Origin of the sequence: Rhodopseudomonas sp. AAP120, assembly GCF_001295845.1 — a bacterium.
Classification (GTDB): Bacteria; Pseudomonadota; Alphaproteobacteria; order Rhizobiales; family Xanthobacteraceae; genus Rhodopseudomonas.
In genome coordinates, this window is the sequence record NZ_LJIC01000051.1 from 1 (window position 1) to 45,339 (window position 45,339).

The 45,339-nt window shown below is 66.9% G+C and carries 38 protein-coding genes and 1 pseudogene; 22 read left to right on the top strand and 17 right to left on the bottom strand.

What is annotated here, in order from left to right; translation table 11 throughout:
* Positions 1-109: 109 nt before the first annotated feature.
* From IP86_RS08980 to IP86_RS08990, 3 genes are read right to left on the bottom strand one after another with little or no spacing between them, the layout of a single operon-like run.
* A complete protein-coding gene (locus IP86_RS08980; protein WP_054162181.1) occupies positions 110-1,678 on the bottom strand; it encodes a DHA2 family efflux MFS transporter permease subunit in 1,569 nt (522 codons plus the stop codon).
* 3 nt (positions 1,679-1,681) lie between these two features.
* On the bottom strand, positions 1,682-2,869 hold the full coding sequence (locus IP86_RS08985) for an HlyD family secretion protein (protein ID WP_054162182.1): 1,188 nt from the start codon (positions 2,867-2,869) through the stop codon (positions 1,682-1,684).
* Positions 2,862-3,347 (bottom strand): MarR family winged helix-turn-helix transcriptional regulator, encoded by a 486-nt coding sequence (locus IP86_RS08990; protein WP_054162183.1) that lies wholly within the window; start codon positions 3,345-3,347, stop codon positions 2,862-2,864. Before IP86_RS08990 ends, IP86_RS08985 begins: the two co-directional genes overlap by 8 nt.
* A 215-nt stretch (positions 3,348-3,562) precedes the next feature.
* Here IP86_RS08990 and IP86_RS08995 point away from each other — a divergent pair, with 215 nt between their 5' ends.
* The 3 genes from IP86_RS08995 to ispG all read left to right on the top strand — a co-directional run bounded on the left by IP86_RS08995 (position 3,563) and on the right by ispG (position 6,464).
* Positions 3,563-4,051 carry a Fur family transcriptional regulator gene (locus tag IP86_RS08995; RefSeq protein ID WP_054162184.1) on the top strand — a complete coding sequence of 163 codons (489 nt, stop codon included), beginning with the start codon at positions 3,563-3,565 and terminating at the stop codon, positions 4,049-4,051.
* A gap of 133 nt (positions 4,052-4,184) precedes the next feature.
* A complete protein-coding gene (locus tag IP86_RS09000) occupies positions 4,185-5,096 on the top strand; it encodes a DMT family transporter (protein WP_054162185.1) in 912 nt (303 codons plus the stop codon).
* 72 nt (positions 5,097-5,168) lie between these two features.
* A complete protein-coding gene (gene ispG, locus IP86_RS09005; protein ID WP_054162186.1) occupies positions 5,169-6,464 on the top strand; it encodes a flavodoxin-dependent (E)-4-hydroxy-3-methylbut-2-enyl-diphosphate synthase in 1,296 nt (431 codons plus the stop codon).
* A 63-nt stretch (positions 6,465-6,527) separates the two neighbouring features.
* On the opposite strand, the gene IP86_RS09010 is transcribed toward ispG, so the two are convergent.
* Positions 6,528-8,108, bottom strand: a complete 1,581-nt coding sequence (locus IP86_RS09010) for a Na+/H+ antiporter (protein WP_082363899.1) — start codon at positions 8,106-8,108, stop codon at positions 6,528-6,530.
* A 335-nt stretch (positions 8,109-8,443) separates the two neighbouring features.
* Between IP86_RS09010 and IP86_RS09015 the strand changes: the two genes are divergently transcribed.
* Positions 8,444-10,075 (top strand): putative bifunctional diguanylate cyclase/phosphodiesterase, encoded by a 1,632-nt coding sequence (locus IP86_RS09015; RefSeq protein ID WP_349509525.1) that lies wholly within the window; start codon positions 8,444-8,446, stop codon positions 10,073-10,075.
* Entirely contained in the window at positions 10,076-10,519 is a 444-nt protein-coding gene (locus tag IP86_RS09020) for a BLUF domain-containing protein (protein ID WP_054162188.1), read from the top strand.
* An 8-nt stretch (positions 10,520-10,527) separates the two neighbouring features.
* Here IP86_RS09020 and IP86_RS09025 read toward each other — a convergent pair whose 3' ends face one another.
* Together IP86_RS09025 and IP86_RS09030 are read right to left on the bottom strand one after the other, a co-directional pair.
* Positions 10,528-11,214 (bottom strand): DUF1345 domain-containing protein, encoded by a 687-nt coding sequence (locus IP86_RS09025; RefSeq protein WP_054162189.1) that lies wholly within the window; start codon positions 11,212-11,214, stop codon positions 10,528-10,530.
* Positions 11,215-11,218: 4 nt separating this feature from the next.
* Positions 11,219-12,145, bottom strand: coding sequence for a polyprenyl synthetase family protein (locus IP86_RS09030; protein ID WP_054162190.1), 927 nt, complete (start codon positions 12,143-12,145; stop codon positions 11,219-11,221).
* 159 nt (positions 12,146-12,304) lie between these two features.
* On the opposite strand from IP86_RS09030, the gene mtgA reads away from it, so the two are divergent.
* The 3 genes from mtgA (at position 12,305) to IP86_RS09045 (ending at position 14,228) form a co-directional block, all read left to right on the top strand.
* On the top strand, positions 12,305-12,985 hold the full coding sequence (gene mtgA, locus IP86_RS09035) for a monofunctional biosynthetic peptidoglycan transglycosylase (protein ID WP_054162191.1): 681 nt from the start codon (positions 12,305-12,307) through the stop codon (positions 12,983-12,985).
* A gap of 137 nt (positions 12,986-13,122) precedes the next feature.
* A complete protein-coding gene (rpmF, locus tag IP86_RS09040; RefSeq protein WP_011439415.1) occupies positions 13,123-13,305 on the top strand; it encodes a 50S ribosomal protein L32 in 183 nt (60 codons plus the stop codon).
* 263 nt (positions 13,306-13,568) lie between these two features.
* The gene (locus IP86_RS09045; protein WP_054162192.1) at positions 13,569-14,228 is read left to right on the top strand and encodes a hypothetical protein; all 660 of its coding nucleotides are present in this window, start codon (positions 13,569-13,571) and stop codon (positions 14,226-14,228) included.
* A gap of 15 nt (positions 14,229-14,243) precedes the next feature.
* Here the strand turns inward: IP86_RS09045 and IP86_RS09050 are convergent, their stop codons facing one another.
* Positions 14,244-14,537, bottom strand: a complete 294-nt coding sequence (locus IP86_RS09050) for a hypothetical protein (protein ID WP_054162212.1) — start codon at positions 14,535-14,537, stop codon at positions 14,244-14,246.
* A 204-nt stretch (positions 14,538-14,741) separates the two neighbouring features.
* Here IP86_RS09050 and IP86_RS09055 point away from each other — a divergent pair, with 204 nt between their 5' ends.
* Entirely contained in the window at positions 14,742-16,484 is a 1,743-nt protein-coding gene (locus IP86_RS09055; RefSeq protein WP_054162193.1) for a putative bifunctional diguanylate cyclase/phosphodiesterase, read from the top strand.
* Positions 16,485-16,603: 119 nt separating this feature from the next.
* Here IP86_RS09055 and phaR read toward each other — a convergent pair whose 3' ends face one another.
* Positions 16,604-17,200 (bottom strand): polyhydroxyalkanoate synthesis repressor PhaR, encoded by a 597-nt coding sequence (gene phaR, locus IP86_RS09060; RefSeq protein ID WP_197279713.1) that lies wholly within the window; start codon positions 17,198-17,200, stop codon positions 16,604-16,606.
* Positions 17,201-17,499: 299 nt separating this feature from the next.
* Here phaR and IP86_RS09065 point away from each other — a divergent pair, with 299 nt between their 5' ends.
* From IP86_RS09065 to yddG, 3 genes are all read left to right on the top strand, one after another.
* A complete protein-coding gene (locus IP86_RS09065) occupies positions 17,500-18,678 on the top strand; it encodes an acetyl-CoA C-acetyltransferase (RefSeq protein WP_054162213.1) in 1,179 nt (392 codons plus the stop codon).
* Positions 18,679-18,867: 189 nt separating this feature from the next.
* Positions 18,868-19,593 carry an acetoacetyl-CoA reductase gene (phbB, locus tag IP86_RS09070; protein WP_054162195.1) on the top strand — a complete coding sequence of 242 codons (726 nt, stop codon included), beginning with the start codon at positions 18,868-18,870 and terminating at the stop codon, positions 19,591-19,593.
* A gap of 82 nt (positions 19,594-19,675) precedes the next feature.
* Entirely contained in the window at positions 19,676-20,560 is an 885-nt protein-coding gene (gene yddG / locus IP86_RS09075) for an aromatic amino acid exporter YddG (protein WP_054162196.1), read from the top strand.
* A 21-nt stretch (positions 20,561-20,581) separates the two neighbouring features.
* Here yddG and IP86_RS09080 read toward each other — a convergent pair whose 3' ends face one another.
* Positions 20,582-21,094 carry a TIGR02281 family clan AA aspartic protease gene (locus tag IP86_RS09080; protein ID WP_054162197.1) on the bottom strand — a complete coding sequence of 171 codons (513 nt, stop codon included), beginning with the start codon at positions 21,092-21,094 and terminating at the stop codon, positions 20,582-20,584.
* 180 nt (positions 21,095-21,274) lie between these two features.
* Complete coding sequence (gene hrpB / locus IP86_RS09085; RefSeq protein ID WP_054162198.1) at positions 21,275-23,902, bottom strand: ATP-dependent helicase HrpB; 2,628 nt, start codon at positions 23,900-23,902, stop codon at positions 21,275-21,277.
* Positions 23,903-24,071: 169 nt separating this feature from the next.
* On the opposite strand from hrpB, the gene IP86_RS09090 reads away from it, so the two are divergent.
* Positions 24,072-25,127 (top strand): acyltransferase family protein, encoded by a 1,056-nt coding sequence (locus IP86_RS09090; RefSeq protein WP_054162214.1) that lies wholly within the window; start codon positions 24,072-24,074, stop codon positions 25,125-25,127.
* A 111-nt stretch (positions 25,128-25,238) separates the two neighbouring features.
* Here IP86_RS09090 and IP86_RS09095 read toward each other — a convergent pair whose 3' ends face one another.
* The 3 genes from IP86_RS09095 to IP86_RS09105 are packed head-to-tail and all read right to left on the bottom strand — an operon-like array spanning position 25,239 to position 29,620.
* Positions 25,239-25,754 carry a hypothetical protein gene (locus tag IP86_RS09095; protein ID WP_054162199.1) on the bottom strand — a complete coding sequence of 172 codons (516 nt, stop codon included), beginning with the start codon at positions 25,752-25,754 and terminating at the stop codon, positions 25,239-25,241.
* Positions 25,755-25,766: 12 nt separating this feature from the next.
* Positions 25,767-27,095 carry a hypothetical protein gene (locus tag IP86_RS09100; protein WP_054162215.1) on the bottom strand — a complete coding sequence of 443 codons (1,329 nt, stop codon included), beginning with the start codon at positions 27,093-27,095 and terminating at the stop codon, positions 25,767-25,769.
* A 53-nt stretch (positions 27,096-27,148) separates the two neighbouring features.
* Positions 27,149-29,620 (bottom strand): HAD family hydrolase, encoded by a 2,472-nt coding sequence (locus tag IP86_RS09105; RefSeq protein WP_245290577.1) that lies wholly within the window; start codon positions 29,618-29,620, stop codon positions 27,149-27,151.
* A gap of 513 nt (positions 29,621-30,133) precedes the next feature.
* Between IP86_RS09105 and IP86_RS09110 the strand changes: the two genes are divergently transcribed.
* The 5 genes from IP86_RS09110 (at position 30,134) to IP86_RS09130 (ending at position 34,454) form a co-directional block, all read left to right on the top strand.
* Positions 30,134-30,829, top strand: coding sequence for an RNA polymerase sigma factor (locus IP86_RS09110; protein WP_054162200.1), 696 nt, complete (start codon positions 30,134-30,136; stop codon positions 30,827-30,829).
* Between the two features lie 137 nt (positions 30,830-30,966).
* The gene (locus IP86_RS09115) at positions 30,967-31,791 is read left to right on the top strand and encodes a flagellin (protein ID WP_054162201.1); all 825 of its coding nucleotides are present in this window, start codon (positions 30,967-30,969) and stop codon (positions 31,789-31,791) included.
* A 61-nt stretch (positions 31,792-31,852) separates the two neighbouring features.
* Entirely contained in the window at positions 31,853-33,562 is a 1,710-nt protein-coding gene (gene fliD / locus IP86_RS09120) for a flagellar filament capping protein FliD (RefSeq protein WP_054162202.1), read from the top strand.
* On the top strand, positions 33,562-33,984 hold the full coding sequence (locus IP86_RS09125) for a flagellar export chaperone FliS (protein WP_054162203.1): 423 nt from the start codon (positions 33,562-33,564) through the stop codon (positions 33,982-33,984). Before fliD ends, IP86_RS09125 begins: the two co-directional genes overlap by 1 nt.
* Positions 33,985-34,058: 74 nt before the next feature.
* The gene (locus IP86_RS09130) at positions 34,059-34,454 is read left to right on the top strand and encodes a hypothetical protein (RefSeq protein ID WP_502693994.1); all 396 of its coding nucleotides are present in this window, start codon (positions 34,059-34,061) and stop codon (positions 34,452-34,454) included.
* 52 nt (positions 34,455-34,506) lie between these two features.
* Here IP86_RS09130 and IP86_RS09135 read toward each other — a convergent pair whose 3' ends face one another.
* The 3 genes from IP86_RS09135 to IP86_RS09145 all read right to left on the bottom strand — a co-directional run bounded on the left by IP86_RS09135 (position 34,507) and on the right by IP86_RS09145 (position 37,228).
* Positions 34,507-35,022, bottom strand: a complete 516-nt coding sequence (locus IP86_RS09135) for an ureidoglycolate lyase (protein ID WP_054162204.1) — start codon at positions 35,020-35,022, stop codon at positions 34,507-34,509.
* A complete protein-coding gene (locus tag IP86_RS09140) occupies positions 35,019-35,858 on the bottom strand; it encodes a bifunctional allantoicase/(S)-ureidoglycine aminohydrolase (RefSeq protein WP_054162205.1) in 840 nt (279 codons plus the stop codon). The genes IP86_RS09135 and IP86_RS09140 overlap by 4 nt, the downstream gene beginning before the upstream one ends.
* A gap of 62 nt (positions 35,859-35,920) precedes the next feature.
* Positions 35,921-37,228 (bottom strand): dicarboxylate/amino acid:cation symporter, encoded by a 1,308-nt coding sequence (locus IP86_RS09145; RefSeq protein WP_054162206.1) that lies wholly within the window; start codon positions 37,226-37,228, stop codon positions 35,921-35,923.
* Between the two features lie 114 nt (positions 37,229-37,342).
* Here IP86_RS09145 and IP86_RS09150 point away from each other — a divergent pair, with 114 nt between their 5' ends.
* Positions 37,343-38,221 carry a LysR family transcriptional regulator gene (locus tag IP86_RS09150; protein WP_054162207.1) on the top strand — a complete coding sequence of 293 codons (879 nt, stop codon included), beginning with the start codon at positions 37,343-37,345 and terminating at the stop codon, positions 38,219-38,221.
* Positions 38,222-38,402: 181 nt separating this feature from the next.
* A complete protein-coding gene (locus tag IP86_RS09155) occupies positions 38,403-40,976 on the top strand; it encodes an NAD-dependent epimerase/dehydratase family protein (protein ID WP_054162208.1) in 2,574 nt (857 codons plus the stop codon).
* Between the two features lie 10 nt (positions 40,977-40,986).
* Here the strand turns inward: IP86_RS09155 and IP86_RS09160 are convergent, their stop codons facing one another.
* Positions 40,987-42,111 (bottom strand): AI-2E family transporter, encoded by a 1,125-nt coding sequence (locus IP86_RS09160; protein ID WP_054162209.1) that lies wholly within the window; start codon positions 42,109-42,111, stop codon positions 40,987-40,989.
* A gap of 447 nt (positions 42,112-42,558) precedes the next feature.
* Between IP86_RS09160 and IP86_RS09165 the strand changes: the two genes are divergently transcribed.
* Both IP86_RS09165 and IP86_RS09170 read left to right on the top strand, forming a co-directional pair.
* Positions 42,559-44,250 carry a methyl-accepting chemotaxis protein gene (locus IP86_RS09165; RefSeq protein WP_054162210.1) on the top strand — a complete coding sequence of 564 codons (1,692 nt, stop codon included), beginning with the start codon at positions 42,559-42,561 and terminating at the stop codon, positions 44,248-44,250.
* A gap of 177 nt (positions 44,251-44,427) precedes the next feature.
* A pseudogene (locus IP86_RS09170) lies at positions 44,428-45,339 on the top strand (phospholipase); the annotation flags it as partial.

The window sequence follows — 45,339 nt, forward strand, 5'->3', positions numbered from 1 at the left end:
GACGCGGGCACCGAGTCTTGTCTGCGTTGAGACGCCCCCTCACCCGCCCCGGCTCCGCTGCGCTAGGCCGGGTCGACCTCTCCCCGCACGCGGGGAGAGGTGAAGTACCTCACTCCATCACGGCCGGATGGTCGTCGGCGCCGGGCTTCGTCGCCATCGCCTGCAGCGCCTTCTTGGACGAGCCGATAATCAGCGCCATTGGCACCGCGCACAGCGTCACCATCATGATCAGTTGATAGTCGAGGCTGAAGGCGATGATCGAGGCCTGCAGCGTCACGATGGCGTCCATCATCGCCTTGCCGGTGTCGGTGGCGAGATTGATCACGCTGGCGACGTTCGGCATCTGCAGCGCGTTGTTGAACGGCGTGACGTGCTCGACCAAGACGGCGTGCGCCATGGTGGTGTTCGAGCTCAGCTTGGCGATGACGATCGAGATACCGACCGAGCTCGCCACGTTGCGCAGCAGCGTCAGCATCGCGGTGCCGTCGGTGCGCAGATGGCCGGGCAGCGTCAGGAACGCCACCGTCGACAGCGGCACGAACACCAGGCCGAGGCCAAAGCCCTGGGCGACGCTGACGATAATGAACTCCGGAACGCCGGTCTGATCGGTCCAGCGCGTAGTGAAATACATCGTCACGGTGAGCAGCGTCATGCCCGACATGATCAGCGTGCGCGCCTCGATAAACCGCATGATCCGCCCGACCAGCATCATCGCCACGAACGTGCCCGAGCCGCGCGTGGCGAGCAGCAAGCCGGCCGTGAGGATCGGATAGCCGATGACGTTCTGCAGATAGGGCGACGACAGCGACATGGTCGAATACAGCACCAACCCCATCACGCACATGAAGATGGCACCGCCGATGAAGTTCTTGTCCTTGAAGATGGCAAATTGGATGAACGGCCGCGGCGTGGTGAAGGAGTGCGCGAAGAAGTAGTAGAAGCCGACCACCGCCACGATCGCCTCGGTGATGATCTCCTTGGATTCGAACCAGTCGAGTTGTTCGCCGCGATCGAGCGCGAGCTGCATCGAGCCGATTCCGACGGCGAGCGCCGCGAAGCCGAACCAGTCGAACTTCATGTCGCTGTTGCGGTCGGTTTCGTCCATGAACAGCATCAGCCCGGCGACGGTGACGATGCCGAACGGCAGATTGACGAAGAACACCCAGTGCCACGAATAGGTCTCGGTCAGCCAGGCGCCGAGCGACGGGCCCATGATCGGGCCGAGCATCACGCCCATGCCCCAGATCGACATCGCCTTGGCGCGCTCGTGCAGCGCGTAGATGTCGAGCATCACGGTCTGCGACAGCGGCACCAGAGCGGCACCGAACACGCCCTGCAGCAGCCGGAACAGCACCATCTGGGTGATGTCCTGGGCGAGGCCGCACATCACCGAGGCGGCGGTGAAGCCGGCCGCGCAGATGATGAAGATGCGCTTGCGGCCGAACCGGCCGGCGATGAAGCCGACCGGCGCCGTCATGATGGCGGCGGCTACGATATAGGAGGTCAGGACCCAGTTGACCTGGTCCTGCGACGCCGACAGCGAGCCCTGCATATAAGGCAGCGCGACGTTGGCGATGGTCGTGTCGAGCGCCTGCATGATCGTCGCCGTCATGGCGCAGATCGTCACCATGGTCCGGCGGAATCCCGGGACCGCAGCCGAAGAGGCAGCGCTCGACATCGCTTACTTCGCCTCGTGGGCGTCGTCGTGCTCCGGCTGCGCCGCCTTGGCCGGGCCGAAGCCGAACAGGCCGGCGAGCGAACGGTGGTGATTGGTATCGATCGAGACGTTGACGCTCATGCCGGCTTTCAGCCTGCGCACCATCGCGTCATTGTTGTCGAACGCGATCCGCAGCGGCACGCGCTGCACCACCTTGACGAAATTGCCGGTGGCGTTCTGCGGCGGCAGCACGGCGAATTGCGCGCCGGTGCCGGGGCTCAGCGACGACACCGTGCCGACGAACTGATGATCCGGGAAGGCATCGACGTCGAGCGTCACCTTCTGGCCGACCGCGACGTAAGTGAAGTCGCTTTCCTTCGGGTTGGCGTCGACCCACGGCGCAGTGGTGTCGATAACGCTGAACACCGGCGTGCCGGCGGCGACGAAGCGGCCGAGCTGGATGTTGTCGACCTGCGTGGCGGTGCCGTTCATCGGCGCCCGCACGGTCGAGAGATTGAGATTGCGCTGCGCGTCGTCGAGCGCCGCCTTGGCCTGCAGATAAGCGGGGAATTTGTCGAGCGGCAGTTCGGGATCGCCGAGCAGCTGGTTCAGCGCCGAGTCGCGCGCCTGCTTGGCCAGCTCGAGCTGCGCCTTGGCGGTGACGAGCGCCGAATTGGCGTTGTCGAGATCGAGCATCGAGCCGGACAGATTCTTCACCAGCGTCGACTTGCGTTCGACGTCGCGCAGCTTGAGCGCGATGCCGGCGTCCAGCAGGTCGATGGTGTCGCCGTAGATCTTATAGTTGGAGCGCAGATTGTTGTACGAGGTCCGGGCATCGGCGAGCTTGGCCTGCGCCTGCGCAACCGCGAGCCGGAACGGCACCGGATCGATCTGGAACAGCTCGTCACCCTGCTTGACGCGCTGGCCTTCCTTGACGGTGACTTCGACGATCTTGCCGGCGACGTCCGGCGTGATCAGCACCTTCTGGGCGCCCACATAGGCGTCGTCGGTGGTGACGTAGCGGCCGCCCGACAGATAGAACGCGATGCCGCCGATCAGCGCCACGATCGGCAGCACCACCAACAGCAGCGGCCGCCGATAGCGGCGCAGTGTGCCGCCGAGGCCGCGCTTCGGCCCCTGCCCGACCGGCACGGCGGCGTCGCCCGACGCCCCCTTCTGCTCGGCGGGGAATTTGAGGACGGGATCAGCCATAGCGCTGTTCCTTTCGGGTCTGGTCCGTCTGACAGGATTGTTGAATGGCGGCGCGAACGTTCTCTTTGACGGTTTCCAGCTGCGTCAGCAGGCGGTGCGCGTCCGACGGGCTGATGCCGGCGAGCGCCGTCGCGGTGATTTCGGAGCGCAGCCCGGCGAGCTTGGCGAGCAGCGGACGGGCGGCCTTGCGCAGATACAGCCGCTTGACGCGGCGGTCGCTGTCGTCGCTGCGGCGCTCCAGCCAGCCGTTGTCGCAGAGTTTGTCGATCAGCCGCGTCAGCGTAATCGGCTGCAGATCCATCTGCTCTGCGAGCTCGGACTGCTTCATGCCCTCGCAGCGCTCGACCTTGGCCAACACCGCCCATTGGGCACGGGTGATGCCGTGGCGTGCCGCCTGGCGGTCCGCGTAGGCACGCAGCACGCGCTGCACCTCCGCCAGCGTGAACAGGAAATGCTGATCGGCGGACCCGCGGGTCATCGGACGTCTCGCTCCCTAAGCTTGCGATAAAGTAAGCTAGCTCATGATTTCGGGCAGTATCATTGTCCGCATGAGGCGTTGTGACGCGCGCATGGCTCGCAACTAGCGCGGCTGCTGCCGCCCGCCAGCGAGACTTGTCGGCGCCGACCGCGTAGACTAACTCTGATTGCAGCCGCGCCGGGGACCGCGGCCTGCTGCAGCGTTGAGGTCCACGGATGACAGCTTTGAAGCCGGCCTTCCCGGCCCCCGGTCACGACCACGACCGGTGCACCACCGAAGGCCTCGAGCACGCCGAGCGGGTCTGCGCCGACCGGTCCCAGAACCTGACTCCGATCCGGCGACACGTGCTGCGCGCGCTGCTGTCGAGCCATCGTCCGCTCGGCGCCTACGAGGTGATCGAGGAACTGGCGCGGGTGATCCCGCGCCCGGCGCCGATCACGGTGTATCGGGCGCTCGACTTCCTGATGCAGAACGGGCTGGTGCACCGGATCGAAAGCCGCAACGCGTTTCTCGCCTGCGGCCGTGAGCATGACGACGCCTCTGCGGTTGCATTCCTGATCTGCGAAAGCTGCGGCTCGGTGGGCGAGATCCCGGCAGCCACTGTGGCGCAGAGCCTGAGCGAGGCGGCACGCCAGACCGGCTTCACGCCGAAGCTCTCGGTGGTGGAGATCACCGGCACCTGCGGGCATTGCCAATCAGACTGACGCGGTCTACCCGTTAAACGATAGGGAGGAGCGCTGCTCGCCTCGCGAGTGCGCCCGAAGCAACACGGCGAAAAGCCGGAGGCGCGATGTCATCCTTGATCGTTGATGTGGTCCGCTCGCCGATGCTGGTCCGATGGCGCAACCGGTAGGCGGGTCGGTCGCCCGGCCGCTGTCCGCGGGTGCGATCGCGTTGATGCTGGTGTGCTGCTTCAGCTGGGGCTTCAACCAGATCGCGGTGAAGCTGGTACTGCCGGAGATCCCGCCATTCCTGCAGGCGGCGATTCGCTCCGTGATCGGCATGGGGGTGCTGCTGATCATCGCCTGGGCGCGCGGCGTGAAGCTGTTCCAGCGCGACGGCACGCTGAAGGCCGGGCTGTTCGCCGGCCTGCTGTTCGGGCTCGAATTCGTCTTGATCTACCGTGGCCTGATGCTGACCACGGCGACCCGCGGCGTCGTTTTCCTCTACACCGCGCCGTTTATCGTGGCGCTCGGCTCCTACCATTTCCTGGGCGAGCGGCTGAGCGCCCTGCAATGGACCGGCCTGGGGCTGAGCTTCGCCGGCGTCGCCCTCGCGATCGGCGTGCCGCAGCCGGATGTCGACGCCAAGGTGTTGCTCGGCGACCTGATGCTGGTCGGCGGCGGCGCGCTGTGGGGCGCCACCACCCTGATCGTCAAGGCCAGCCGGCTGCAGAAAGCGCCAGCCGAGAAGGGGCTGGCCTACCAGATCGCTGTTTCGATCCCGATCCTGTTCGGGGCGGCGCTGCTTTCGGGCGAATCCATCGCCAAAATGCCCAGTCCCGGCGCCCTGACGCTGATGGCCTACCAGTCGGTCTGGGTGGTCGGCCTGACGTTTTTGCTCTGGTTCAGCCTGGTGAAGGTCTATTCGGCCAGCAAATTGTCGGCTTTTTCATTCATTACCCCTTTATTCGGGGTGGTGGCAGGCTATGTCATCATGCACGACCCGCTGACCCCGGCTTTCGGCTTCGCGGCGCTGCTGGTGATTGCCGGTCTGTATCTGGTCAACCGCCCGGCGAGGACCGCTTGATGCCGCCGCCGCAGGGTTCCTGCGCCGATTGATCGATTGCTGAATGTCATCGAAACCTGATATTTGGACGCCATGAACAAGCTCGAAAATCCGCTGCTGAACGACGTCGCCGGCCCCGCGCCGCGGCACAAAACCACTCAGGTCATGGTCGGCGACATCGCCGTCGGCGGCGGCGCGCCGATCGTCGTGCAGTCGATGACCAACACCGACACGGCGGATATCGAGGGCACCATCAAGCAGGTCGCGGCGCTGGCCCGCGCCGGCTCCGAAATGGTCCGGATCACGGTCGACCGCGAGGAGGCTGCCGCCGCCGTCCCGCATATCCGCGACGGCCTGCGCAAGCTCGGCCTGACCACGCCGCTGATCGGCGACTTCCATTACATCGGCCACAAGCTGCTGGCCGAATACCCCGCCTGCGCCGAGGCGCTCGACAAATATCGCATCAACCCGGGCAACGTCGGCTTCAAGGCCAAGCGCGACACCCAGTTCGCCGACATCGTCGAGATCGCCATCAAGAACAACAAGGCGGTCCGGATCGGCGCCAATTGGGGCTCGCTCGACCAGGAGCTGCTGACCCGGCTGATGGACGAGAACGCCGCCAGCGCCAATCCGCGCGACGTCCGCGCCGTCACCCGCGAGGCGATGGTGCAGTCGGCGCTGCTGTCGGCCGCCCGCGCCGAAGAGATCGGCCTGCCGAAGAACAAGATGATCCTGTCCGCAAAGGTCTCGGCGGTGCAGGACCTGATCGCGGTGTATCAGGATCTCGCGGCACGCTCCGACTACGCCATCCATCTCGGCCTCACCGAGGCCGGCATGGGCAGCAAGGGCATCGTCGCCTCCTCGGCGGCGCTCGGCATCCTGCTGCAGCAGGGCATCGGCGACACCATCCGGATTTCGTTGACGCCCGAGCCCGGCGGCGATCGCACCAAGGAGGTGCAGGTCGCGCAGGAATTGCTGCAGACCATGGGCTTCCGCACCTTCGTGCCGCTGGTCGCGGCGTGCCCCGGCTGCGGCCGCACCACTTCGACCACGTTCCAGGAACTGGCGCGCTCGATCCAGGACTTCATCCGCGACGAGATGCCGACCTGGCGCAGCCAGTATCCGGGCGTCGAGAACCTCAACGTCGCGGTGATGGGCTGCATCGTCAACGGCCCCGGCGAGAGCAAGCACGCCAATATCGGCATTTCGCTGCCCGGCACCGGCGAGACCCCGGCCGCGCCGGTGTTCGTCGACGGCGAGAAATTCCGCACCCTGCGCGGCGAGAACATCGCGGCCGACTTCAAGGCGCTGGTGATCGACTACATCGAACAGCGTTATGGCGCGGCTCCCAAGCCGGGCGCTGCCCAGATGGTGCCGGCGGCGGAGTAAGCGCCAACACTTCAGAGTTCGTAAAGCGCGCCGCATGCCGGCGCGCTTTTATTTTGGGGCCGCCTAAGCCGCGCCCCCGCGCCATTCCCGGTTCGCCAGACTGGCCTCCTCCAGATCGAGATCGCGCTCGATCCTGCGCCGCGCCTCGTCGGTGATCTTGCCATCGCGGAGCTGCGCATGGATGAAATTGCGCTCCGCCGCGATCAGCTCGCGCACCAGCGCGCGGGCGTTGGCGGTCGCCGCATAGGCGTCGTCATCGAGCGAGGCCGGCAATTGGCGCGCGCGGATGTCGTGCCGCGCATTCAGCAGCTTCACCACCTCGGCCGATAGTTCGCGGTCGGTGGTCATGGCCCGGAGCGACTTGAGCGCGGCGGCCAGCGCCTCGCGCCGCGCCGCAATCTCGTTTTCATGCTCGACGACGTGCTCGCTCTCGCCGACTTGCGAAATGCCGAGCGCATTGACGACGGCCGGCAGCGTCAGGCCGAGCCCGACCAGCGTGATCAGGATGACGCCGAACGCCACGAACAGGATCAGATCGCGATCCGGAAAGCCGGAGCCGTCCGGCAGCGCGAACGGCAGCGCCAGCGCGGTCGCCAGCGACACCGCCCCGCGCACCCCCGTGAACGCCACCACGAAGGTCGCCCGCCAGGACGGCACGGTTTCACGCTCACGGACGCGCCCGCTCAGCAGATGCGGCAGGTAGGTCGCCGGATAGACCCAGACGAACCGCGCCGCGATGACGATCGCGGCGACCAGCAACGTCGCCACCAGAAGCTCGTCGAACGGAACGCCTTTCGACCGCTCGACGATCGCCCGCACCTCGAAGCCGGTGAGCAGAAACAGCACGCCTTCGATCAGATAGATCACCAGGTCCCAGAAGAAGATGCCCTGCAGCCGGGTGGCGGCGGAGATCATCAAGGGGCCGTTCCACGAGATGTAGAGCCCGCACGCCACCGTGGCGATCACGCCGGAGCCGCCGAGATGCTCCGGGATCCAGTAGGCGATGTACGGCGTCAGCAGCGACAGCGTGATCTCGATCTGTGAATCGCGCGCCCAGCGCCGCAGCCGCAGGCTGAGCCAGCCGATCGCGACGCCGAAGGCGATCTCGCCGGCGAGAATTGCCACGAAGGTGCCGGACGCCTTCGGCAGCGAGAACATTCCGGTCAGGATCGCCGCCAGCGCGAAGCGATACAGGATCAGCGCGGTGGCGTCGTTCGCCAGCCCCTCGCCTTCCAGCACCACGATGATCCGGCGCGGCAGCCCGAGCTTGCGGGCGATCGCCAGCGGGGCCACCACATCCGGCGGCGCCACGATGGCGCCGAGCAGGAAACCGACGCTCCAGTCCAGCCCCAGCAGATAGTGCGTCGCCGCCGCGACCGCGCAGGCCGTGAAGATCACACAGCCGATCGCCAGCAGGCCGATCGCGCGCAGATTGGCGCGAAACTCACGCCAGCTCATCGCGACGCTGGCCGAGTAGATCAGCGGCGGCAACACTACCAGCAGAATGAGCTCGGGCGGCAGTTCGATCCTGGGAATGCCGGGAATGAAGGCCAGCGCGATCCCCGCGACCAGCAACAGGATCGCCGGCGCAACGTTGAACCGGCGCGCCAGCAGCGCAGTGACGGCCAGCACCGCCAGAAGCATCAGAAAGATCTGGAATTTTGCTTCCACGAGACCGCGATGTTGTTGGCGGGTGGCCGTGATGATCTGTCGCCCGGCCACCAAGGCTCGTCAAGTGATACCAGGCGGTGATCGAGGCCGCGAAGCGGACGGACGCGACGATCAGTTCCGCCGATTTAATTCAAGGATAAGTCAGGTCTGCAGCGCCCCGATAACCCCAAATTCACTTTCGGCCGACGGGGATATAACCAGTTATACCTTTGGCAAGGTTCACGGCGCTTTGTTCCTGCATGGGATCGGTGTACTCTATTACTCAGGCGGGAAAATCGCGTTCACGCAAGCGGAGTTCGACGCGTCAGGTGTCGTCGAAGCAGGCGGCTGAACTGGCGCTCTCGGTGTTTGCGACCTCCGATGCCGGCCTCGCGATGATCGCGCCGGACGACCGCGTGCTGATGACCAACCCGGCCTTCGAGCGGCTGTTCGGCGGCGCGCCGCCGAGCGAGCTGCTGGCACGGCTGCAGATCGCGAGCTGGGGCGAAGCGGCTCACCAAGAGCCGGTGCTGACGGTCAATGGCCGCACTCTGCGTATCAAAGTGATGGCGCTGCCGCCGGGCTATTTCGTCAATTGCGAGGACATCACCGATCAGTTCGACCGTTCCGCCCGCGAGGCCAAGCTGGCGCGCACCGACCGTTTGACCGAACTCGGCAACCGCCAGCTGCTACGCGAACGCCTGCAGGCCCTGCTCCACGACTCCGGTCCGGGCCGCGACAGTCATGCCCTGCTGACCATCGATCTCGACCGCTTCAAGGCCGTGAACGACGCGCTGGGTCGCAACATCGGCGACGCTCTGCTTTGTCTGGTGGCCCGGCGAATCCGCGCCACGGTGTCGGACCAGGACGTGATCGCCAGATTGTACGGCGATCAGTTCGGCATCATCCAGTCGAACCGGCCCCAACCGGCCTCCGCGATCGCGCTGGCCCAGCGGCTGCGCGATCTGCTGAGCCGGCCCTACATGCTGGAAGGCCAGTTGATCGAGGTCAGCGCCCGCGTCGGCATCGCACCGCTCACGCAGGGTACGACCGACGCAGACCAGGTGATCAAGAACGCCGATCTGGCGCTCAATCGCGCCAAGCAGGACCGGGCCGCGGACTATTGCATCTTCGAGTCCAGCATGGATCAGACGATGCGGGCGCGCCGCGCGCTGGAAACCGATCTGCGCCGGGCGCTGGCGCTGCGCGAATTCGCGCTGGTGTATCAGCCGCAGTTCGATCTGCAGAGCGGCCGCGTCACCGGTCTCGAGGCGCTGCTGCGCTGGAACTCGCCGACCCGGAGCCCGGTGTCGCCAATGGAGTTCATTCCGCTCGCCGAAGAGACCGGCATGATCAGCCTGATCGGCGAATGGGTCCTACGTACGGCCTGCCGTGATGCCGCCGCCTGGCCCGACGACATCACCGTCGCGGTCAACGTCTCGGCGGTGCAGTTCGCCAATCGCGCGCTGTCGACTACGGTGCTGTCGGCGCTCGCCGACAGCGGGCTCGATCCGCGCCGGCTGGAGCTCGAGATCACCGAAAGCGTGATGCTCGACGCGCGCGGCACGGCGCTCGGCGTGCTGCAGCGGCTACGCGCCACCGGCGTGCGCGTCTCGCTCGACGATTTCGGCACCGGCTATTCGTCGCTCGGCTATCTGCGGAGCTTTCCGTTCGACAAGATCAAGATCGACCAAAGCTTCGTGCGCGGCACCTCGGAAGATCCCGGCAACCGCGCCATCGTGCGGGCGATCGCGTCGCTCGGCCAGAATCTCGGCATGGCGACGGTGGCCGAAGGCGTCGAGACCACCGAGCACATGGAACGGATCAGCACGGCCGGCTGCACCCATGTGCAAGGCTACCTGATCAGCAGGCCGCTGCCGCCTGAGCAGGTCATCGCGTTTCTCGCCGTCAGCAAGACTGCGCCTCCGACCAGCGTCAGCGACCGTTCCAAGGTCGCCTGAATGCCGACCCGGCCGTATCGCTGCATCTATTGGAGCAGGAACCGAGTCGACGGCACAGCCGAACAAGTGGCGCGGGCGCTCGAATCGATTCTGCTCTCGGCCCGGCGCGACAACCGACGGCTCGGAGTCACCGGCGCGCTGGCGTTCAATCGCGGGCTGTTCGCGCAGCTTCTTGAAGGCGAGATCCGCGCTGTGGAGATGGTGTTCGAGAAGATCCAGCGCGACGAGCGGCATGGCGACATTCAGGTGCTGGTCTTCGGACCGGCAACCGAGCGGGCATTTCGCGCCTGGCCGATGGCGTTCCTCGGCCGCACGCCCGAGGAGCATCGCCGCTTCGCCGAAGCCGGCGACGAAGACGCCGCCAGCGCCGACCGGCCCGAGGCGAAACGACTGCTCGACATCGTCCGCACGCTCGCCGTCGAGGACCCGGGCCAGGACCGCTGATCCCGGGCTTACAGCGCGCTGGCGGCGATATTGACCATCAGGGCGACCAGGGCGGTATTGAACACGAACGATGCCACACCATGCGCCGTCGCCGTCCGGCGGATCGTCTTGTCGGTGATGCCGACATCGGACACCTGTGCGGTCATCCCGATCACGAACGAGAAGTACACGAAGTCCCAATAATCGGCATCTTCTTCCTGATCACCGCCCGGAAAGGCCAGACCGCCGGCCCGGCTGCCGCGATAGTATTCGTGCGCGTAATGCAGCGCGAAGGTGGTGTGGACCGCCGCCCAGGACAACGCGATGGTGACGATCGCGAGTACCAGCTCGGCCGAGCCGCGATGGCCGGCGCCGAGTTCGAACACGATCGCCGCGATGCTGGCGAACGCGCCGGTCGCCGTCACCAGCAGGATCAGGAAGCGGCCGTCGTCCTGCAGCACCGCGTTGCGGCGGATGTAGTCGACGCCGCAGCGCGCCATCATGGCGAAAGCCAGCGTCAGATACACCACGATCGAGACGTCCCAGGCGATCAGCGCCTGCGTCACCGGCCGCATCCACGCCGGCAGCAGCAGCGCCGAGACGAGGCCGACCGCGATCGAGATGAACATCCGCGGCCGCGAATATACGACACGGACCGCGCGCGGCAGTTTGCGGAAGCGCAGGAGGCGGCTGTCCTCGGGCGCTTCGCGGCTCATGCGGTCAGTTCTTGCGCTCGGCGACGAACCGCGCGGCGGCGCGCAGCACGTCGCCCTTGGCACCGAACGGCGCCAGCGCCTCGTCGGCCCGCGCGATCAGGTCGCGCACCCGCTGCTTGGCGCCGTCGACACCGAGCTGCGTGACGAAGGTGGTCTTGCCGAGCGCGGCGTCGGCACCGGCCGGCTTGCCGAGCGCCGCGGCATCGCCTTCGACATCGAGCAGATCGTCGGCGATCTGGAATGCCTCGCCAAGCGCGCGGCCGTAATCGTCGAGCGCGCGGTACTGATCGGCCGAAGCCTGGCCCAGAATTGCACCTGCGACGCAGCCGTAGCGCAGCAACGCGCCGGTTTTCATCTGCTGCAACTTTGCCACATCGACCGGCTCGCGGTCGCCGAACCGACCTTCGCCGGCGAGATCGAGCATCTGGCCGCCGACCATGCCGCCGAGCCCGGCGCAACGCGCCAGCACACGGTTGAGATCGAGCCGCACCTTGGCGTCGTGATGCACCTCGTCGCGGGTGATGATGTCGAACGCCAGCGTCAGCAGCGCGTCGCCGGCGAGGATCGCGGTGGCGTCGTCATAAGCCTTGTGCAGCGTCGGTCGGCCGCGGCGCAGATCGGAATTGTCCATCGCCGGCAGATCGTCGTGGATCAGCGAATAGCAATGGATGCATTCCAGCGCCGCGCCGACCAGCAGCGCGCCAGCGCGATCGGCCCCGAACACTGCGGCGCTCTCGACCGCCAGGAACGGACGCAGCCGCTTGCCGCCGCCGAGCGTCGAATAGCGGATCGCCTCCATCAGCCGGCGCGGACGGGCAATCTCGTCCGGCAGCAGGTCGTCGGACAGCAGCCGCCCGAGCAAGGCTTCGGTCTCCTCGGCGGTGGCGTCGAGACGTTTGGCGAAATCGATCGTGGACGTGCCGGTGGCCATTCGAAAGTGCTCCAGATAAAATTCGGCCGGACCATTTCACCATGGCGCCGTCTTCGTCAATTCGGCGCAGGGCGGGGCGGCGCAGCAGGGAGCCGAACCGATGCCGGGCGATGCGACGATTGCTGCCCTTCGGAGTGGACCGGCGCGAGGCTGGACCGGATGAGACGCCTGGTGCGAACCGCATTCCTGGTGCTGCTTCTGCTGCTCGCGGCGCCTTACGTGCTGACGCTGGCCTACAGCACCGGCCATCCGGTCTCGACCCTGATGATCTGGCGCAGCCTGACCGGCGGGCCGGTGACACGCGATTGGATCGACATCGAGCGGATTTCGCCGGCGCTGCCGCGCAGCGTCGCCGCCGCCGAGGACGCAAAATTCTGCATCCATCACGGCATCGACTGGGATTCGGTGCGCGATGTGATCGACGACATGCAGGACGGCGAAGCCGCCCGCGGCGGTTCCACCATCACCCAGCAGGTCGCCAAGAACCTTTTCCTGTGGCCGGGTCGCAGCGTCGTCCGCAAGGCGCTGGAGTTTCCGCTGGCGCTGTGGATCGACTTCGTGCTGTCGAAACAACGCATTCTCGAACTGTATCTGAACATTGCAGAATGGGGCCCGGACGGACAATTCGGCGCCGACGCAGGTGCGGCCTACGCGTTCGGCGGCTCGGCAGCCCGGCTCACGCCGCAGGAGGCGGCGCTGATGGCCGCCATTCTGCCCAATCCGCGGATCCGCAGCGCTAAAAAACCGGGACCGGGCGTCCGCCGACTGGCCGCCACCTATGTGGCGCGAGCCAGGTCGGCCGAATTGCAGGCGTGCTGGCGCGAAAATAGCGGCGTCTGAGGCGATTTAGGCGCCCGGGCGCTCTAGCGTTCCTCCACAGCTTCCGTTATAAGCCCGGCCTTAGCTTTCCGCCTGCGCGCGAGTGCCGGGCCGTCCCGCCGTGGACGACGACATCAATCCCGTCAAGGATCAACGATATGGCCGTTCCGAGAAGAAAAACTTCGCCCTCGCGGCGTGGCATGCGCCGGTCGGCGGACGCGCTGAAGCGCCCGACCTACGCTGAAGACAAGGATTCCGGCGAACTGCGCCGCCCGCATCATCTCGACCTCAAGACCGGGATGTACAAGGGTCGCCAGGTTATCAAGAAGAAGGACGCCTGAGCCTCGCTCAGGCGCGATCGGCGCGGCCTCGCCGCGCCGACCTTGCGGGCTCACCGCGCACATGACTGCGCCGGTGCGGTTCTGGCGATGATACCGCTCAGGCGGACGTGATCGCGAAGCCGCGTTTGCCCGAACGGTGCGACTCTCGGCTGATCGCCGCCGGCGCCCGAATCTGCTCCAACTGTTGCGTTAGAGAAATGCCCTCCGGCCCGCCGGGCGGGTACGCCTCCGGTCATGGTCTTTCCGAACAACAGGCTCTGCGGATGTCGATCATCGGTTTCCCGCTGCTGCTGATCCCGATCGCGATCTGCAACATCGTCATTTTCCTGATGCCCGGCGTCGGCTTCGACGCAGCCCTGTATCAAATTCCGCTGCCGTCCGGAGCAGTCTGGTCGGTGACCGGCGGCGACGTGCTGGTCGCACTCGGCGCGCTGCTGCTGATGTTCGAAGTGATCAAGGCCGGCAAGCCCGGCGGCAAATACGTCACCGACCATCTGCTGTCGCTGCTGGTGCTCGGCGGCACGGTGGCCGAATTCGTGATGCTGCCGCAGTTCGCAAACACCACGGTGTTCCTGCTGGCGACGCTGATGCTCGTGGACGTCATCGCCGGCATCGCGCTGCGCCGTCGTCCGCAGCCGCGGGTCGTCCGCGAAGCTCCGGTGGCTCCGCCGGTGGAAGCCGAGGAGACGGTCCGCAAGGAGCCCTCCCTGACGCCGGCCGCCCCCGCACCATCGCAGCCGGCTGCCCCGGCGACAGCCTCATCGGCGTCGGCCGCCTCGACATCGGCGGCCTCGATTGCGGAAGCGGTTCTGCTCGACCGGCCACAACCCGTCGCCGCGTCGGCCACCACTTCGTCGCCGAGCGTCCAGTCGCCGGCCCTGCAGCCGGCCGGCGAAGCAGCGGGCACTCAGCCCCAGCGCTGAACTATCAGAATTGTCTCAGGACATTCGCCGGGTTCGTCCGGCCGCATAGGCCCGCGCCGACCGGTAGGCCGCCGAAGCCTGATCCGGCTCCGCCCGGAATACGCCGCGGGTCTGCGGATATCCGCCTTCGATAGCCATCAACTGGGCGACGAAGTTCGCCGAGGGCCGCACCGGCCGGTCATTGTAACGCATCCGCGGCTGCGACGGCGTCACGGGGGCCGGGACCGGCTCGATCAGCTCGGCCTCGACGGCGTCAGCCGGCTCGAAGCCGTGGCCCTCATCGTCTTGGTCGATCCGGATGCCTGCCATCGTCTTCAACCTGCACAGCTTCGGGACGCCAGCCTCGCTCGGAGAGAAGCTTCGCAAGGAATATGCCGCATCGCCTAGTATCGTTCCGAGGTCGCGGGCCGATTAGGTTTCCAGATTGTTAACGATCTCGCCCTAGCCTGAACAGTATGCTGCGCCCTATTGTGGGTGGAGAACCAACCGATTCTGTCCCGAAACGAGGCAGCTGTGCCGCCAGCCCGATCAGCCGCCGAGCTGCACGCCGGTTTGGCCGGACCCGATCCGGCTGCGATCCTGTCGGCGCTCGGGCATGCGGCCTTCTCGTGGGATCTGGCAAGCGACGCGCTGGTCTGGAGCGAACGCGCCGCCGAGCTGTTTCATGACGTCCCTCAGGAAACCCTGGCGACCGGAGCCGGCTTCGCCACGCTGCTCGAGCCGTCACGTGCGATCCGGACGGACGCGCTGCTGACCACCTCGGCCGCGGCAGGCGCCAATTGCGTGCCGTACCGAATCGAATACGGCGTGCGGGCGACGACATCGGCGCCCATCACCTGGATCGAGGAGAGCGGCTGCTGGTATCCGGGATCCGACGGCCGCCCGGCCCGGGTCGAGGGCATCGTTCGTGTCAATAACGAGCGCCACGCCCGCGACGAGCAGCTTCTCAAACTCTCGCAGTACGATCCGCTGACCGGTGAGCTCAACCGCACCCATCTGGTGGCGGCGCTCGCCGAGGCGATCGAGGAAGCCTCGCGCTTCCGTAGCGGACTGAGCTTCCTGCTGATCGGCCTCGATCATCTGGCGCGGATCAACGATTCGTTCGGCTTCGACGTCGCCGATCAGGTGATCTGCACCATCGCGCAGCGGATCCGCGCGCGGCTCCGGGCCGGCGATCAGCTCGGCCGCTTCTCCGGCAACAAATTCGGCCTGATCCTGAAGAACTGCACGGCCGACGACGCCCAGATCGCGGCCGAGCGCTTCCTGGCCGCGGTGCGCGACGAGATCGTGCCGACGCGATCGGGCCCGGTGTCGATCACGGCGTCGATCGGCGCGGTGGCGTCGCCACGCCACGCCCGCACCGCAGATGAAGCGATCAATCGCGCCCAGGAGGCGCTTTCGGCCGCCAAGCATCGCCGCTGCGGCACGCTGTCGATGTGGCGACCGAACGTCGAGCGCGACGCCCAGCGCCGCGTCAACATTCGGGTCACCGACGAGATCGTCACCGCACTCAACGAGCGGCGGATCGTGCTGGCCTATGAGCCGGTGGTCGACGCCGCATCGCGCGCGCCGGGCTTTCACGAATGTCTGGTCCGCATGGTGCAGGACGACGGCCAGGTGCTGCTCGCGCCCGACATCGTCCCGGTCGCCGAGCGGCTCGGGCTGATCCGCCTGGTCGATCACCGCGTGCTCGAACTGGTGGTGGCCGAACTCGCCGCCGCGCCGCAGACGACGCTCAGCCTCAACATCTCGCCGGACACCACGATGGATGCCGACTGGTGGGCCGGGATCGAGTCGCTGATGCTGGCGCATCCCGGCGTCGCCGAGCGGCTAATCGTCGAGATCACCGAAACGGTGGCAATCCAGGACCTCAACGAGGTGCGCGGCTTCGTCACCAGGCTGAAGAAGTTCGGCGCCAGGATCGCGATCGACGATTTCGGTGCCGGCTACACCTCGTTCCGAAACCTGCGCAACCTCGGCGTCGATATCGTCAAGATCGACGGCGCTTTCGTGCAGAACATCGCCCGCTCGGCGGACGACCGTGCGTTCGTGCAGACGCTGATCGATCTGGCGCGGCGGCTCGGCATCAAGACCGTGGCCGAATGGGTGCAGGACGAGGAATCCGCACTGCTGCTGCGCGACTGGGGCTGCGACTACATCCAGGGCCGGCTGATCGGCCTCGCCTCCCAGCATCGTCCCTGGCACAGGCCGGCCGCGACGGAGGCCGCCGCGGTCGGTGGACGCGCGGCGCAATGACCCCGCCTGCCGGTCGCCCTCTCAAATAACCAGATCAGACGAGTGATCACTGATCGCGTGATCACTCGTCTCCAAACGACAGCCGACTTGTAGCTGACGCCGGCTTGCAGCGTAGCGAACTACGCCTCGTCCTTCTTCGGGTGCTCGATCGACATCCGGTCGAGCCGCTCCTGCATGTCCTTCATCTGCCGGCGCAGGTCGTCGATATTGTCCGCCTCGCGCGCGGGTTCGGCGGGAGCTGCCTCGGCCTCAACCTCGTGGCTCGGCTTGCGCGGCACGAACATCGAGAACGTCTGCTGAAACAGCTCCATGTTGCGGCGGACGGTTTCCTCGAGCGGCGCGAACGGGGTCATGCTCAAGGTCGAGCTCATCTGCTTGCGGAATTTCTCCTGCTCGCGGGTCAACGAATCGATCGACTGCTCGAGATATTTCGGTACCACCATCTGCATGCTGTCGCCGTAGAAGCGGATCAGCTGGCGCAGGAAGGTGGTCGGCAGCAGGTTCTGCCCTGCCTTGTTCTCTTGCTCGAAGATGATCTGGGCCAGCACCGAACGCGTGATGTCGTCGCCGGTCTTGGCGTCGTAGACGAGGAAGTCTTCGCCGTCTTTCACCATCGACGCGAGGTCTTCGAGGGTGACGTAGGTACTGGTGCCGGTGTTGTAGAGCCGCCGGTTCGCGTATTTTTTGATTGTCGTTGGTTGGTCTGATTTCGCCATGGCACCCACACGCATGGAGGAAAGGAACCCGCCGCTCCCTGACGACGGGGCAGAGACGCAATGCAATAAAGTAAGCACTTCCAATGCGGTTCGGCTACCGTTTTGTGCGTCGGCGGTTAATCGGCAGGCAGACATTGCCTTGAACGGTGCCGGCGGAGTGACTTTATAAGCAGGAAGGCCGCCTCCGCGATTGACACGCCGGGGCGGCATTCTCAGGATGGCCGCCGACGCTGGCCGTCCCAATCGGCACCCGCCGTCCAATCAATTCGTTCAAACAACCCGAGCCCCAGGAGATGTCCATGTCGGACGATGTCGTCATCGTCAGCGCTGCACGCACCGCTGTCGGAAGCTTCAACGGCGCCTTCGCCAATACGCCGGCGCACGATCTCGGCGCCGCCGCCATCAAGGCGGCGCTCGAGCGCGCCGGCATCGAGCCGGGCCGCGTCTCCGAAGTGATCATGGGCCAGATCCTCACCGCCGCGCAGGGCCAGAATCCCGCCCGCCAGGCGTCGATCGCGGCCGGCATCCCGGTTGAAAGCCCGGCCTGGGGTGTCAATCAGTTGTGCGGCTCCGGCCTGCGCACCGTCGCGCTCGGCTACCAGGCGCTGATGAACGGCGACTCGGAAGTGGTGGTCGCCGGCGGCCAGGAATCGATGAGCATGGCGCCGCATGCCCAGTATCTGCGCGGTGGCGTGAAGATGGGCGGCGTCGAGTTCATCGACACCATGATCAAGGACGGTCTATGGGACGCCTTCAACGGCTACCACATGGGCAACACCGCCGAGAACGTCGCGCGGCAGTATCAGATCACCCGTCAGCAGCAGGACGAATTCGCCGTCTCGTCGCAGCAGAAGGCCGAGGCCGCGCAGAAGGCCGGCAAGTTCAAGGACGAGATCGTGCCGGTGACGATCAAGACCCGCAAGGGCGACATCGTCGTCGACACCGATGAATATCCGCGTCACGGCGCCACCATCGAGGCGATGACCAAGCTGAAGCCGGCGTTCGAGAAGGACGGCACCGTGACCGCCGCGAACGCGTCGGGCATCAACGACGGCGCCGCTGCGGTCGTGCTGATGAAGGCGAGCCAGGCCGCGAAGGAAGGCAAGACGCCGCTGGCCCGCATCGTGTCGTGGGCGCATGCCGGCGTCGATCCGAAGATCATGGGCACCGGCCCGATCCCCGCCTCGCGCGCCGCGCTGAAGAAGGCCGGCTGGTCGATCGGCGATCTCGATCTGATCGAAGCCAACGAAGCCTTCGCCGCACAGGCCTGCGCGGTGAACAAGGACCTCGGCTGGGACGTGTCGAAGGTCAACGTCAATGGCGGCGCGATCGCGATCGGTCATCCGGTCGGCGCATCCGGTGCGCGCGTACTGGTGACGCTGCTGCACGAGATGCAGAAGCGCGATTCGAAGAAGGGACTCGCGACGCTGTGCATCGGCGGCGGTATGGGAATCGCGATGTGCCTCGCGCGCGATTGAGGCAATGTCACGCCGCTGATGCGGCATGATGTTGCAACAGACGTAACAAGGTGCGGTGCATCAACGAATGTTCAAACGCCCGGCAGATTGCCGGGCGTTTTTGCTTGATGTTCGTCGACGGGCGGATTTTAGTCGGGACGACACAATCGAATTCTAGAAAAGAAAGAGCATTGCGGGAGGGATTTTGAAATGGCGCGTGTAGCGTTGGTGACTGGGGGGACGCGCGGAATCGGTGCAGCAATCAGCAAGGCGTTGAAGGCCGCAGGACATGCGGTGGCGGCGACTTATGCAGGCAATGATTCGGCGGCAGAACGATTCAAAGATGAGACGGGTATCCCGGTATATAAGTGGGATGTAAGTTCATTCGACGCGTGCGCGGCGGGCGTGAAACAGGTCGAGGCCGATCTCGGTGCCATCGACATTCTCGTCAACAACGCCGGCATCACGCGCGATACGGCGTTCCACAAAATGACGCTCGAGCAGTGGAACGCGGTGATCAACACCAATCTCGGTTCGCTGTTCAACATGACCCGGCAGGTGATCGAAGGCATGCGCGCGCGCAAGTTCGGCCGCATCGTCAACATCTCGTCGATCAATGGCCAGAAGGGACAGTTCGGTCAGGTCAACTACTCGGCCGCGAAGGCCGGCGACATCGGTTTCACCAAAGCGCTCGCGCTGGAGAATGCGCGCGGCGGCATCACGGTGAATGCCATCTGCCCGGGCTACATCAATACCGAGATGGTGCAGGCGGTACCGAAGGATGTGCTGGAGAAGGCGATCCTCCCGCTGATCCCGTGCAACCGCCTCGGCGAGGCCGACGAGATCGCCCGCGCCGTCGTGTTCCTGGCGGGCGAGGACGCCGGCTTCATCACCGGCTCGACGCTGACCATCAATGGCGGCCAGTACATGACGTGAGGCCGAGCGCTTCGCTTGGTTTCGGGGGGCGGACCGTCTGACGGTCCGCCCCCCCGTTTCAACACCGACAAACGAATCGACGATGACGCCGCGGACCGCAACGCTGATCGGGCTTTCCGCCATCCTGATGTGGTCGCTGCTCGCGGTGCTGACGGTGGGGACCGGCACGATTCCGCCGTTCCAGCTTGCCGCAATGACATTCGCGATCGGCGCCATCGCGGCCGCGACCGGATGGATCGTGCGGCCCGGTGCGATCCAGGCGCTGCGGCAGCCGGCGCTGGTCTGGGCGGTCGGTGTCGGCGGATTGTTCGGCTATCACGCGCTGTATTTTCTCGCGCTGCGTCTTGCGCCGCCGGCCGAGGCGGGCCTGCTGAACTATCTGTGGCCGCTGCTGATCGTGTTGTTCTCAGCGGCCCTGCCGGGCGAACGGCTGAAGCTGCATCACCTCGCCGGAGCGCTGCTGGGTTTAGCCGGGACAGCGCTGCTGTTGCTTGGCAACGGCGCGGCCCTGGAGCGCGCACATTGGCCGGGACTTGCCGCCGCCTTTGTGGCGGCATTCGTGTGGGCGACCTATTCGGTGCTGTCGCGCCGGCTCAAGGCGGTGCCGACCGATGCGGTCGCGGGCTTCTGCCTGGCGACCGCGCTGCTCGCGGCGCTCGTGCACGGCGCGATCGAAGCCACGGTGTGGCCGCAGAGCCCGTCGCAATGGCTGGCGATCGTCGCGCTCGGGATCGGCCCGGTCGGCGCGGCATTCTATGCCTGGGATATCGGCATGAAGCGCGGCGACATCCGCGTGCTCGGCGCGGCGTCCTATGCGACGCCGCTGCTGTCGACCGGTTTCCTGATTCTCGCGGGCTATGCGCGGCCGACTGCGACGCTGGGGGTGGCGGCGCTGCTGATCGCCGGCGGCGGACTGCTCGCCGCCAAGGACATGCTGGGCGCAGCGCGGCCGGAACGGGCCGAATGAATCGACACGGCGCGCGGGCTTCTACTGCTCGAGCACCATCTGCCCATTCGCATATTCGAAGCGTTTGAGCTTCGACAGAAACGACAGCCCGAGCAGATTTTCCGACAGCGCTGCGTCCGGCAGCACCAGCGCATCGACGTCGCGCACCATCAGTCCGCCGACCTCGAGCAGCGCCAGCCGGGTTCGGGCGGCTTTGACGGTGCCGTTCGCCGTGATCACCGTCGCGGTGTAGTCGGAACGGCGCGGCCGCAATCCGAACTGCGCCGCCGACGTCTCGTTGAGTGCGACCACGGACGCGCCGGTATCGACCATGAATCCGAGCCGCTGCCCGTCGATCCGGCCCTCGGTCTGGAAATGGCCGCGCGCATCGCGCGGAATCGCAACGCTGCGGATCGCGGCGTTGGGCGACAGGCCGATGGTCGCCTTTGCGGCCACGCTGGCATGTGCCGGCGCCGGCATCATGCGGTCGGCCATCTCGGCCATTGCGGTACCGAGAATCGCCAGCACCGCCGCGATCATCAAGATGTTACGCATAACGCATACCCACACCAGTCACAGGCCGCGCGGGATTGGATCACGCGCGCACGGCAGCTGCGACTGCTCCGGCCGCCGCCAGCAGCTATTTTGCCCAAAAGGGTGAGCGAAGACTTAATGGCGGGTGCGCAGCCCGGCCCCGTCGCGCAGTTCTGGCACGGCCGCAGGCAGCCGCAGGGGTCACGTCCCTCTCGGCTTGGCGCGACGGGTCGGCGGCGCGCTCGCCGGGTCTTCCGGCCAGGGATGGCGCGGATAGCGGCCACGCAAATCGGCCCGCACGCCCGCATAGGAGCCGCGCCAAAATCCCGGCAGGTCGCGGGTGACCTGCACCGGGCGATGCGCCGGCGACAGCAGCTCCAGCACCAGCGGCACCGCGCCGCCGGCCACCGACGGATGCGTCGTCAGTCCGAACAGCTCCTGCAGCCGTACCGCGATGGTCGGTCCCTGCTCGGCCTCGTAGTCGATCGGCAGATGGCTGCCGGTCGGCGCCTCGAAATGCGTCGGCGCTTCGCGGTCGAGCCGCGTGCGCAGATCCCATGGCAAGAGGTTCATCACCGCATCCGACAGATCGGAGGCGGTGACGTCTTTCAGTCCCGTCTTGTCGAACAGCGCCGGCACCAGCCACGCCTCGCACTGCGCCACGAGGCCGTCGTCCGACAGATCCGGCCACAGATCGCCTTCGGCCTTGCGCAGGAACATCACCCGGCCGCGCCATTGCTGCAGCGCCTTCGACCATGGCAGCCGATCGAGCCCGGCTGCGACAAGACCCTCGGCCAGTACACGGGCGGTTTCTTCCGACGGCTTCAGCGCAATCGGCGCTTCGGACAGCGTGATCGCGTGGAGTCCGCGTCGCCGCCGCGCCCGCAGCGCCATCGCGGCGCGATCGAAGCTGACCTCGTCGGCATCGCTGATCTGATCGCCGAAATGCCGCTCGATCTCGGCGAGCGTGATCGGCGCCGCCAGCAGAATCCGCCCCTGCGCCGCGGTGCCGGTGAGTTCGCCGACCGCCAGATACGGCGCCCGCGCCAGCGACGACGTCTGCTCGACCGCCGCGCCGCGGCCATTGGCCAGCACAAACGAGCCATTGCCACGGTTCTTGGCGATGCGGTCGGGGAACGCGAAAGCGAGGAGCACGCCGGTGCTTAACTCCCCTCCCCCTTGCGGGGAGGGAGCCTGCCCCGGACTTGATCCGGGGTCGGGGGTGGGGGTCCCCAAGGAAGGCCTCGCTTGTGGCCACCCCCCACCCCGACCCTCCCCCGCAAGGGGGGAGGGAGAAGAGGGCGCCGCACCGCGCTGCGAGGGTGAGGGCGAATTATCTGCTCTCGTCGAAGCCGCCTGCCTCGCCCACCGCTCCGCCATCTGCCGGGCGCTGCTCGCGCGTTGCGAGCGGTCGCGGCGGAAATTGTCGCGGCGGGCGTCGAGGTCGGCGCTGTCGCCGCCGAGACCGCGTTCGGTCAGGATCGCGGCGATTTCGGCGGCCTCTTCGGCATGATCGAAGCGCGCCGCATCGACGATCATCCGCGCCAGCCGCGGCGGCAGCGCCATCGCCCGCAGCGCGCGGCCCTCGTCGGTGATGCGGCCGTCGGGATCGAGCGCGCCGAGCTCGCGCAGCAGCTCGCGCGCTTCCTTCAGCGCCGGCGCGGGCGGCGGATCGAGGAACGCCAGCGACGCCGGATCGGCGACGCCCCATTGCGCCAGATCGAGCAGCAGCGACGACAGATCGGCGCTGAGAATCTCCGGTTGGGTATAGGCCGGCAGCGACGCGGTCTGCGGTTCGTCCCAAAGCCGGTAGCAGACGCCCGGCTCGATACGGCCGGCGCGGCCGCGGCGCTGATCGACCGCGGCGCGCGAGGCCCGCACCGTCTCCAGCCGGGTCAGCCCCAGATCCGGCTCGTAACGCGGCACCCGCGCCAGCCCGCAATCGACCACGATGCGCACGCCCTCGATGGTCAGCGAGGTCTCGGCAATCGAGGTCGCCAGCACCACCTTGCGCTGCCCCTTCGGCGCCGGCTGGATGGCACGATCCTGCACGGCGGCATCGAGCGCGCCGAACAGCGGCACGATCTCCACGCCCGCGTCCTGCACCCGCTCGCGCAGCATCGTCTCGGTGCGGCGGATCTCGGCGGCGCCGGGCAGGAAAGCCAGCACCGAGCCGGCGTCGCTACGCAAGGCCGATGCGATCGCCTCGGCCATCTGCCGCTCCAGCGGCGCGTCGCTGCGGCGGCCGAGATAGCGGGTGTCGACCGGGAACGCCCGGCCGAGGCTTTCAACCACCGGCGCCTCGCCGAGCAGCTTTGCCACGCGCGCGCCGTCGATCGTCGCCGACATCACCAGGATGCGCAGGTCTTCGCGCAGCCCCTGCTGCGCGTCGCGGGCCAGCGCGAGGCCGAGATCGGCATCGAGCGAGCGCTCGTGAAACTCGTCGAACAGCACGGCGCCGACGCCGCTCAGTTCCGGATCGTCGAGGATCTGCCGGGTGAAGATGCCCTCGGTGACGACCTCGATGCGGGTCGCGCGCGACACTTTCGAGCCGAAGCGAACGCGATAGCCGACCGTTTCGCCGGCCTTCTCGTTCAGTGTCCGGGCCATCCGCTCCGCGGAGGCGCGGGCGGCGATGCGGCGCGGCTCCAGCACGATGATCTTCTGGCCCCGCAGCCAGGGCGCGTCGAGCAGCGCCAGCGGCACCCGCGTGGTCTTGCCGGCGCCCGGCGGCGCGACCAGCACGGCGGTGCTGCTCGCGTCGAGCGCGGATGTCAGATCGCCGAGGGCGTCGTCGATCGGAAGCGGCGTGTCGAAAGTTCGAGGCAAGGGCGGCTCGCGGCGGTGAAGGCGGCGATGGTTAACAGACTCGATCCGGCGCCGCAAAACCACCCGCCGCGAAGGTTGTGACGACCTCGGCATATTCCTTGATCGGCGCAACACTAACGCAACCGATACCGTCGATGATGCCGTCGGGCCGCACCAAGCAGGAACAATGATGACCGACACCGGCACACACGTCCCGATCCGGATGCATGGCGACCGCGTCGACTGGGTCGACTACGCCAAGGGGATCTGCATCATCATGGTGGTGATGATGCATTCGGTGCTGGGTGTGGAGGCCGCCGCCGGCCAGACCAGTTTCATGCACTACGTGGTCGAGTTCGCCAAGCCGTTCCGGATGCCGGACTTCTTCCTGATCTCCGGCCTGTTCCTGGCGGTGGTGATCGATCGCGACTGGCGGACCTATCTGGACCGCAAGGTGGTGCACTTCGCTTACTTCTACGTGCTGTGGGTGACGATCCAGTTCGCCGTCAAGGCGCCCTCCTTCGCGGCCGAGATGGGCTGGGCCGGTGTCGCCAAGCTGTATGCGCTGTCGTTCATCGATCCGTTCGGCACGCTGTGGTTCATCTATCTGCTGCCGATCTTCTTCGTCGTCACCAAGGCGACGCGCAGCCTGCCGCCGTTGCTGATCTGGGGCATCGCGGCGTTGCTGGAGTCGTTGCATCTGCAGACCGGCTGGATGGTGCCGGACGAATTCTGCGCGCGGTTCTTCTATTTCTACACCGGCTATCTGTTCGCCCGGCACGTCTTCGCGTTCTCCGACGCGGCCCGCGCGCGGCCGGCGCTGGCCCTCGCGGGGCTCGCGACCTGGGCGGTGGTGAACGCCGCGCTGGTGCATGTCGGGTTGAGCGAATGGCCGCTGCTCTCGCTGGCGCTCGGCCTCGCCGGCGCCGGCGCGATCATCACGGTCGGCACGCTGCTGGCGGAGAAGCGCTGGCTCGACGGCCTGCGGTTCTGCGGCGAGCACTCGATCGTGATCTATCTGGCGTTCTTCCTGCCGATGGCGATCAGCCGGTCGCTGCTGCTGAAGTTCGGCGGCTTCCTCGATCTCGGCGTGATCGCCATTCTGGTCAACATCGCCGGCGTGGTCGGCGCGCTGCTGATCTGGTGGCTGGCGCTGAAGAGCGGCGCCCGTTTCCTGTTCGAGCGCCCCGACGCCTTCTGGATCGCGCCGAGGAAGAAGGCCGCGCGCTTGCAGCCGGCCGAGTAACCAGAACGCCCTCACTAAGCACTAAGCCGCACGCCTAGGCAATGCCGCCAGGAGCGTAGCAGCGGCGGAGCGCCGAAGCCGTCGCCGGTCGGACTGTGGCCGCAGGCGATGTCAGCACCACCGGCTCGGCGCGTGCCCGGCGTCCGCCAGCGTAGGCTCGCAGGCGAGCGCGTGCGACATCCGCCAGAACATATGCGCCAGGCGGGTGAAGGCGATCCGGTCGCGTTTGGCAGCTTCGTCGCTCGGCGGCAGCGTGAAGGTCTCGATGCCGATGATATGGTCGAACGCGGGGTGTCGGCCGATCGCCTGCGCGATCACCGAGACGCAGGGCGCATCGTCGGCGGCCTCGGCCGCCGTCCGCGGCGGCAGGCCGGGATGTTGCAGCGGCGCCGCATAGAACTGGTAGGCGCCGTGGCCGAGCTGTTCCACGACGTGTTCGGCGAGCGGCAGCGTATCGCCGAAGCAGACCAGCCGTGAATGCTGCAACACCTCGGGTTCGAGCAGATCGAGGTCCTCGGCAGACACGTCGGTCCAGATCGACAGGCCAGGATTGTGTTCGCGCAGCAGCAGCGAGAGCGCGTGCTGATAGTCCGCGCGGCCGGCAAACAGGATGATGGTCTTGAGCATCGGGCGGGTCCTTCAGATGCGCGGCACGGAGACGATGGCGGGGCGTCGCTTGGCGAGCGAGGCGAAGACGTCGGGCGGCACCGGCTGGCCGGGCACGATGTCGAGAACGCTGGCGCGGCCGGAGCGCGCGGCTCGGCGCGCGGCGTCGGCCTCGTCGCGCCAGGCACACAGCGTCAGTTCGAATCGGCCGAAGCCGCCGCATTCCGCCGCGAACGCGCTGGTCGCGGCGTCGATGGTGGCGGCGACCGCGCGGGCGTCCGCCGTGCCGACATCGTGCAGGATCACCGCGACACTGTCGGTCGAGAGCGCCTGGGACTGCATCACCACCAGCGCATCGCGTGGCCCGGTTCGCCCGGCCCGCCTCGCCGCCCGTGCGATCGCCGCAAAGCTCGGGTCCGGACCGAGATCGGCCGTGGTGCTGCAGCAGTCGTGCACGACCGTCGCCTTGGCCTCCGCGAGATCGCCGACCAGCGCATGATAGGAGCGCGGCAGCCATACCGTGTCGAGCGAGCGCTGCGACGTCGCCAGGCACCATGCCTGATCGAGCAGCGCGCCCTCCCACACGGTGGGACACAGCTCGGCGAGCTGCCGCCAGACACCCAGCAATGCCTCGGCGGCAGCGGTCCGGCCGAGATAGATCGTCCGGGCCGACATCTCCCAGCGATTCCATTTGTGAACGGCGAAATCGCAGCCGAGCCCCGCCGGCAGCAGCGGCGCCTCGTGCAGGTCGGCGCCGGCTTCGACGAACAACAGCGGCTCGGCGAAGCGATCCCACATCCGCGCGATGAAATCGGCCTTCTCGGCGCATCGCAGGCGATCGTCGAGCGCGCTGTCGATCGGTTCGATATGCGCCCTCAATTGGTAGCGTTCGGCGGCCTGCTGCAGCCGCAGCGCGCCCTGGGCGTCGCCCCTGCGCGGATAGCAGCTCACCACCCGCAGCCGCTCGATCGCGGGACGCGGGATGAGCGCTTCGATCGCTCCGACGCCACCCCACCACATCTCGTGGGGACCATCGGCCCCATGCGTGCCGACGGTGCCGTATTCGGTCAGCTTCGACTTCAGGAAGTCGAACACCGGGTTCTCGCCGAACGGCACGACGACGATGCTGCCGGCCCGCAGGCTGCGATAGAACAGCTCTGCACCGGCGCTGTTGAGCGGATCGGTGACGATGATCAGCCGGTGTTCAGCGCTGAGTTTGTCGCCGCGTTGGTACAGCCGGGCTTCGCCGAGCCGGGCGGCGAGCCAGCCGAGGCGGCGACGCTGCGCTTCGTTGAGCCGGAGGCCGGCGGCGCGAAGTAAGCCGTCGAGGTGGGAGGCGCTGGCGTGGTCGAGAGCGTGCAAGGCGGAGATCCGCAAGAGAGATGACTAAGCCTTGAACGGCCGAGCACGCGCGATCAGGCGCGGCCGTGCTCGCGGGCGCCGCGTGCCACGATCGCCGCCGGCTGCGTCGCCAGCGGCCGGCCCCTGCCGAGCGGCGTGACGGCCAGCGTGTAGACCGCGAATGGCGATCGCATCGGGCCGAGCTGGATCAGCAGACAGGCGTCGTCCTGCTCGGCCAGATAATGCCGACCGCTGCGGCGCAGCCCGGCATCGATCAGCAGGCCGGCGGGAACGCTTACGACCTCCTGGCTGTGCGCGGCCTCGGCGATGGTCTTGCCCTGCTGCAACACGACGCCATCGAGCAATCCCTCGCGGGTCAATTTGCCGAGCGGCAATGCGATCGTCGCCAGCCCCATCTGCCGTGACACCGGGACGCGCACCCGCAGATCGCCGAGCCCGGTGAGGAACACCGTGACGGTCTCCAGCGTCGCAGTGCCGTCGGTCCTGAACAGGCCGACCTGCAGCGAGCCGCAGGGCGTTTCACCGACCACATCTGCCGACAGCCGATTAGCGCCGAACAGCGCGTAGAAGTAGGCCAGCGCCGGCGACAGCGCCGCGAAACTGCCGGCGATCCACATTGGCGGCGGCGCGGTGGTACAGGCCGCGGAGAGGCCGCGCGCCACGATCTGGTTGCGGATGAAGCCGGCGTCGATCATCGGTGCCAGCGTGGCGGTGCCGAGATTGACGTCGTGCTGGAAGTCGCCGAACAGCGCGAGCTCCTCGTCGTCGGGCAGCAGCAGCAATCGCCCGATCGTGGCTGCACTCCAGGCGGCGGACCGCGCAAGGTCGGCGTACGGTGCCAAGCTGTAATCCGCCGCGACGGCGTCGGCCACAGCCATGAAGGCAAGTGCGCCGGCCTGGATCTCGGCGCATCGCGCGATCTGCGCCGGCGGCCGCGGATTGGGCTCGCGCACGACGCCGCTATCCTGATAGTCGCGGACCGAACCTTCCGGCGAGCAGCAGATCTGTTCGAGGATCAGCGCGTTGCGCACCAGCATCCGGTTGACGTGCGGCGTCACCGTCCGGTCGCAGATGAAGCCTTCGGCGCTGTCGCCCTCGGCAAGGTCTTCGAGCGCGTCGTCGAGAGCGAACAAATACAGCCCGTGGAGCCGAAGCCCGTTGGCCTCGAGTCGCAGCGCGCGGCTCAGCGCTTTCTGGACGTTGCCCGAATAGCCGATATCGATCAGCACGAGATCGGTCAGCGCATCGAAATCCGCGATGGTCTCGCGCAGATAGCAGACCAGCCGGGCCCGGAGCCCGGCCGCCAGGTCGGCGACATCCCGCGGCTGCATCAGCATCGGCAACGCGTCGGCGAGATCGGCTCCGGTGGCGATGCCGCCGGGGTGGTCGGCGAAAAAGCCGGCGATCGGGGCAGGCACAACCTTCAGCATGTCGCCGAATGTCGCGGCATCGATCTTCGGGATCTTGCGAAACAGCTCGCACAGCGGCGCCATCGTATCGGCCGAGGCGATCAGGCTGACGCGGCGGTTGACCTCGAGATAGCAGGCCGGAGCTTCGCGCGTTCGTTGCCAGACTTGATACGACAGGAAGCCGTCGCGGCCGAGGAAGGCGACGCCGACGCGGCGGCCGTCCTGGTCGAGCTTGGCCACGCGGTCCGCCACGAAGGCGTCGAACGCTCGCATCACCGGCCCGACCACGGTGACGCCGAGATGATACGCGGGCGATTGCTCGGCGCTGCGTGCCGCCACCATCCGTCGCAGTGTGCGGGCGCCATGATCGAGCTGCCGCGGATGACCGTCGCACAGGAGGTCGAACAGCGAGGCCTCGCGCTGCAACCGCGACGCCAGCCGCGCGCCGGCCTGCGGATAGTGCCGTGCCCGGATGCCGAAGCGCCGCGCGCCCTCGATGTCGGCTTGCGGATTGTCGCCGACATGCAGCGCGGAAGCGACGTCGACCTGCTGCTCCGCCACATAGGCGGCGAACAGCGCTTCGCTCTTGCTGCTGCGATGATCGCAGGAGGCGTAGAGGAAATCCCAGGCGAGCTCGGGGCAGCACGCCCGCAGGAGTTGCCCCAGCCGCGCTGCGTCCCAATACGTATCGGAGATGAATCCGACGCGGTGGCCGGCGCGTTTGTTGTCGAGATATTGCGCGAGGATTTCCGGATTTGTCCGGCACAAATCGAGTTCGGCACCGAACTCCGCGTCGACCAGTTGATCGACGGCGCTATCATCCAGGCCGAATAGTTTGAACGGAAAGCAGGAATAGATTTCGGCGATGTGCACTTCGGCCGAGCCGCGAGTTTGTTTCGCTTTCGCCCGGGCGCGCGATTCAGCAAGGATGCGATGCTGACAGAAATGATCGGACATGTTTCGATCATCTTCGGAAATGCCGGAAAGCTGATAAGTCCTTTCAAACACGCCGGTCGGCGTGGTGCAGGCGCGTAGCAGAAATGTATCGAAAACATCGAACGAGCAGGCGCGCCGCGTCTGCGCCCGGCGGAAGCCGCCGATCGATAGTGCCGTCATGACTCATAGCCCGCTTGTTTGTCGCCGCTTCAACGCGTGGTAATCGATAAGCAGGCGCTCGATCGCCCGAAATGTTACTTCGTGATCGAAATGACGCGGATCGCCGACTGACAGCGCGATGATTTGCGCTAGTGTCGAGTGCATGATTCGGAACTCACAGCTCATCGCAGGATCACGACGACGAACGTGCGATCACCCCGTCGGCGTTTCTGGTCCTCGCTCCCGAGTCTGGTCCACGGCCGCTCGCTCATTCGCCGCGCGTCCTATCCGCGCGCCGGGAGACGACATGCGAGCGGCCGGCCGTGCCTCCGCGTGGTGGTGGTCCGTTCTCTGCCGGAGTGACCCGGGGCGCGTCCAACGCCGGCAAAAAATGCCGCATGGTGGGCAAAACATTCCCACTAACTATTTGAAAAATAATCAAAATACCGCGCCTGATCGGGCACGGACGGACGTTCAACACGACGAGGCCAGACTGGTTCGGCGCCAGCGGCGTTGCGGGTTGGAGGATGGGGCATGAGTTACGCGGTCGAAATCTCGGCGCCTGCCGAAGCCAACGTCGCAGCGCTCGCGCGAGACCACGATGCGTCGCCCGAGATGGCGCCGCCCCTCGTACCCGACGCGCCGCGACCTGCTGCGGAAACTGTGTTCGACGAGGACGCGCCGCTGCTCGATCAGCTCGCGACCGGAGACGAAGGCGCATTCCGCGCGCTGGTCGAACGCCACATCGATCGCGGCTACGCGATCGCGCTGCGTATTCTCGGCAACGCCGCCGATGCCGAGGACGTGGTGCAGGACACCATGCTGAAGGTCTGGACGCATCGCGGCCGCTGGCAGCACGGCCGCGCCAAGTTCTCGACCTGGCTGTACCGCGTAATCAGCAATCGCTGCATCGACCTGCGCCGCAAGCCGCGCACCGAGAACGTCGACGCCGTCCCCGAGGTCGCCGACTCGCAGCTCGACGCCAGCCGCGTGATCGAGCGCAACGAACTCAGCCGGATGCTGGAAACAGCGATGCAGAGGCTGCCGGATCAGCAGCGCCTCGCGCTGATCCTGTCGTATCACGAGAACATGAGTAACGGCGAGATCGCCGACGTCATGGAAAGCACCGTCTACGCGGTGGAATCCTTGTTGAAGCGGGGGCGGCAACAGCTTCGCGCCTTGCTGCGCGGACACGAGCGTGACCTGCGCGGCGCGTTTACCGACTGTTGACCATAATTCGGCTGCCGCACGCATTCGCCGCCTGATCGAAGCGGCTCCTTCCGTTCGAACATCAGACGGGGACGATCCGCGTCCGGTGTCATCGCCGCCACGCGGCTGGTCACGCCGATCAGCACAGGAGCCTTGCTATGCCCGCGATCTCGACCAACACGGCGGCCAATTCGGCGGTCCGCTATCTCAATATCAACTCCGCGCAGGAAACCAGCTCGCTGTCCAAACTGGCGAGCGGCTCGCGCATCACCTCCGCGTCGGACGACGCGGCCGGCCTTGCGATTTCGACCCGGATCTCCTCGGACGTCACCACGCTGCAGCAGGCCGCCACCAATGCGTCGCAGGCCGTCGCGATCCTGCAGACCGCGGACGGCGGCGCCTCCAACATCAGCGACATCCTGGCCCGCATGAAGTCGCTGGCGTCGGAATCGGCGTCCGGCACCACCACGGATTCGAGCCGCGCCTACATCAATTCGGAATTCTCGCAGCTCTCCAGCCAGATCGACTCGATCGCCAGCGGCACCCGCTATTCCAGCCAGAGCCTGCTCGACGGCACCAGCGTGTTCGCCTCGGGCGTCTCGGTGCTGGTCGGCACGCAAGGCAGCGACACCATCACGATCACGCTGTCCAATCTCAAGTCGTCGACGCTCGGCGTCTCGACGCTCGACGTCAGTACGCAGTCCGGCGCCACCACGGCGTTGAGTTCGCTCGACACCGCAATCAACACGGTCTCGGCGGCGCGCGCCAGCATCGGCGCGCAGGAGTCGCGGTTCAATTTCAGCGCCGACTCGATCTCGACCCAGACGCAGAATCTGCAGTCGGCGAACTCGGCCATCAGGGACGTCGATATCGCCTCCGAGCAGGCCAAGCTGTCGTCCGCCGAGGTCAAGACCCAGGCGGCAGTTTCGGCCGAAGCTGCGGCGAACCAGATGCCGCAGTACCTGCTGAAGCTGCTCAGCTGATGAAGCCCTCGCCGGGCCGGTCACGGCCGGCCCGGCATCACCATGAGATCGACCCGGGATCATGACATCGGTCAGCAGCACGACCTCCGGCACCGCCGGAACCACGACGAGCAGTACGTCGTCGTCCGGCACATCGGTGACGACCTCCGGAACCTCGACCACGACCAGCGTCGACTGGGATTCGCTGATCGCCTCGGCGGTCAACGCCAAGCTCGCCGCGGCGACGTCGATCTCGACCAAAATCACCGCCAACGAAGCCAAGATCGCCGCCTATCAGACGCTGCAGACCAACCTCAGCACGTTGTCCTCGGGGCTGTCGTCGCTGGCGACCGCTGTGGTCAATTCGCTCGCCACCAACGTGTTCGCCACCCGGGCCGCGACGCTGAGTTCGACCGGCGACGTCAGCGCGTCGTCGGCGCTCTCGATGTCGGTGAAGAACGGCGCCGCGACCGGCGACCACACCCTGACGATCAGCCAGATCGCGACCGCCCATAAGGTGATGAGCGCGACGCAATCGAGCGCCACCGACGCGCTCGGCAGCAGCGGCACGATTTCGCTCGGTCTCGCCGGCGGCAGCAGCACGGCGATTTCGATCACCAGCACGATGTCGCTGCAGGATGTCGTCGACGCCGTCAACGCCCAGAGCGCGACCACCAATGTCGAAGCCTCGATCGTGCAGGTGTCGAGCGGCTCGTACCGGATGGTGCTGACGGCGACGCAGGATGCCGCCGACATTCAATACTCCAGCACGTCCGGCGACGATGTTCTCAACACGCTCGGCTTCACCGACGGCTCGGGCAGTTTCGCCAACGTGCTGCAGACGGCGCAGCCCGCCGAATTCACGCTCGACGGCATCGCGATGACGCGCGACACCAACGACATCTCCGACGTGCTGACCGGCGTGACGTTCAACCTGCTGCAGGCGACGCCGAGCGGCTCCAGCATCAATATCAGCATCGGCACCGACACCAGCCAGATCAGCTCGGCGCTGCAGACCTTCGTCACCAACTACAACGCCTATCGGGACGCTGTGATCGCCCAGCAGGCGACCAATTCGGACGGCACCGCCTCCGACGGCGCGGTGCTGTTCGGCGACAGCACGATGCGGGACATCACCAGCCGGCTCGAAGCGGCGCTGAACACCACCGTCGGCGGCCTGTCGATGAGCGCGATCGGCCTGTCCTTCAACGAAAAGAACGAACTCGAGCTCGACACCAGCACGCTGTCGAGCATCCTGTCGACCAATCTCAGCGGTGTCACCAAGCTGTTGTCGGCGCAGACCACGACGTCGTCGAGTCAGCTTGCCGTGGTCAACACCGGCACCGCGCCGCAATCCTTCACGCTGGATCTGGCGGTCGATTCCAGCGGCAATCTCACCAGCGCCTCGGTCAATGGCGACTCGTCGCTGTTCACGGTGAGCGGCACCACCATCATCGGGGCGTCGGGCACCGCCTATGCGGGCATGGCCTTCACCTACAGCGGCACGACGGCGCAGTCGATCAGCGTGACGTCGACCACCGGCATCGCGTCGCAGATCTACCAGATCGCGAACAGCACCTCGTCGACCAGCGGTTCGCTGCAGACGATGATCAGCGGGCTGCAGAGCCGCGACTCCGATCTGCAGCAGAAGGTCGACGACATCACGGCGGCGGCCGCCACCTACAAGAGCCAGTTGCAGACGCAATACGCCAACTATCAGGCGGCGATCGCCAGCGCCGACAACACGCTGACCTATCTGAAAGCCCTCCTCAACGCCAGTTCGAGTAATTGATGACCCAGCATTCGATGGCCCAGCGGGCCAACCAGGCCTACCGCGGCGCCGCCGTGGCCGTGCCGCCGTTGAAGGCGGTGGTGATGCTCCACGCCGGCGCCATCACGCAGCTCCGCCGCGCGATCGAGGCGCAGGAGGCGCGGCGGTTCGAAGAGGGGCACGAATGCGTGGTGCGGGCGACCGCGATCCTGCGCGGGCTGAGCCACTATCTCGATTCCGGCCGGGGCGGCGCGCTGGCCGAGCGGCTGTTCAACACCTACAACGCGCTGGTGCTGGCGGCGTTGCGCGCCTCGGGCCGGCCTCACGCGGGCGCCAATCTGCAGCGCATCATCGACGGCATCGCCGAACTGCGCGAGGCGTGGGAATACGTCGAGACCACGGCCCGGACGGCTGCGCCGACCGCTTCCCGCCGCGCCGAGTAATGCCCCGAGGCCGGCGCGGGTGGAAAGCGATTTCCGGCGGCCCCCAAATGCTTTAAGACGGACATTGTAGCGCCGTGCCGATCGAATCGGCAGCGCTGCAACAGACCGACTGTTCCGTCACGTGGATCGATGATTCCAACGTGCGGGAACGCGCCAGCCCTCTCGTCGAGCATGCGATGGACATTGCGGAGTTCGAGGATCTGATTGACCGGCTGGGGGATGATCCGTCCCGATGGCCCGATGATCAGCGTCGCGAAGCCGAGCGTCTGGTCGCGACCTCCGCGGAGGCGCAGCGGCTGCTCGCCGACGCCAAGGCGGTCCGCGAAGCCCTGGCTGCGCCGCCGGTCCGGGCTCCGGCCGGCCTTGCCGACCGCATCGTCACAGCCGCCAGGCAAGCTCAGGTGGAACCGCAGGGATCTCCCGAGGGCGAGGCCGATCAGCCTGCCGCCGCGAAAGTCTTCGCCCGCTGAGCGCCCGCAGGTTTACGGCCGGACGGATCTGCTTCCCGGGCCAGAGCGGCCGTCAGCTGCTCGCCGGCAGGCTCACGGTCCACGGCTCGTCGAACACGTGCTCTTCGAGATTCAGCCCCGGCCCAGAGCGGTCGATCACCACGAAATCCTGCGCAGCGCCGTATGGCGTCAGCACGCCGTGCCAGACGTTGCGCGCGTAGCAGACGCCCTGATGCGGGGCGGTGAAGAAAGCCTGCGGCCTGCCGGGTCCGCCCGCTTCATCCGGACACACGATCACCAGAAACGGCGCGGCGTTCAGCGGCACGAACGCCTGGGCGCCGAGCGGGTGGCGCTCGACCAGCGCCAGCCGCAGCGGCAGCCGATAAGGCTGCGCCTCGACCAGCCCGACCACGACCTGCGCGCCGTCACCGGTCACATCGATCGCGGCGAGGTCGTGGTAGCGCTGCGCCATGCCGGCGTTCATCGGCCGCGGCGCGACCTGTGCGGTGTCGATGACTTGGCCAAACGGCGCGAACGCCGCGGCGGTCAGCGGCTGCGCGATCAGTACGCGGTCGCGCGCATCGCTCATCGGCCGAACCCGCGGCGGCCGAGCGCCGGATGGCGGTTGACGTCCTTGTACAGCAGATAGCGGAAGCGGCCGGGGCCGCCCGCGTAGCAGGCCTGCGGGCAGAACGCGCGCAGCCACATGAAGTCGCCGGCCTCGACCTCGACCCAGTCGCGGTTGAGCCGATACACCGCCTTGCCTTCGAGCACGAACAGGCCGTGCTCCATCACATGGGTTTCCTCGAACGGGATCGAGGCGCCGGGCTGCAGCGTCACGATGTTGACGTGCATGTCGTGGCGCAGATCCTCCGGCGAGACGAACCGCGTCGTCGCCCAGGCGCCGCCTGTGCCGGTCATGCCGGCTGGTTCGATCTCGGCCTCGTGGGTGACGAAGGCATCCGGCACGTCGAAGCCGCGTGCGAACTCATAGGCCTTGCGAATCCAGTGCAGGCGCGCTGGCGCGTCGCCGCGGTTGCGCAGCTTCCAGCCGGCGCCGGGTGGCAGATAGGCGTAGCTGCCGGGCCGCAGCGCGTAGTCCTGGCCGTCGAGGGTGAGGGCCGGGGTGCCGCCGACTACGAAAAGCACGCCTTCGGCCTGCGGATCGGGTTCGGGGCTGTCGCTGCCGCCGCCGGGTCCGATCTCCATCAGGTACTGCGAGAACGTCTCGGCAAAGCCCGACAGCGGCCGCGCCAGGATCCAGGCGCGGGTGCCGGTCCAGCCCGGCAGCAGGCTGGTGACGATGTCGCTCATCACGCCGTGCGGGATCACCGCATAGGCTTCGGTGAACACCGCGCGTCCGGTATGCAGCGCGCCCTGGGGTGGCAGGCCCCCGCAGGGCGGGTTGTAGGTCGGAGCATCCATGGGGCCTCTCCCGGTCGTTTCTTGCGTCGTTTCTTGCATCGTTGCCTGCTCGTCCGCCCGCGTCAGGCGGGCGCTTTCGCCACCGGCGCATCGAGGATCGCGGCGGTGTCGGTGCTGACCTCGCCGTTCAGCACGCGCTTCGCCTGCGCGCGGTCGATATCACCCTCCCAGGCGGCGATCACCACGGTGGCCACGCAGTTGCCGACGAGGTTGCCGAGCGCGCGGGCGATGCCGACGAACCAGTCGACCGACAGCACCAGCACCAGGCCGATCAGCGGAATATCCGGCACCGCCGACAGCGTCGCGGCCAGCACCACGATTGCCGAGCCGGGCACGCCGTGGGCACCCTTGGAGGTGAGCAGCGCGATGCCGAGGATGACCAGCAGATGGCCGAACGACAGCGGCGTGTTGGTGGCCTGGGCGATGAACACCGTCGCCAGCGTCAGATACAGCGAGAACGCGTCGAGGTTGAAGGAGTAGCCGGTCGGGATCACCAGGCCGACGGTGGAGTCCTTGATGCCGAGCCGCTCCAGCTTGCGCATCACCTGCGGCAGCACGCTGTCCGACGACGCGGTGCCGGCCACCACCATCAGCTCCTCGCGCAGATAGGCCAGCAGCTTGATCAGGCTGAAGCCCGCCAGCCGCATGATGCCGCCGAGGATCACGAACACGAACAGCGCGACGCCGACATAGAACAGCGCGACCAGGAGGCCGAGCTGCTTGAGCGAGCCGACGCCGTATTTGCCGACCGTGAACGCGACCGCACCGAGCACGCCGAGCGGCGCCAGCCGGACGATGATGCCGATGATCTTGAACAGCACGTCGGTGATCCGCTCGATGCTGTCGGCCAGTGACCGGCCACGTTCGCCGAGCATCGACAGGCCGGCGCCGAACAGAATGGCGATGATCAGCACCTGCAGCACGTCGCCCTTGGCGAAGGCGTCGATGAAGGTCGTCGGCACCAGCCGCATCAGGAAGTCGACGAAGCCGGTGACTTCCTTGACGTGGCTGGTGTAGCCGGCGAGCGCCGAGCCATCCAGCGTCGCGGTGTTGACGTTCATGCCGGCGCCGGGCTGGAACAGGTAGGCCAGCGCGATCCCCAGCGCGAGCGCGATCGTCGTCACCGCCTCGAAGTAGATCAGCGACTTCAGCCCGACGCGCCCGACCTTCTTGAGGTCGCCGGCGCCGACGATGCCGTTGACCACGACGCCGAACACCAGCGGCGCGATCGCGAATTTGATCAGCTTGATGAACAGGTCGCCGAGCGGCTTCAGCGCGACGCCGATCTCCGGCCACAGCGCACCGATGACGACACCAAGCACGAGGGCAGCAACCACCTGCCCGAACAGCGACGTGAAAAACTGCCTCATCGGAATTGTCCCGGGTCTGGAGCGATCTGGAGCCTGCGGAACAATCACTGCTGTGTTTCTAGACGTCAAATATTTCCTATGTCTTGATTGACACGATCGAAGTATGATTAAGGCATGGAAATCCGGCATCTCCGCTACTTCGTGGCCGTTGCGCGGCATCTCAACTTCACGGCGGCCGCCGAGAGCCTCGGCGTCGCGCAGCCGCCGCTGAGTCAGCAGATCCGCGATCTCGAGGCGGAAATCGGCACAGCGCTGTTCGAGCGGACCACGCGCCAAGTCAGCCTGACGCGCGCCGGCGAGGATTTTCTCAAGCAGGCGCTCGCGATTTTGCAGCGGGCCGAAGACGCCGTGCAGCGGGCCCGCGCGATCGGCGCCGGCACCGCCGGCATCCTCAATGTCGGACTCACCGGCTCGGTGCTGACCGGACCGCTCGGGCGCGCGATCCAGCAATTCGCGCTGAACTATCCAGACGTCGATCTGCGCATTCACGAAATGTCGCCGGATCGGCAGGTCGCTGCGCTGAAATCCGGACAGACCGACGTGAGTTTCCTGCGCTGTCCGCCGCAGGACGTCGACATCGTCAGCACGCCGGCATGGACGGAGTCGGTGCGGGTGGTGCTGCCGAAGGGCCACAAGCTCGCGGCCAAAAAGGTGATGCTGGCGGATCTTCGCGACGAAAGCTTCGTGTTTCTGCGGCTCGACGATTCGCTGTTCGCCAAATATCTGTGGCAGTGCTGTTTCGAAGCCGGCTTCGCGCCCCGGATCACCCATCAGGCGATCGAATCGGCCTCGCTGATCAGCCTGGTCGCCGCCGGTCTCGGCGTCGCGATCATCCCGGAATTCGTCAGCAAGCTGGCGCATCAGGATGTCGTGTATCGGCCGGTCGGCGGCTCGCCGATCCGCGCCGACGTGCACGCGCTGCGAACCTCCGCGAGCAATCCGCTGGTCGATCAATTCGTCAGCCTGGTCCAGACGCTCGGCCACACCGCCTGAGTGGCGTCACAGGGCCCCGTGCGGAGCGGGCAGGATGTCGCATGCGACGTCGCGCGCGGTCTCGGCGGCGGCCGCGATCGGAACGGTTGCCCATAGGCGAGCTTGAACCCTGCCGACGGGCGACGCCCGCTCGCCGCCTTTGCGCGATCCGCCACCCCGCAACATCCGGACGCCCGAACCGATGTCGTCACCTCAGCCTAAGCCGAGCACCAAGGCGAAGTCCGGACCCCGCCGTCCCACCGTTCTGATCACCGGCAGCAGCGGCTTTCTCGGCCAGGCGATCGCTAAGGGATTGTCGCAGCGCTATCGGGTGATCGGCCTCGACGTCATGCAGCCGCGCACGCCGCTCAAGGGCATGCAAACGCTGGAAGTCGACCTCACCTCCGACGACAGCGTCGCGCGGGCAGTCAGGCAGGCCGCGGCGCTCGCGGGCGGCGAGATCGCGTCGGTGATCCATCTCGCCGCGTATTACGACACGACCGGCGAGGACAATCCGAAGTACCAGACCGTCACGGTCGACGGAACGCGGCGCCTGCTGCGCGAACTGCGCGCGGTCGGTGCCGAACAGCTGGTGTTCTCCAGCACGCTGCTGGTGCATGCACCGAGCCCGCAACACGGCGCGCGTATCGACGAAACCTCGCCTGTCCGTCCGGCCTGGGCCTATCCGCAGTCGAAGGCCGAGACCGAGCAGCTGATCGCGCAGGAGCGCGGCGATGTGAACGCCGTCATCCTGCGGCTCGCCGGGGTCTATGACGAGGACTGTCGCGCCGCCTTCGTGGCGCAGCAGATCTCGCGCATCTACGAGCGGCTGCCGACGGCCTATCTGTTCACCGGCGATCTCAGCGCCGGGCAGCCCTATCTGCACAAGGACGATCTGGTCGACGCCATCGTCCGCACCGTCGATCGCCGCGGCGAATTGCCCGGCGAGACCACGCTGCTGATCGGCGAAGAGCACATGCCATCCTACGAGGAGATGCAGAAGCGCATCGGCCAGCTCGTCCACGACGAGGACTGGCCGACCTTCAGTCTGCCCAAGCCGTTCACCAAGGCCGGCGCCTGGATGCAGGCCGAGGTGCTCGATCAGGACACCGACATCAAGCCGTGGATGGTGGAGAACTCGGACGATCACTACGAGATCGACATCGCGCGTGCCCGGGCGCTGCTCGGCTGGGAGCCGGCGCATCGGCTGATCGATACGCTGCCGGAGATGATCGGCAGGTTGAAGCAGGACCCGACGCGCTGGTACGCGATCAACAAGCGCGATCCGGAAGTCGTCGCCGCGTCCGAGCCGGAGCTGGCGCAGGCGCGCGAACGGCTGCGACAGCCGCTCGAACGCACCGAGCAGGAGGTCGAGCAGGAGCTCGAGCACCAGCGGTTTCGCACGCTGTGGGCGCCGCTCGCGGCCGCCGCGCTTGGGCTATGGCTGATCACGTCGCCGCTGACGCTCGGGCTGTTCGATCCGGTGATGCCGACCGTGCCGCCGGCGCTCGGTCACGAGCTCGCCGAGCCGCAGACCCGCAATACGCAGCTCGGCGTCAGCGAGATCGTCTCCGGCCTGCTGATCGCCGTGCTGGCGCTCGCCGGCATGGCGCGGCAGCGGCGCTGGATGCATTGGGCAGGCGCTGCGGTCGGCCTGTGGGTGATGATCGCGCCACTGTTGTTCTGGACCACCAACGCCGCCGCCTACGCCACCGACACGCTGGTCGGCATGCTGGTGATCACCTTCCTGGTGCTGATTCCGCCGCCGCCCGGCATCAGCCGCCGCGCGCTCGCGGCCGACGACGATCGCCCGCTCGGCTGGACCTACTCACCGTCGTCGTTCTCGCAGCGGATTCCGATCATCACGCTGGCGTTCGTCGGCCTGTTCGTGTCGCGCTATCTGGCGGCCTATCAGATGGGCCACACCGACAGCCTGTGGGAGCCGTTCTTTAGTGCCGGCGACGCACCGGTGATGAACGGCAGCGAGGCGGTGGTGACGTCGTGGGTGTCGAAGGGCTTTCCGATCGCCGATGCAGGGCTCGGTGCTTTCGCCTACGCACTCGACATCCTGGCCGGCACGATCGGCGATCGCCGCCGCTGGCGGACGATGCCTTGGATGGTGTTCCTGTTCGGCCTCCTGATCGTCCCGCTCGGTATCGTCAGCGTGTCGTTCATCATCATCCAGCCGCCGCTGATCGGTGCGCTGTGTACGCTGTGCATCCTGCAGGCGGTGGTGACGGTGATCCTGATTCCCTACTCGCTCGACGAGGTGCTGGCGAGCGCGCAGTATCTGTGGCGCGCCAAGCAGGCGGGCGAGCCATTCTGGCGCACCTTCTGGAAGGGCGGGCCCTCGCTCGACAAGGACCAGACGCCGCAGCCGGATCTCGAACGCCCGGTCGGCGAGATCCTCAAGGACTTCGTGGTCGGCGGCGTCACCTTCCCGTGGACGCTCGGCGCCAGCGCGGCGCTGGGTGTCGCGCTCGCGGCGTCACCCCTGCTGGTCGGCACTGTGCCGCCGCTGTCCTTCAGCGATCATATCGCCGGCTGCCTGGCGATCCTGATCGCCGTCACCGCGCTGGCCGAGGTGGCGCGTCCGGTGCGCTTCCTCAACATCGCGGTCGGCGCCTGGGTCGCCGCCTCGCCGTTCGTGCTCGGCGGCGCGCCGGCGGCAGGCGCCGTCCACGTGGTGCTGGGACTGGCTCTGATCGGCCTGAGCCTGCCGCGCGGCACGCGCAGCCGGCATCATTACGGCGCCTGGGACCGCGCCATCATCTGAGGCGCGAACGCTAGGCGTCGGCGCGGGCGGCGCTGTCGTTCGGAGTCGGCGGCGCAATCGCCGGCGTCCCGGCCGTCAGCGCCTGGGTTTCGGCCGGCTGACGCGCGATCGAATAGATGTCCCAGGTGGCGATGAACAGCGCCGCGATCACCGGGCCGACGATGAAACCGTTGAGGCCGAATACCTGCAGGCCGCCGAGCGTCGAGATCAGCACCACGTAGTCCGGCATCCGTGTATCCTTGCCGACCAGCACCGGACGCAGCACGTTGTCGACCATGCCGATCACCAGCGTGCCGAACGCGATCAGCACCACGCCCTGCCAAACCGAACCGGTTGCCAGCATGTAGATCGCGACCGGCAGCCAGACCAGGCCGGCGCCGACCGCCGGCAGCAGCGACAGGAACGCCATCACCACGCCCCACAGCAGCGCGCCCTTGATGCCGAGCAGATAGAAGATCACGCCGCCGAGCGCGCCCTGGATCAGGGCGATCAGCATGTTGCCCTTCACCGTGGCGCGGATCACGACGGCGAATTTGCGCAGCAGCTGGCTCTCCTGCTCGACCGGCAGCGGAATCGCGCGGCGAATGCGGCCGGCCAACAGATCGCCGTCGCGCAGCAGGAAGAACAGCAGATACAGCATGACACCGAGATTGACGACCACCTCCAGGGTGCCTTGCCCGATGCCGATCGCCTGGCTGGCGATGTACTGGCTGCCCTGCATCAGCCCGCTCGTCAGCCGCTGCTGCAAATCGGCGAGGCTGCCGATGTTGAAACGATCGAGCACGCCGCTGATCCAGCCCGGCGGGTCGGCGATGATCTGCTTCAGATAGCGCAGCACGTCGAGGTCACCGGATTCCACCCGCCGATACATCTGGCCGGCTTCCTGCGCCAGCGCGGCGCCGATCAGCGACAACGGCAGCAGCACCAGCATGATGATGATCGCCAGCGTGGTCAGCGCCGCGAGGTTGCGACGGCCGTCGAACAGCTGGGTGAGCCGCCGGTTGAGCGGCGCGAAGATGATCGCCATCACCATGCCCCACAGCACCGCGCTGTACAGCGGCAGCAGGATCCAGCCGAAGCCGATCGAAACCACCACCAGCAGCAGGATGAAGAACGGATTCTCCGACGCGCGCATTCCCGAACGATCTCCTCGGCCGTTGCGGACCTCAACGACTCACGTCGTCAATCGCTCCGCGACAGCTGTCACAATCTGCAGCCTCCGTGCCCCGCGCAGAGGAGTGTCGAGACAACGCCCCCTGCGCGACAGCCGGAACGGTCGCTTTCGTCCTCACGGTAAGTCATTGCATCGGGAATTGAAATGCCGGCGCCCCGGGCTACGGCGACGCGGGTCATCCTGCTGCCGCACGGCGGGCCGGCCGAGTCGCCCCGACACGAGTAACTCCGTAGAGATACGAGCAGGATTATTAACCAAGCGAAAAGTTCCCCATCGCAACATTCCGGCGACCAACACCAGACGATCACGCGATCGGCGGACGGCGTTGATCGCGTCTCGTACCACGCGGGTCTCAGCTCTTAACTACACACCAGACGCCGGACGTCCCAGGACGGCAGGAAGACCACCATGCTGGCAAAATTCTCCATCCGCGCAAAGATCACCACGCTCGTGGCTGCGCTGCTCATCGCCATGTCGGGATTGGGCGCGCTCGGGATTGTCAAACTGCAGGCGATGAATGCCGCCACGGTCGACATCGCCAAGAACTGGCTGCCGAGCGTCCGGGTCCTCGGTGAGCTGCGCTACAACGTGCTGAACTACCGGACCGGTCTCCGAAATCACCTGCTCGACCTGACGGCGGAGGGCAAGGCGGCGGTGGACAAGCGCATCGCCGAACTCGACGAGAGGATCCAGAAGACCCAGCAGACCTATGAGCCGCTGATTTCCACGCCCGAGGAGCGGCAGATCTACGAGAGCTGGAAAACCCAATGGGCTGAATACAAGGCCGTTGCGGCAAAGATCATCGAAGCGTCGCGCAAGACGCCGGGGCAGATCTCGGCAGAGGGCACGGAGATCCTGTTCAAGCAGGCCAATCCGCTCGGCCTGAAGCTCGACGAATTCCTGCAGAAGGACGTCGCGCTGAACGACAAGGGGGCGGACGATTCGACGGTGGCGGCAGACGCCACCTACTCGTCGGCGTTCTACATCATCCTCACCATCCTGGCCGTCAGCATCCTGTTCGGTGTGGTCGCCAGCTTCCTGGTGATCCGCGACGTCATCGCCGGCATCGACGGCGTCATCAAGCCGATGCAGGCGCTCGGCCAGGGCGACCTGTCCGCCGACGTGCCGTATCGCGGCATCACCACCGAGATCGGCGCGATGGCCGACGCGCTGCAGATCTTCAAGGAAGCGCTGATCGCCAAGAAGGCCGCCGACGAAGCGGCGGCGCGGGAAGCGGAGGCGAAGATCGCGCGCGGTCAGCGGGTGGATGCGGCGACCCGGCAGTTCGAAAGCGCGATCAGCGAGATCGTCGCCACCGTCACGTCGGCCTCGACCGAGCTCGAAGCCTCGGCCGGCACCCTCACCGCCACGGCCGGACATGCCCAGGAGCTGACCACCGCGGTCGCGGCGGCGTCGGAAGAAGCCTCGACCAACGTGCAGTCGGTGGCGTCGGCGACCGAAGAAATGTCGTCGTCGATCACCGAGATCAGCCGCCAGGTGCAGGAATCCGCCCGCATCGCCAGCGAGGCCGTCGAGCAGGCCCGCAACACCAATGCCAGCGTCGGCGAACTGTCGACGGCGGCGGCGCGGATCGGCGATGTTGTCGAGCTGATCAACACCATCGCAGGCCAGACCAACCTGCTGGCGCTCAACGCCACGATCGAGGCGGCGAGGGCCGGCGAGGCGGGCCGCGGCTTCGCCGTGGTCGCCTCGGAGGTGAAGGCGCTCGCCGAGCAGACCGCCAAGGCGACCGGCGAGATCAGCGCGCAGATCGGCGGCATCCAGAATGCGACCGGCTCGTCCGTCAAGGCGATCCGCGAGATCGGCGAAACCATCGCCAAGATGTCGGAGATCGCCTCGACCATCGCGTCCGCGGTCGAGGAACAGGGCGCCGCCACGCAGGAAATCTCGCGCAACGTCCAGCAGGCGGCGCAAGGCACCCAGCAGGTCTCGGCCAACATCACCGACGTGCAGCGCGGCGCCACCGAGACCGGCTCCGCCTCCGGCCAGGTGCTGTCGGCCGCCCGTTCGCTGTCGCAGGACAGCGACAAGCTCAAGAACGAAGTCGCGAAGTTCCTGGAGACCGTGCGGGCCGCCTGAGCGCGGCCGGTCGTTCCACCGTCTCATCCCGCCTGCGCCGCGCGATCCGTTTCGCGCGGCGCTTTTTTGTTCGCGCGCGGCAGCCTCCGATTTGCGGTTTGCTGGCAGGACTGACAGTGTTCTGCGCAGGCGCGCGATGCGGTGCGGCCAGCCGGATTCACCAGGGAAGGAAACGCGATGAGCGACGCCGTCGTCGACGACATCGTGGCGTTGCTGCCGCCGCTGCTGCAGTCGATCGAGACGCTCGGCTTTGTCGCGCGCTATCTGCATCCGCCGGAGTTCGGCGAGGTGATGCAGATGGCGGGTGCCCCCGACGCGGAGCTGCGCGCCGAACTGCCGCGGCTGGCGAACTGGCCCGACGCGTTCGCGCATCTGCGCGGACCGTTGCAGACCGCCGGCGATCACGTCATGGCGGCGTTCGATAGTTTGCACGCCGCCGAGTCCGGCCAAGGTGATCTCGTCACGGTGTTCCGCGCGCTGCGGCATCTGCCGCAGGCGATGGAAGCGCTGTATCCGCTGGCCGCGACGCTGCCGCCGGTGTCGGATCTGTTCCTCGACCACGACGCGCGCGCCGACGAGGATCTGCGCGCGCCTGGCACAACCGAAGCATCCGGACAGCGGCGTGTTTCACCACGACAACGAGCCCGGCAGCCGCGGCGGCTTCTCGTTCTATGTGCCCGAGACCTACACGCCGGATCGGCCCTGGCCGCTGGTGGTGGCGCTGCATGGCGGCAGCGGCCACGGCCGGCTGTTTCTGTGGAGCTGGCTGCGCGAGGCGCGCAGCCACGGCGCCATCGTCGTGGCGCCGACCGCGCTCGGTCCGACCTGGGCACTGATGGGCGAAGATGCCGACACGCCCAATCTCGACCGCATCGTCGCCTTCCTGCGGTCGCGCTGGTCGATTGATCCGCAGCGGCTGCTGCTCACCGGCCTGAGCGACGGCGGCACCTTCTGCTACGTCAGCGGGCTCGGCCCCGCCTCGCCGTTCACGCATCTGGCGCCGATCGCCGCCAGCTTTCATCCGATGATCGCCAGCATGGCCGATGCCGATCGGCTGCGCGGCCTGCCGATTCAAATCGTGCACGGCCG

Excerpts from the sequence above, each read along its gene's own strand:
- IP86_RS08980 (WP_054162181.1), bottom strand. The coding sequence starts at position 1,678 with ATGTCGAGCGCTGCCTCTTCGGCTGCGGTCCCGGGATTCCGCCGGACC.
- IP86_RS08985 (WP_054162182.1), bottom strand. The coding sequence starts at position 2,869 with ATGGCTGATCCCGTCCTCAAATTCCCCGCCGAGCAGAAGGGGGCGTCG.
- IP86_RS08990 (WP_054162183.1), bottom strand. The coding sequence starts at position 3,347 with ATGACCCGCGGGTCCGCCGATCAGCATTTCCTGTTCACGCTGGCGGAG.
- IP86_RS08995 (WP_054162184.1), top strand. The coding sequence starts at position 3,563 with ATGACAGCTTTGAAGCCGGCCTTCCCGGCCCCCGGTCACGACCACGAC.
- IP86_RS09000 (WP_054162185.1), top strand. The coding sequence starts at position 4,185 with ATGGCGCAACCGGTAGGCGGGTCGGTCGCCCGGCCGCTGTCCGCGGGT.
- ispG (WP_054162186.1), top strand. The coding sequence starts at position 5,169 with ATGAACAAGCTCGAAAATCCGCTGCTGAACGACGTCGCCGGCCCCGCG.
- IP86_RS09010 (WP_082363899.1), bottom strand. The coding sequence starts at position 8,108 with ATGCTTCTGGCGGTGCTGGCCGTCACTGCGCTGCTGGCGCGCCGGTTC.
- IP86_RS09020 (WP_054162188.1), top strand. The coding sequence starts at position 10,076 with ATGCCGACCCGGCCGTATCGCTGCATCTATTGGAGCAGGAACCGAGTC.
- IP86_RS09025 (WP_054162189.1), bottom strand. The coding sequence starts at position 11,214 with ATGAGCCGCGAAGCGCCCGAGGACAGCCGCCTCCTGCGCTTCCGCAAA.
- IP86_RS09030 (WP_054162190.1), bottom strand. The coding sequence starts at position 12,145 with ATGGCCACCGGCACGTCCACGATCGATTTCGCCAAACGTCTCGACGCC.
- mtgA (WP_054162191.1), top strand. The coding sequence starts at position 12,305 with ATGAGACGCCTGGTGCGAACCGCATTCCTGGTGCTGCTTCTGCTGCTC.
- rpmF (WP_011439415.1), top strand. The coding sequence starts at position 13,123 with ATGGCCGTTCCGAGAAGAAAAACTTCGCCCTCGCGGCGTGGCATGCGC.
- IP86_RS09045 (WP_054162192.1), top strand. The coding sequence starts at position 13,569 with ATGTCGATCATCGGTTTCCCGCTGCTGCTGATCCCGATCGCGATCTGC.
- IP86_RS09050 (WP_054162212.1), bottom strand. The coding sequence starts at position 14,537 with ATGGCAGGCATCCGGATCGACCAAGACGATGAGGGCCACGGCTTCGAG.
- phaR (WP_197279713.1), bottom strand. The coding sequence starts at position 17,200 with ATGGCGAAATCAGACCAACCAACGACAATCAAAAAATACGCGAACCGG.
- IP86_RS09065 (WP_054162213.1), top strand. The coding sequence starts at position 17,500 with ATGTCGGACGATGTCGTCATCGTCAGCGCTGCACGCACCGCTGTCGGA.
- phbB (WP_054162195.1), top strand. The coding sequence starts at position 18,868 with ATGGCGCGTGTAGCGTTGGTGACTGGGGGGACGCGCGGAATCGGTGCA.
- yddG (WP_054162196.1), top strand. The coding sequence starts at position 19,676 with ATGACGCCGCGGACCGCAACGCTGATCGGGCTTTCCGCCATCCTGATG.
- IP86_RS09080 (WP_054162197.1), bottom strand. The coding sequence starts at position 21,094 with ATGCGTAACATCTTGATGATCGCGGCGGTGCTGGCGATTCTCGGTACC.
- IP86_RS09090 (WP_054162214.1), top strand. The coding sequence starts at position 24,072 with ATGACCGACACCGGCACACACGTCCCGATCCGGATGCATGGCGACCGC.
- IP86_RS09095 (WP_054162199.1), bottom strand. The coding sequence starts at position 25,754 with ATGCTCAAGACCATCATCCTGTTTGCCGGCCGCGCGGACTATCAGCAC.
- IP86_RS09105 (WP_245290577.1), bottom strand. The coding sequence starts at position 29,620 with ATGACGGCACTATCGATCGGCGGCTTCCGCCGGGCGCAGACGCGGCGC.
- IP86_RS09110 (WP_054162200.1), top strand. The coding sequence starts at position 30,134 with ATGAGTTACGCGGTCGAAATCTCGGCGCCTGCCGAAGCCAACGTCGCA.
- IP86_RS09115 (WP_054162201.1), top strand. The coding sequence starts at position 30,967 with ATGCCCGCGATCTCGACCAACACGGCGGCCAATTCGGCGGTCCGCTAT.
- fliD (WP_054162202.1), top strand. The coding sequence starts at position 31,853 with ATGACATCGGTCAGCAGCACGACCTCCGGCACCGCCGGAACCACGACG.
- IP86_RS09125 (WP_054162203.1), top strand. The coding sequence starts at position 33,562 with ATGACCCAGCATTCGATGGCCCAGCGGGCCAACCAGGCCTACCGCGGC.
- IP86_RS09135 (WP_054162204.1), bottom strand. The coding sequence starts at position 35,022 with ATGAGCGATGCGCGCGACCGCGTACTGATCGCGCAGCCGCTGACCGCC.
- IP86_RS09140 (WP_054162205.1), bottom strand. The coding sequence starts at position 35,858 with ATGGATGCTCCGACCTACAACCCGCCCTGCGGGGGCCTGCCACCCCAG.
- IP86_RS09145 (WP_054162206.1), bottom strand. The coding sequence starts at position 37,228 with ATGAGGCAGTTTTTCACGTCGCTGTTCGGGCAGGTGGTTGCTGCCCTC.
- IP86_RS09150 (WP_054162207.1), top strand. The coding sequence starts at position 37,343 with ATGGAAATCCGGCATCTCCGCTACTTCGTGGCCGTTGCGCGGCATCTC.
- IP86_RS09155 (WP_054162208.1), top strand. The coding sequence starts at position 38,403 with ATGTCGTCACCTCAGCCTAAGCCGAGCACCAAGGCGAAGTCCGGACCC.
- IP86_RS09160 (WP_054162209.1), bottom strand. The coding sequence starts at position 42,111 with ATGCGCGCGTCGGAGAATCCGTTCTTCATCCTGCTGCTGGTGGTGGTT.
- IP86_RS09165 (WP_054162210.1), top strand. The coding sequence starts at position 42,559 with ATGCTGGCAAAATTCTCCATCCGCGCAAAGATCACCACGCTCGTGGCT.